This window comes from Chitinophaga sp. H8, from assembly GCF_040567655.1.
GTDB classification, from domain to species: domain Bacteria; phylum Bacteroidota; class Bacteroidia; order Chitinophagales; family Chitinophagaceae; genus Chitinophaga; species Chitinophaga defluvii.
The window spans coordinates 1,268,773-1,326,443 of sequence record NZ_JBEXAC010000002.1 but is presented as its reverse complement, the minus strand read 5'-3'; the positions used below and the strand labels follow the sequence as shown (position 1 = coordinate 1,326,443).

Here is a 57,671-nt window from a genome sequence, read left to right as displayed (position 1 = left end):
AACTCCTCCAAGCCTTTCCAATACTTTTTTTGCTCCATGTTATTTATTAACGAGTTACGATTTTATAAAATTTGGTTTCTCGATGCTGAGATATTCAAAACAAAGAATTTGCGGATGAAGTTACCCGCAAATTCCAGTTATTATTAGTAGTGACATTTTTGACATTCAGTACCACCCACCATTTCTACAGTCACGCTGTCTATCTTGTGATTCTTGACATCTTCGTGGAACTTCTCAAATATGCTGTAGTACTTGTTGTCGTTGAACTGAACTTTAGTAGTACGGTGACAGTTTACGCACCATCCCATAGACAGATCAGCAAACTGATGTACTTCGTCCATATCCTGAATAGCACCATGGCAGGTTTGGCATTGTTGTTTTCCGGCTACCACGTGTTGGGAGTGATTGAAGTATACGTGGTCAGGCAGGTTGTGGATCTTGGTCCACTCAATAGGCTTGCCGGGTTTGGTATATTGATTCACAGCAGGATCCCATCCTACGTGCTCATACAATTTATGAATCTCTGCAGTACCATCTACTTTCTTACCTTCTGCAGTGAACAGCTGAGGACCGGTGTATTCATTCACCGCCTTGTGACAGTTCATACAGATGTTTTCAGAAGGAATCATAGCATGCTTGCTCTTTTCAGCGCCAGCGTGGCAATACAGACAGTTGATCTGGTTAATACCTGCGTGAACCTTGTGAGAGTAGAAGATCGGTTGCTCTGGCATGTAGTCTTTCTGACGCCCCAGGCCAATAGCTCCATTGATAGTAAAGTAACCACCTACTATAAACAGCAGCAGTATGCAAAGCGCAATGTATGCCTTGTTCTTGTAGAAAGGTACTGGTTCTACTGTTGCTACACCTTCCTTGTCAGCAGCCAGCTTGTTCAGATTGCTGTTGATCTGCATCAGGATCAGTGCTACTACTGCCAATACCAGGGTAATGATGCCAAACAGCAGGCTGTTGTCACCACTTTCCTTGGCAGCACCGGCACCGGCTGCACCAGCTTCAGGCTTGGCACCTCCAGGTTCCTTGGCTCCTTCTACAGCGATGTAGGCCAGGATGTTATCAATGTCCTCTTCCGATAAGTTCGGGAAAGGAGTCATGGCGAGCTTATTATACTCGTTAAACAGGTTGTTTGCATAAACATCACCTGTAGCCAACACTGCAGCGGAGTTATGGATCCATTGGTGCAATAATTTCTTATCAGACCATCTCTCTTCCACTCCTTTAAGGGCAGGTCCAGTCAATTTCTTGTGGACATTATGGCAGGAAGCACAATCTTGCTGAAACAATGCTTTACCCTTCGCAGGGTCCGCTGCCTTTAAGGTAGAAGAGAGTAATACTAGACCAGCGCATAGGATAAGCACACTCACAAAATGCTTGCGCAAAAGAATGGAAACACGACGATACACAGCCTATATAGTTTAGATTTGACCTAAAGTTTCTTAAAAGTGCCCACAAAAATAAGACAGAATGTTGACAATTTATCAACAATTAAAAAAATTTCTTACTTGCAGCTATGCCTGTTTTTGACTATAGGAATAGGAGGCCTGTTACATGAATGCCGGCTCATGGCTCATTAGACGATCTCAGATAATTCTCATGTTACCGAATCTTAAATATATCCACCGGCGTTATTATTGCTTTTAAACACACCTATCTATAAATAGTGCGCATATAATATGGTGTAACAAGTGTAGTATTTTGGCAAAAAATGATACTTAATTCCATTTTTACTTACTTCCCAAAAATACTTATCTCCTCTTTCGGTAAAATTATTGGATACAGAATAGTGGTCTTCAAAGAGGATGCTTTATAAATATATGCCTATTTTTGATATGCGCACCCCGGTATTATACTTTGATTGTTTTACCACCATATATAACCTCTTAAACACCTGGAATGTTCAATTCAATGCTTAAAAAACCAGCTTATGTTATATAGAATATCTTGCATATCTGCCATTTTGTTCCTGTTTGCAGCCTGCCAATCAGGTACCCCCGGACAACAAAACCAGGATAGTATTCCTGCCAGTACTTCCACCCCTGTTACCACTACTGCAGGTGAACCTGTTACCGGCAGCTACCAAGGTACCCTCCCCTGCGCAGATTGCCCCGGCATCGATTATCAGCTCAGCTTATACGAGGATAGCTCCTACCAGGCTATCACCGCCTACCAGGGCAGGGGGAATAATATTGCAGAAGTCACCACCGGCAAATGGACCCAGGCTGCTGATACCGTCCTGGTACAGGATGGTAAAGTAATCCGCCGCTTTTTAGCCGGCGCCCATCAGCTTACCCAGCTCGATGGCTCCGGACAGGTCATTACCGGTGCCCTGGCGTCCTATTATATATTAAAGCATGTGGAAGGGGGAGGTAACCATACTTATCTCCGGGAAAAGGCCCAATCAGGTGTCAGCTTCATGGCCAATGGGAATGAGCCGGGATGGAGCCTGGAAATCAATAAAAAACAACTCCTCTTCCGTAACATGAACGGGGATTCCCTGTCGGCCCCATTACCAGCTGCCAACCCCAATACAGATACACTCAAAACCTATACCTCCGGCAAACTGAAGGTCAGCATCCGGAATACCATGTGTATGGATGATATGAGTGGGTTCATGTCCCCCTGCTCCGTTCAGGTAGAAGCGAATGATAAAACTTACCGCGGATGCGGACAATATATTAAATAAACAATACCCTATCACCGGATGCATCCGGTGACAGGGTAGCAACATGAAGGCTGCGGCCATCTGCCCGATACAATTCCTGGGACACCTCATATTACGGTGTTCCCAAGTCCCGCTGCCCGGCATAAGATTACCTGACCGGCAGCTTCCCCACTGTCAACTAAAAAAACTACTTTTGCAGCTGTTCAAAAAACTGCATCTACTTTGAAAAATATTGCCATTTTTGCTTCAGGCACAGGGAGTAACGCACAAAAAATCATTGACCATTTCAGACATTCAGATAAAGCGCGGGTAACCCTGATCCTTTGCAATAAACCCGGCGCAGGCATCCTGCAAATTGCAGAAAGGGAAGGAATTGAAAGCGTTATCATCGAAAAGGAAAAATTCTTTCACTCAGATACTTATGTACAGCTGTTGCAGCAACTGCCGGCAGACCTGATCGTGCTGGCAGGTTTTTTATGGAAGGTACCAGCCAACCTGGTACAGGCTTTTCCTGACCGCATCATTAATATACACCCTGCACTGTTACCAAAATATGGTGGTAAAGGTATGTACGGTCACTTTGTACATGAAGCAGTGGTAAATGCCGGAGAGAAAGTAAGTGGTATTACCATTCATTACGTGAATGAAAAATATGATGATGGTGCACCTATCCTGCAGGAACGTTGTGACATTACGCCAGAGGATACACCGGAAAGTGTAGCACGTAAAGTATTAACCCTGGAACACCACTGGTATCCTATAATTGTGGAACGATTATTGTCTTAGATTGCAGGTGGGCCCCAGGCCAGAACCCGCTGTGCTATCACCGGATAATCCTTACAACTGTATGAGAAAAGCGCTACTACTCCTATTGCTATGCTGCTTGTATAACCTGCGTGTTGCTGCTCAGGAGGCACCACCTCCCTTCCACAGAAATACCTACATCAAGGTAAATCCTACTACGCTTATTAATGAACTGGACCTATATATTGAACAGGAAATCAGCCCAAAACTTAGCCTGGAAGTGGGCATCAGCGGTATATACACCGACTACCCGGATTATGTGCTGGCCAAGAAAATAGATTTTGGACAAAAGAAACCCGATATCAGCACCGAACAGTTTGTGGATGGCAGGGGACTAGGATTCCGTGCCGGCTTGCGGGTATACCTCATTTCACGCAATACCAATCCTTCCAGGGCAAGTGGTACCTACTTTGAACCAATATTGTTCTATAAAAAAGTATTCTATCCCAACCAGGATTTCCATTTCAATAATGCTACCTACACGCAGTCGGCCGACAAAAACGTCTTTGGCCTCCAGTTCCTGATAGGCCGCCAGTTTACCAAAGACAAGTTCCTGCTCGATCCTTTTATTGGTGTAGGCATAAGGAGCAAAATCTACCAATACACTTCCTATCATGATAACAATGGCCAACTGCAGGTCAATGACGGCAGACTGGTAAGTGTACTGCCCAGTCTGCACCTGGGTATCAAACTGGGATTAAACCTGAAGTAAACCACTGCATCGTATAATAATATTACATGGGAGGAAACGGATCCTCGAAATAAGCACCACCTAAATAATCCAGTATCTCATGCCGGTTGCACAAACAATTATCCAATTCCTGGGTAATGGCTGCGATATCCAACGACTGCCCGATAATAACAATCTCATTATAACGGTCGGCAAATACCTTATCCCAACGTTGTGTAACCAACTGATACGTTGCTTCATCCAAATGCCATTCCTTTCTGGGAATCGTACACCACCAGTTCCCCGCCTTTTCTGCCCGCAGAGAACCACCCGCCTGGCTCCAGTTAATGGCAATGGCCGGCCGCGAAGCAATCCAGTATAATCCCTTACTGCGTATAATATTCGTAGGCCAGCGCTCATTCAGATAATGCCAGAAACGGATGGGATGAAAAGGGGCCCGGCTCCGGTACACAAAAGAAGTAATACCATACTCCTCAGTTTCAGGAATATGCTCCTCTTCCAATGCTGCTATCCATCCTGCACTTTGTGAGGTGGTTTCAAAATCAAACAATCCCGTATGCAAGATCTCTTTCAGGGGTACCTGCCCTTTCACCGTTTCTATAATGTTGGCACTGGTATTCAGCTTCCTGAGTACCGCTTTTAACAGGTCCAGCTTTTCCCGGTCTACCAGATCACATTTATTCAATAGAATCACATTGGCAAATTCTACCTGGTCAGTCAGCAGATTCACGATAGTCCGCCTGTCTTCCATATCCGCAGTTAATCCCTTCTCCAGCAGCAGCGCCACACTATTATAATCAGACAGAAAGTTAAATGCATCTACCACGGTAACCATCGTGTCCAGCTGGCTCACCGGGCTCAGATCAATGCCATTGTCTGGGTCCTGATAACAAAAGGTTTGTGCGATAGGCATAGGCTCTGATATGCCGGTAGACTCAATCAGCAGGTAATCAAATTTATCCTGCCCGGCCAGCTGCTCTACCTCCTTTAACAGATCTTCCCGAAGGGTACAGCAAATACAACCATTACTCATTTCCACCAGCCGCTCTTCGGTTTTATGAAAGGTATGTTCCTGCTTTACCAGCCGGGCATCAATATTCACCTCACTCATATCATTCACAATAACAGCTACCCGCATCTGCTCACGATTATGTAATATATGATGGAGCAAAGTCGTTTTGCCCGCCCCTAAAAAGCCACTTAATACAGTAACCGGTAGTTTTTTCATATGCCTGTTTTTATTGAAGGCAACAAAACTACAAATTATTTGCAACAATGTTGCACATAAATACATACTACTAAAATGCAACCGATACTATGGGTCGGCTCTCCTTCCCCTCAACAAGATAAAACCGGCTTTCAAATAGTGTAAAAAACAAATGCATAATACCCTCATCAAGCGCTGGTTCAAATAATTGAAATCATAAATGATGGCCCTCATTCAAATGTGTACTACCTTTGCATATTGAATTAAACAAAGGAATAGTGCTATGTCGAAGAAGGCCATTTTTTATATCGTTTTTTTTGTGCTGCTAAGCGCCGCTTTTTTAGGCTATGCCGGCTACACCATTCTGGGTGAAAGAGGTTCTTTTTTTGGAGTGGAAAAACTACCCGTACTGGGCACTCCGGGGCATGAAATACAAGGCTTTTCCTTTACCAACCAGGCAGGGAAAACGATCACCAATGCTGACGTAAAAAACAAGATCTATGTAGCGGAATACTTTTTTACTACCTGTACAGGTATTTGTCCCAAGATGAATACCAACATGAAAAAAGTATACGAGGCATTCAAAAACAATCCCAACTTCCTGATCCTGTCCCATACCGTAGATCCGGATCACGACAGTGTACCCGTACTAAAAGCATATGCTGAAAAATATGGAGCAGATGCTAAAAACTGGTGGTTCCTCACCGGCGACAAAGTGAACCTGTATAAACTGGCGCGGGAAAGCTACCTGGTAGATGATGGTACACCTTCCGGAGCAGAAGATTTTGTGCATACCCAATGGTTTGCACTCGTAGATAAAGAAGGCCGTGTACGTGGCCTGTATGAAGGCACCAAACTGCCGGATGTATACAAACTCATTAAGGACATAGAACGCCTGATGAAAGAGTAAATTTTTGATCATGACCAACAAACAAACTGAAAAGATTTCCATATTGCTTCGTGAAAGCAAACTCAGCGTAACAGAAACCAGGATGAAGATCCTGGAACTGTTTATGAAGAGTAATGGTGCATTGGAACATAGTGACTTTGATAAGCTCACCGGGAAAGCATTTGACCGTGTAACGGTATACCGCACTTTACAAACCTTCCTGGATAAAGGTATCATTCATAAAATCCCTACTACGGATACCTCTGTACGTTATGCTTTATGTAAAGATGCCTGCTCCGAACATGTACACAACGATCACCATGTACATTTCAAATGTGAAGAATGCGGCACTACCATTTGCCTGGATGAAACCAATGTACCAGATATACATCTCCCAAGAGGATATGCAGCCCATAATGTAGAGGTGGTAGTAAGCGGGGTATGCAAACAATGTAAATAATCACGCCCAACAGGATACTGACAACAAAAAGCCCATGGTACATCACTGTCCATGGGCTTTTTTTATTATTTCAGATCAAGCAGTGCACCTGCAACTATTCCGCAATCTTTTCCATCTCTGTCTTCACAAACGCCACCAGTTCTTTTACGTAAGCAGGGGAGAAATCAAACTTAATACCTGCTGCTTTATAAAGTTCCGGTAAGGTCCTGGTGTTGCCCAGGCGCAGGGCATTCATATAGTTTTCCAATGCCTGTGTTTTGTTTTCCTTATACTGTTTCCACATAGCAATAGCGCCCAGTTGTGCTATACCATATTCGATATAATAGAAAGGCACTTCAAACAGGTGCAGTTGTCTTTGCCAGGTAATAGCACGGTAATCTTCCAGGCCGCTCCAGTCAGTTATTGCCGGAGAAAACTCATCCAGGATTTCCAGCCACTTTGCAGTACGTTCTGCAACGGTATGTTGCGGATGTTCATATATCCAATGCTGGAATTTGTCAATCGTAGCTATCCATGGGAAGATGGTAATAGCGCGCTCCAGTTGTTGCATACGGGCACGGCGTAATGCTGCTGCATCGTCAAAGAAAATATTCCAGTGGTCCATGGTAAAAAGTTCCATGCTCATACTGGCCACTTCCGCTATTTCCATAGGGTATTCCTTGAAAGCGCTCAGTTCCAGGTGATGGCTCAGGAAGGAATGCACTGCATGCCCGCCCTCATGTACCATAGTGGTCAGGTCTTTCATCTGCCCCGCAGCATTCATAAAGATGAAGGGTACACCGGTTTCTGCCAGCGGACAATTATACCCGCCTGGTGCTTTACCCTTACGGCTTTCCAGATCCAGCCGTCCCATCTGTTTCATCACCCGCAGACAATCGCCAAAGAAAGGGCCCAGTTCATCAAAACACTGAATCGCTTTATTGATCAGCTCTTCCCCGGTTTGAAAAGGTTCCAGTGGTTTTATACCTGCCGGCTCTGCCTCTGTATCCCAGGGCTTTAAGGTATCCAGCCCTAATTTCTGTTTATGCTTTTCAAGTATCTGCTGGGTAAGCGGAACAATATGTTCCTTGATAGCTGCATGAAACTGGAAACAGTCCTCTTTGGTATAATCAAAGCGGCCCAGTTCGGCAAATTTATAATCGCGGTAGTTGGCATATCCTGCGTTAACAGCTACCTGCTGGCGTTTACCAATCAGGGAAGTATATAACTGGTCCAGCGCATCTTTATCTGCCAGGCGACGGGCAGCTGTTTTGCGGAATACTTCTTCCCGTAAGGCCCGGTTGTCGCTTTCCAGGAATTTAGCCGCCTGCTGCAACGTATATTCCTGCTCGTTAACGGTAATCGTCATCTTTCCGGCTATCGCGCCATATTGCTGTGCCATTACGCTCAGCTCTGCCTGTAAAGGGATGTTCTCTTCACGGAACAGTTTTATCTGTTTGTTCACATTACGCAGGTAAGTAGCATATTCCTGCTGATCCAGGGCCTTCACCCATTCAGATTCCATGAGCTTCTTGTTCAGCGCATCTGCATATGGTTGCAACTGTGGCTGTATCTGCATACAGAAATAAGCAAATGCTTCCTCCAGTGATTTGTCGGTAGTATCGCAGGTCATACGTATCTGACGCCAGCAGGCATCTTCACTGATCACGGCTTCCAGTTCACTCATATCTTTCAGCCATTGCTCCAATACTTCCAGGCTGGTAAGCGGCCTTTGTTTCAGCTCTTCGAAATAAGGCTGTAATGCTTCCCAGGTCGTTACCACAAAATCTTCCGGTAAAAATTGCCGGGGAAGTTTTTTAATCGCTGCATTTAATACTGACATAAGGAAAAATTATATGGTGATTACCAACACCTGTTAAAATAAAAAATTCGGAGATCGATTTACGAAATCCGAATGTAAGACTAAGATGCTGAAAAAAGGCATCTGCTTAAAATAACTGTGCCACCGCGGGAAGCAGTGGCACAGTTACAATATGATTATTCTTCTTCCGTTTTTTTCTTACGGGGTTTTGCAGCTTTCTTAGGTGCTTCACCTTCCGCTGCCGGTGCATCTTCTTTCTTAGCTTTTGCTTTCTTAGGCGCTTTCTCTGCTGCCTCTGCACCTTCTTCACCCTCTTCCTTCGCTGCCTTTTTGGTAGCGCGTGGTTTTTTAGGCTTTTCTTCTTCTGTAGCTTCCGTTGCTGCTGCCTGCTTTGCTTTAGGCGCTTCTTCCGCTACTTCTGCTGCTTCCTCTTCACCAGCCAGGATTTCTTCAAACTTCAACAGTTCGTTAGCTTTTAATACCACAAACCATTTTACCATCTTCTTCATATCACTTACATACACCCTTTCTTCATCAAACTCAGGGTATACGTTCTTGAAGTATGCTTTAATGGTATTGTTGTCCGCTTTAGTATCTACTAAAGGGAAAGAAGCTTCTTTTTCCTGCATGGCCTTGAATACCTCAGCCAGGTTTACATTATCACCGGTGGTAAATACTTCAATACTTTCCAGCGGAGTAAAGTTATGGACACGGGAAGAAACAAACCTTGTGCTCTTATCTTCCAGGGATCTTACGATAGCGCCATCTTGTTTACTGGCTATTAGTTGAAACAAACCGCCCAAACCGGTTACTGCAACAATTTCTCTGTACTGCATGTTCAAATTTTTAGGAAGCGCAAATATAAATAATTATAATAGATTGCCTGCTGACAAATTTTCATCCCCGCTTCCATACAAGGATGAAGGCTGCCTAGCTCAACTTTCGTGCCATATGCCCGAACAATAACAGATTGCCTCACAAATTGACAGGCTTTAATACCTCCCGCCAATAGCCTGCCTTTCTGGCGGCTAAATATTACTGTTCCTGCTTATACTCCCCTTATCCGGTTTCCCTTACATCTTAATTGTAAAAAACCATCATATGTAAGCCCACCAGTTAAAAGATGATTACTGAATAGGTTATGAAAACCGATGTGGATATATTATTTTTGGGTTTCTTAAAAAATAAAATAAAACCGTCTTAAAAATGAAAGTCGCCGTAGTTGGAGCCACCGGACTGGTAGGCACAAAAATGTTACAAGTGTTAGCGGAAAGGAATTTTCCCGTAACAGAATTGATTCCTGTTGCCTCCGAAAAGTCTGTAGGTAAGGAAGTAGCATTTAAGGGCAAGACTTATAAGGTGGTGAATGCAGATACGGCTATCGCCATGAAGCCTAATGTAGCCCTGTTCTCTGCAGGTGGCAGCACCTCCCTGGAATGGGCCCCTAAATTTGCGGCTGCGGGTATTACCGTTATCGATAACTCTTCTGCCTGGCGTATGGACCCCACCAAAAAACTGGTGGTGCCGGAAGTAAATGGCAAAACATTAACACCGGAAGATAAGATCATCGCTAACCCTAATTGCTCTACCATCCAGATGGTACTGGTAATGTCCCCGCTGCACGACCAATATAAAATTAAAAGGGTAGTGGTATCTACTTACCAGTCTGTAACAGGTACCGGCGTAAAGGCGGTTACCCAGCTCATGAATGAAAGAAAAGGAGAAACCGGTGAAATGGCTTACCCTTACCAGATAGACCTGAACGTCATCCCCCAGATCGATGTATTCCTGGAAAACGGATACACCAAAGAGGAAATGAAGATGGTTAACGAAACCAAGAAGATCATGGGCGATAATTCCATACAGGTAACTGCTACTACTGTACGTATCCCTGTAATGGGCGGACATAGCGAATCCGTAAACCTGGAGTTTGATAATGAATACGAAGTAGCTAATGTACGTAAACTACTGGCAGCTACTCCCGGAATAGTGGTAGTGGATGATCCGGCTAACCTGCAGTACCCCATGCCTAAAGATGCGCATGACAAGGATGAAGTACTGGTAGGCCGTATACGCCGGGATGAAACCCAGCCTAAAACATTGAATATGTGGATTGTAGCAGATAACCTGCGTAAAGGGGCTGCTACTAATGCCGTACAGATCGCGGAATACCTGCACCAGCAAAAATGGATCTAACTATCACATTTCGTGCTATGTAATTAATATGGTATCCCCCTTATGTTACTGAAAGAAGGGAAGCATATACGAATAATATCATAATTATCTAAAAGCAAGCACATTAGTGCTTGCTTTTTTAATTTCAGTTCATAAAATCATCACTGCTTACACTTAAAAATTACACGGAAGTAGTATTGATTTGTGACATATATAATCCAATTTTGGTAATACAATCCTATGCCAACTACTTCCTGTAAAAGGCGGTATCTGAAATTTTTGAAATGCTGGAGACAATCGTTATTATCTAATCAGTAAACACCCTTAATCCTATGAAAACCAACACCAATCGTGAGCTTTTGTTAATGCATAAGTTCACCGAAGAGTGGAGCACTAATTTTTCGTCACAGGTATCACGTATCATGAACATTGTAGACCAGCAGGATACACTGGATGGCATCATGCCGATCATCGAAGTGGCTAATGTGTACAATCAACGTTTTGCTCATGCCCGTATGGACAAGGAAAACTTATTAAAAAACCGTAAAGCACGTCCATTTGAGTTTTTAATTCACAAGAACTGATTTTTCAAGTACAAACGATCCGGCAAAAGGCCGTAACAGGAATGGTTAAAAATTGTCAGGTGGTTATATAGAAAGATAGTAACACTATACTATAAACCAGCTGACAATTAAACTGTTCTTTTTTTTCCCCCAATACCATCCTGCTTTAAAACGGATGGCACAGGACTACTATTTATCATTAGTCAAGACCCCGGTTCAGGAAGTTCAGAAAAGGCTGCATGATCGCAAAGCTTTTCAATATTTCCCTTACCAGTGCAGGCTGTGTACAGGCTTCGTCTGTAATAGCATGGGTTACTACTAAACTCTTTAATCTTAAATAAGCAATGGCAGGGTTATCAGCATGGTACCCCTGAGGTACTGTCTTGAGCGCATCTCCTTCTACTTTACCATAGTACTTTATAAATTCTTTATTAGAAATGATCCGCTCAAACTCTTCAAAATTATAGTCTATTTCCTGGCGTACCTTTTTTAACTCCGGTGCTGGCGGCATCCATAAACCGCCGCCTGCAAAACTGTGCCCTCCCGGCTCCAGGTGAAAGTAATATCCTGCCAGTATAGACTTTTTACCACCGGCAGCAAAGGAAGCTCCCATGTTTGATTTATAAGGTGTCTTATCTTTTGAGAACCTCACGTCTTTATATATACGAAACACACAATCCTTTACCTGTAACCCTACTGTTGTTTTATCCTGTTTGTTTAACCCGTCTATGATCTGCTGCACGATGCTTTCAAAATCAGCTTTTGCCTGCTGATATTCCGTTTTATGATCATCAAACCAGGGTTTGTTATTATTGCTTTTCAGGTTCTTCAAAAATTTAAGTGTACTCGCCTGGAACATGGTATTATTTTTATACAAATTAAAAAGATAGTTTCAATAATCCGGTACTCATTTGCAGAAAACAAAAAGAGACCGCCCCGGGGAAGAGACGGCCTCATGCAGGATTGTTGTAAACCTTTTGTTATATGGGCCAAATTTTTAATTAATTCTTTTTGATAAAGCATCCGCATTAAAAATGGTAAAGCGCTGCTACCAATACATTGGCAGAAATATTACCTGCCTCTCCGGACGACTTATTAAATATGTTCTCAGAAGCTTTATCTAAACGGAACTCCGGTACAATTGTCAGATTACCCACCCTGTAATTGAACGATAAAGTTCCTGCTACTACACTTCCTCCATTCGGCATACCGCCAAATACCTTCAACCCCTTTTTATCACTGAAATACTCTCCACGCAACGTCAACCCGAAAGCATCCGTAAAATCACAGTTGATGTACAATGCTGATCCCCACCAGTTGGCCGTATTATCTGCGCCATCCTTGATCTGTGTATCCTTATAGGTACTGTAAGTACCGTTGTATCCCAACCCCAGCACCTTGTTTACCTGATAAGTAGCTACGGCATCCACCTGATGATTCTGGATGTTAAAAGTGTCTTTCCCTTCCAGGTAATTCAGATATAATTTCACAGGTGCTTCAGCAGGTGCAAACCCCAGTTGTGCTCCTATGTATTTATGATTGTTTAAGGTCACCGATTTAAGATCAGTAGGATTAAACACGCCCACCATAGCAGTAAGGGAAGAACTTAACGTAAAGTCGGCCTTTACACCGGTACTGAAAAAAGGACCATAGCTGAACATATAACTCATACTATAATTGCGGTTCAGATAAGCATCCACCAGTTCATAACCTACATGCGTACCAAAACTCCCCAGGCTTACCTTGATCTTGTCTGTAAGCTGATAACCTACATACAGCTGTTTGATCGCCATAGCCATGCTATGTGTTTCCGTGGGATTATCATTGTAGGAAAATTCAGCAGCTCTTCTGCCAAAACCAAGGTCTGCTACAATACTTCCTTTTTTAAAGGCATGTTCCACCTTTAAGGAAACCATGCCCAATTCAAATGAATTATGTGAATTGGTAAAACTGGTTTTATTATCAGTATTGTTTCTGTTCAGATTATACTTATAGTATACATCCGCCGACCCGGACAACTTAAATGCCGGCGCTTGTGTAGTATCTGCTGTTTGAGCGCATACATACAGACATTGACAAACGGCAAACAGGGCTATTACAATTTTTTTCATGAGCGATGGGTTTGGTTGATAAAATGGTAAGAAAAGATCGTAAGCTGCCGTTGCCGATTGTTTTGGAGTATGGGTGTATGACAAAGAGCGGGAAGGAAAGGTGAAAAGTGAAATACAAGCGTTACCTCACTTCTCACCTTTGAAATGATATTAGTGGATCAATGCTTCTTCTTTCAGGGAACCGTTATCACTAACGGTCATCATAGCAGGATGATAGTTTTCATTATGCTGTGTTACATCCAGTCCTAATGCTTCTTCATCTTCACTTACCCGGATAGGATGGATCAGGTTGATCAGCTTGAAAATACCATAGGATACTGCAAAGCTGTAAGTAACTACCAGCAGCAGGCCCAGTACCTGGTTACGGAATAATTCAAAATTGCCATAGAACCAGCCATCGTTGCCTCCACCATTTACCAGCTTGGTAGCAAATACACCGGTCAGCAACATGCCTACCATACCACCTACACCATGACAAGGGAATACATCCAGTGTATCGTCAATACTGGTTTTTGATTTCCAGTGCACCACCATATTGGACGCTATGGCTGCGAGGAATCCGATGAACACGCTTTGCGGGATACCTACAAAACCTGCAGCGGGCGTAATCGCTACCAATCCAACTACAGCGCCTATACAAAATCCTAATGCAGATGGTTTTCTGCCACGGATCACATCAAAAAACACCCATGATAAACCCGCTGCCGCAGTAGCCGTATTAGTAGTAGCAAAAGCGGATACCGCCAGTGAATTAGCAGCCAGTGCAGAACCGGCGTTAAAACCAAACCAGCCAAACCAGAGCAAGCCAGTACCCAGCAGCACAAAAGGAATATTGGCGGGTTGTAATTCTTTCTTCTCTACATGATCTTTCCGGCGTTTCAGAATCAGCGCACCAGCCAGTGCTGCACAACCTGCGGAAATATGCACTACCGTACCTCCTGCAAAATCCAGTACGCCCAGTTTAAACAGGATACCATCCGGATGCCAGGTCCAGTGTGCTATCGGTGCATATACCAGCAAACTGAACAATACCATAAACAGTACATAAGAAGTAAAACGTATTCTTTCCGCTACCGCACCCACTACCAGGGCTGGTGTGATAATGGCAAATTTCATCTGGAACAGTGCAAACAACAACAACGGAATGGTGGGTGCACCAGGCCAGGGGGCACCGGAACTTACATTCCGGAAAAAGAAGAACGTGGTAGGATCCCCAATGATGCCACCCTGCGATTTACCAAATGCCAGACTGAATCCTACCACCAGCCATACCACACTGATCAGCCCGGTGGCTATAAAACTTTGCATCATGGTGGAGATCACATTCTTCCGGTTTACCATACCGCCATAGAAAAAAGATAAACCCGGTGTCATTAAAAACACCAATGAAGAGGCTACCAGGATCCAGGCGATATCGGAGCTGTTATAACTGCCATTATCAGCAAAACTTGGTAGTACGGGAATAAAAATTCCAATTATTGCAACTAAAGCCAGAAAAATGAAAGGCAAGTAGTCCTGAAACGTATTTTTTTTCATAGCGCTTGATTTTAAATTTCTCAAATAAAAGTAGATAGGAGATATAAAACATCAAATAGAAGGCTATAAAAATAGAAATGGTCAAATATTATAGATTCATATTGTGATAATGTCAATTATATTAATTTAAATAATAATTTAAATATTGTTTTTTGAGGTGATAACAGGTAGTTAGACAACGGGCAACGCCCCACACATAATTGATAATCAACTAAATAAAAGATTTAAAAGGAAGGAATGACGATTTTTCAAAGCAATACAGAGCATTTGTTACTGTTAAATGATAAATAAGTTCATAATTTATTATATGTCAACTGATTAAAATTATAAATAATAAATACTATTATTCTGGTTTCATCGTCCCTTCTAACTTATATTATAAATAATTCTATGTAATATATTCTATTCTCACCCGGTTCATTTCCGATGTTTTGTCTTAAAAACCTTAAAATTTGGTGAGGGACACCTCCCATGGTTTTAAAGATGACAGGTCCGGCCTATCCAGGTAACAATCGCTGTAAATGGCAGGTATGGCGGGGATTAAAGGCAATCCTGCCCATCGCTGGTATTCTCTTGATATGGTTTCCGGATTTTAATAGACAGGCGCCTGTTAATCAAGTAGAAAATATTACAGCTGTATGTGCAGGAAAATGATAAATTCATACAAACGCTATCCACGTTATATGAAAAAGACATTATTAACCCTGAGTACGTTGCTCCTGATAGTATTCACCGCATATTGTCAAAGCGCTCAAAAGGATACCAGGCTATCTCCCCAACAGCTCAGGGAAGACCTGGCATATTTAAAGCAGCAGCTGTTCAATGTACACGCCTACCCCTATACGGAAATCAGCCCCACCAGATATAACCAACTTTTTGCAGACATCGCGTCCAGACTTACCGACTCGTCCACGGCAACTGCGTTCTTAAAAGAAATAAAGCCGCTGCTTGCCTATTTATGTGATGAACATGCACAGGCCTATCTACCCAATCACCTGCTTTGGACCAGCTATCAGCATGATCCTGTTTTTATGCCGGTTAGCCTGGTCCGCCGTGGCAAATACTACCAGGTAGACAAAATACTTTATGAAGGAGGTTCGCTAAAACCAGGGGATATTATTACCAAGGTCGACAACATAAAACTGGATCGCTTAATTGAACAATGTGCCCTGTTTACCTCAGGTTATCCTGAGCAGCGTACCGAAAAGGCTTTGCAGCAATTTGGCTACCTGTACACCTGGACCTTGCCTGCACCTCAGCACTATTTTGTTTTTAGAACCAGAGACGGTAAAGAAACCAGCCTGCCGGGAGTACCTTTAAAGGTATGGCAGGACGAACTGGGTAAACAAACTGGCTGGGATACGCATTGCGATGAGAAAATCACTTACCAAAAAATAGGAAATGCGGGTTATATCACGGCCTGTTCCTTTAACTTTCCACAGGCATACCTGGATACTGTTCAGCAGCAGATTGACAGCATCTTCCGCATTGTAAAAGCAGATCATCCTGCATACCTGTTTATTGATGTCAGCAAAAACAGCGGGGGACAATCCATTGTGGGCAATATGCTGATCGATTATTTCTATACCCAGCCTTACCGTGATTATAGTTTTGACTTCAGAAGAAGTGATGCCTATATTAACCTCTTAAAATCATGGGGCATTGAAGCGCCTGAATGGTACAAAACCGCTCCGGAGGGCAAACTGCTGCACTTTGACTCAGACACTATTCATCCACAGGAAAAACCCTACCATTATAACGGTAAAGTATTCATTATCGTAGGTAAGGGTACATTCAGCAGCGCCATGATGTTTGCTACCCTCGTAAAAGATAACAATATGGCCGTAATCGCAGGAGAAACCCCGATGCTGGGGCATCCCAATAAATTTGGAGAGCTATATAATACCCGCCTGCCCAACACTAAAATTGAGCTGCTTTTTGGTGTAAAACGGTGGATCAGACCTAAAGGTATCGTAAAGGAAAATCTCCTGAAGCCAGACATACTGGTTAATCTCACCGATGATAAAGCCGCATTGATCCAACAGGTGCTTGGGAAGTAGCTGTTAGCTTTTAGCAGTTAGCTTTTAGCCTGATGCAGCGATGAAGGCCTGCGAGCCCCGAGCCAGGCATTGCACGAAATTAAGTAGCTGTTGGCTTTTAGCCTGATGCAGCAATGAAGGCCTGCGAGCCCCGAGCCAGGCATTGCACGAAATTACAGACTGCCGGTTTTGACTTTAACTTAAAAGGATAAAAAAACACCAGTTACGCCTACCAATAGCCATACCAAAAGCGCCGTAAAGGCTAGCTGGAGCATGGTTAAAGCATAGTTAGAGCATGGTTAAAGCATAGTTAAAGCATAGATAGAGTATGAATAGAGTATGAAAGCTATAAAATAGAGGGTACAACAAAAACTTATTATGGTATAATATTATCCCAAGTAAACAAACCACATAACATCAGTAAATACCACAATTCCCCTCTGCATTAGGCTAACAGCTACACCTCAAAACACTCACTGCATTTTGCTCGCAGCTCATAGCTCGTAGCTCCCCTTCTCTGCATTAAGCTCAAAGCTTTCCTCCACAGCAACAGCTACTTCTTCATTCCGCCCAGCTCCCGTTCCATGGCAAACATCAGGTCCCTTAAACGGGCGGCCTCCATAAAGTCGAGGTCTTTGGCCGACTTCTCCATTTCGCGTTTTACCTTGGCAATCGCTTTTTCCATTTGAGGGATTGTTTTGGCTTCCGCAGCGGCGCTGGCGTATTCTGTCACATCTTCCGCAGCCAGCATCGCCGCTTCATCATGTACTGCATAGGGAGAGGCCTCATCAAAACTCTTGATCTGTAATACCGCTGTTTGTCCCAGGATCTGTTCTTTAGACTTGTTCACTGTTTTCGGAACAATACCATTTTTGATGTTATAGGCCAGTTGCTTTTCCCGGCGACGGTCAGTTTCATCAATGGTGCGCTGCATACTGTCGGTGATTTTGTCCGCATAGAAGATCACCAGCCCGTCTACGTTACGGGCGGCGCGGCCGGCTGTTTGGGTCAGGGAACGCTCATCCCTCAGAAAGCCTTCCTTATCGGCATCCAGAATGGCTACCAACGTTACCTCCGGTAAGTCAAGCCCTTCCCGCAGCAGGTTTACCCCTACCAGTACATCAATGGTACCCAGCCGCAGGTCCCGCAGGATTTCTACCCGCTCCAGGGTATCTACTTCAGAGTGGATATAGCGCGATTTGATATTGATACGTTGCAGGTATTTATCCATTTCCTCTGCCATCCGTTTGGTGAGGGTGGTAACCAGCACGCGTCCCCCATCTTTTACACGGCGGTCTATTTCATCCAGCAGGTCATCTACCTGGTTTACACTCGGCCTTACTTCAATAGGAGGTTCCAGCAATCCCGTAGGACGTACCACCTGCTCCACTACGATACCTTCTGTTTTGTTGAGTTCATACTCTCCGGGGGTAGCACTTACAAAAACCGTCTGGTTCAACAGGCTCTCAAACTCATAGAAGTTCAGCGGACGGTTGTCCAGCGCAGAAGGCAGGCGGAATCCATATTCCACCAGGTTCAGTTTCCTGGACCGGTCGCCGCCATACATCCCGCTGATCTGCGGAACGGTCACATGGCTTTCATCTACCACCAGTAAAAAATCATCCGGGAAATAGTCTAACAGGCAGAAGGGGCGCGTACCAGGCTTCCGCCTGTCAAGAAAACGGGAGTAGTTCTCAATACCACTGCAATAGCCCAGTTCACGTATCATTTCCACATCATAGGTAACCCTTTCGGATAATCGCTGGGCTTCTATCAGCTTGCCATTGGCCTTAAAATATTCTACCTGTGCATTTAATTCATCCTGTATTTCATAAATGATTTCCTGCATCATATCTTTTGGTGCCATATAAAGATTGGCAGGGAAGATAGCTGCATCATCCATCTTGGCAATACGTTTGCCGGTTTCCGTTTCAAAGCTCTCGATCTCCTCAATTTCATCTCCGAAAAAAGTGATCCGGTACCCAAAATCCACATAGGGCAGGTTGATATCTACCGTATCTCCTTTTACGCGGAAATTACCCCGGTTAAAATCACCTGTCGTGCGGGAATAAAGAGAATTTACCAGCCCATGCAACAAGGCATTGCGGCTGAGGGTCTGCCCCCGGCTGATACGGATGATCCCATTTTCATAATCCGTAGGATTACCCATACCATAAATACAGGACACACTGGCCACCACAATGATATCCCTGCGTCCGGAAAGCAGATTGGACGTTGCTTTCAGGCGCAGCTTATCCAGTTCTTCGTTGATAGCCAGGTCTTTTTCTATATAGGTACCGCTCACCGGCATATATGCCTCTGGCTGGTAATAATCGTAGTAGGACACAAAATATTCCACCGCATTTTCCGGAAAAAACTGGCGAAACTCTCCATACAGCTGCGCCACCAATGTTTTATTGTGCGTCAGCACCAGGGTAGGCTTTTGTGTATTCTGGATCACATTGGCCATGGTAAATGTTTTACCGGAGCCCGTTACCCCCAGTAATGTCTGGAAAGGCTCACCTGCCTGTATCCGCTCCGTAAGCTGATGGATAGCTGACGGTTGGTCGCCCGCCGGGGCGTAATTAGAATGTATCTTAAAGGGCATATCGTTTCAATTACAGATAAGGTTCAATGAATGCACCAGGGTAGTAAGTGTATAAAGTACAAATTTACTACAAAAGCGGGCGCAAAAAGTGTTAAAAAAGCATCATTATTTATCTTTGAACGGGGTATATTAAAAAATTATGAACACTGCCCAGGGAGATTATTTTCTTTTTTCATGTCATAATTCTGCCCCAACTTTACACCCTTAACAGCATCAGCATTATGAAGCCGAAAAGAATGATCGTTAGCCTGCTACTGGCCTGTTTATTGCCTTTGCTACCCTTAGCCACTTATGCCTGGGGGCCTATTGGCCACCGGGTAGTAGCCGAAATTGCTTACCAGCACCTGACCCCCAAAGCACGTAAAGCTATTGCCGCCATCATAGGCCGGCAAAGCCTGGCAATGATCGCCAACTGGCCCGATTTTATCAAATCTGATACTACCCACCAGTACGATCATACGTCTACCTGGCATTACCTGGATTTTCCGGCCAACTGCGAGCGCCCGGAATTTGACCGCCTGCTCCAATCATTTACCGGCCAAAACCTGTACTCCCAGACATTGGACATGATCCAACAGCTGAAACAACGCTCCCTGGAAAAAGAACAACAGGTGTTCGCACTCAAATTCCTGGTACATATGATAGGGGATATGCATATGCCCCTGCACGTAGGCCGTGACGAAGATATGGGGGGCAATAAAATTAAAGTATACTGGTTTGACCGCCCCACAAACCTCCACCGGGTATGGGACGAACATTTAATTGACTTCCAGCAACTTAGCTACACAGAATACGCAAAAGTCCTGGACATTTTACCGAAAGACCAGGTAAAAACACTCCAAAGTGGCCAGATCCAGGACTGGTTATTTGAATCACATCTGCTGGCCGACAAAGTATATGGCCGTGCCAAACCGGAAGAAAAACTCAGCTACCGCTACAACTTCCTGTTTGTAGACGACCTGAACCAACAACTCCTGAAAGGCGGATTACGGCTTGCAGCGGTGCTGAATGGGATATTTAAATAGCTATTAGCTGTTGGCCGTTAGCTTTTAGCAACGAGCTTTGTGGGAGCTATTAGCCGTTAGCTGTTAGCAACGAGCTTTGTGGGAGCTATTAGCTATTAGCTGTTAGCTGTTAGCAACGAGCTTTCATGCCCAATGCCTGGTAAAGAAACAGCAAATACTCCTTAAAAATATCAGACAATAAAATGCCCATGTACGATTACTGTACATGGGCATTTGTTATTTATTATTTTAAGCTAATACTATCCATTGCAGTTATTGCCGCTCTGCGTAAAGCTTGCATAAAAAGAGCTAAAAGCTAACGGCTAAAAGCTAACAGCTAACAGCTACTACACCAGGTCTATATCAAAATTAACCAGTTGTACAAATTGATCCAGACGGGCAGCAATATCCGCAGCAGTAATTTCTTTCAGACGGGCAGTACCAAATTTCTCTACACAGAAAGAGGCCATTACAGAACCTACGATGATCGCTGTTTTCATGTTTTCAAAGGAGATATCCTTTGTTTTGGCCAGATGACCAATAAAGCCACCCGCAAAAGTATCGCCGGCGCCGGTGGGATCAAATACATCTTCCAGTGGCAGGGCAGGAGCAAAGAACACATGATTTTCGTAGAATAATAATGCACCATGCTCACCCTTTTTAATGATCAGGTAACGGGGACCCATGGTAAGAATTTTGTGGGCAGCTTTCACCAGGGAATATTCACCGCTCAGCTGACGGGCCTCTGCATCATTCACCATCAGTACATCTACTCTTTTCAATACCGCTTTCAGGTCGTCCATCGCAATGTCCATCCAGAAGTTCATGGTATCCATTACAATCAGCTTAGGTCTTACCTTCAGCTGATCAATCACACTCATTTGTACCTGCGGTGACAAATTACCCAGGATCAGGAATTCACTCCCCTGATAGCTGTCAGGAATCACCGGTGCAAAATCGCCCAATACATTCAGCTCCGTAACCAGGGTATCACGGGTATTCATATCCATGTGATACTTACCAGACCAGTAAAATGATTTCTGGTCTTTCTTTATCTGTACACCTTCCAGCGCAGTGCCTATAGCCTTCAATTCGTCCAGCTCAGATTGCGGGAAGTCGTTCCCCACTACTGACACCTGGTTAATGGGTTTTACAAAATTTGAAGCTGCCCAGGCAATAAAAGTAGCTGAACCACCAATGATTCTTCCTGATTTTCCGAAGGGCGTTTCTATTTCATCAAACGCCATAGAGCCAACAACTGTAAGCGACATGTTCTGTTTAGTGTTTTAATTAAGGTATAAAGTTTAGTGCTGCAGTAAATAGCTATTTACCAGGCAGGGCCAAAGGTAAGGATATTCAAAAGCAAATTATCCATTATATAAAAATAGTCACCGGGGCGGCTTCCATCAGTTCCACAGCAGCCTCCTTTCCCGAAAACTGCAGCTGGTCTTCTCCTTTTACATCTTTTACGGTAGTACACGCCCATTGGGTGGTCACTTTCCTGATGCCTACGGGATAAATATGCAGCTGCCCCTCCGTAATATGCAGGCGTAAAAAGTTCTTGAAATGAGGGTAGTGAAGGGAAGAAAACGCTTCATTGTCATGAATACGGAACAGCAGGTTGGTAATAATGAAATAAAAGCCCATCACCAGGCCTGCTACCAGGCTTCCTCCCAGAAGCATTTCTACCGTAAAAACAGCCGCCTGCAGGAAGGTATTCACGTACAGGTGCAGCAGTTGCTGGTTGATATAAGCAAACAGCCATAACAAGGCAAAGAAATTAGCCACATGTACCAATCCATGTATTCCCCCCAACACGTACAGCCAGTTGGTTTTGCCTGAAGTCACATCTGTAAAGGCAACAAAACCCCCTACAATCGCCGCGCATCCCAGCACTACTGCGGGGGCAAACTGCAGCGTACGCCCGATAGCGGTAACGGCTTCACCCAATGTTGTGGTATGCCGTAGCCGCTGCATGAGCGTCAGGGTACCGGTATCTCCTATATCTGCCACACTTTGTACCAGCCAGGCCAATACCAGGTAAATAGCTGCCATCCCCAGGCAATAGCGCCAGTTGAGTACTACAAAAAGGATATTCCGCCAGGCAAGGGCCCTGGATTGCTGCCGGGAAGGGAAGGTAGCCTGGAGGCTCAGTACTTCCGCATTTTCTCCTCCCTGCTGCTCCAAGATAACCTCCTTTTTAAGGTTGTGGGTAGGATGCATAAACGCTCCGCCACCGCCTGCTGTAAATTTATGCTTCCCCTCCTGGTCCTTATCCTGCTGGCAGTAATGTGCATAATGGTGCAGATCGCCTGCAAAAGTAGCCACCAGGGAAAATCCCCGCTTTTCAATCAGGTTCTTCTCAAAGTAACGCAGCCTGGCATATGACTGATCATGCCGTTTATGGGAATAATAGATCCACGCTGGCTCTGCTGTGCATAACAATACCTTATCCCCTTTTTTCATATGCCCGCCCACTTCATTAAAATAACGAAGCTGCGGGTAGTCAATATCAGAATTGAGCTGTACATCAATCCCCCATATCCATACATTGTGGGGAAGGCGGATCGCAAAATAACTTCTTTGCTGCTGCGTTTGCCAGTTACCGATCTTCCGCTTCTGGCAAAACAGCTTCATAAAGCTGGTCAGCCCGTCATACCAGTCATGATTACCCGGTATCGCAAATAGGACCGGGCATGGCCCCTCTCCGGCCTGCCCGGGAAAAGCCGCCTCATAAGGGCCTTTCAGGCGATTATCATACGCCTCTTTTTGTGGGGTGGGATATACCTGATCCCCGCCCATGATCAATACATCGGCCCGTTTCAGCTGATGCCCGTCTACCTCCAGCGCAGGTTTGGCCAGTAAACTGGCTACGGTATAACAGGAATCAAACCCATCGCCGGTATCAGCTACATAATCCACCCAGCAATCCCTCATACTGCTATAATCATAATACAGCTCTGTACTGACCACATTGGCCTGCGCTTCCCGCTTATCGGCATAATTGCCAAATATGGAAGAGATAATAGTTTGTGTACCGATGGTGACCAACTGGGGCAGATCATACCAGTTCACCATTTTTTGCGGCTTAAATTTCATGGGCGCTTTACTTATTTCAAGCCTGTGTCCTTTCAGCAGGGGCTGATAACATTGGCTTGTTCAGACATAAAAGTTAATACTAATAATTGTTTTATCCGAACAATGATAATCCTGTTCCTCAGCCACGCAGCAAAAGCTACGACCTGGTACAAGGCGCTCCGGGTGCAGACAGTGCTAAAAAAATGCCGCCTGCTGCTATATCTACCCCGCTATTCCGTATCTCTTGTTATCAGGACAAGCTTCCGGGATTGTGGCTGATACATAGGGGGATATTCTTCGTATATATATTACCGTACATGCCAGCTTTTTTTTATCGTATGCAGGTAACTACTTAACTGATTCCTGTTGCAACATATATTCCCCCAATAAGGTTATCCGCCTCAGTTACAAAAAAGATAAAATAAATATATGTTATACAATTCCTTTACTGTGGCTCTTTTCACCTCCCTCTCTCCATTATTTTCAGTTTTTTTTTAACGCTACTGTAACTTTTGATTTCCGGTGTCGTTTAACAATGACATCAGCGCTGGAAACCTTAATTATTATCGTAACGGAAATCGGAAATCATTATTCGCATTACAAAAACCTAAATAAAAACGGAAATCATGCTTATGCTTAAAAAGAATGCTCTCAGAGTGGGAGTAATGGCTGCTCTATTTGGTGTAACCTTCGTTGCTTGTAAAAACAACGACAATGATAACCCTGGCCCTCAGCCACGTAGCAAGAGCTACGACCTGGTACAAGGCGCTCCGGGTGCAGACAGTGCTAAAAAAATTGGTGTACTGACTATCAAGGAAAATCTGCAGGATACATCTGCATCTGTAAGTATACAACTGAGCAAGTCTGCTAAAGACGTAACGCACCTGTTGTCAATGATCAATGGTAGTGTAGCAGCTCCTAAAACTGATACCCTGGTAAAGAAATTTGAACTGAAAGGTACCGGTGCAGAAGTAACTGCTGAAATTACCAAGAAGCTGATGAGACCTGATCAGAAGAAATTCTCTTATGACAGTGCCATTTCTCATGCATCTTTCGTTAGAGTACTTTACAGTGCTACTAAGGATAGCATCATTGCTACCGGAAATATTACCAAATAGTATTTTCATTCAATAAGATGAATATAAAAATAGCCGGAGCAAGTCCGGCTATTTTTTTGGTCTTACGCTAGGATATGGTTCCGGGAGGTGTGCTCCCGGATAAGACCGAGTTTAACTTTGCGCCTCACTCTAATGAGCAGGCTCATTGCGTAGTACTTTAAATTCCGTTCTTCTGTTCAGCTGACGACCATCCGGGTTATCTTTTCCATTTGGTAAGGTATTAGGTGCAATAGGCCGCGTTTCTCCGTATCCTTTCGCAATTACACGGGAAGATGGAATGCCTTTCTCTATCAGGTAGTCCACGCAGGATTGTGCCCGTTTTTGCGATAATTTCATATTATAGGAGTCGGAGCCTTTGCTATCCGTATGCGCACTCATTTCTATAACAATGTTGTCGTTATCCTTCATAATGGATACTACCGTGTCTAATACAATCTTAGACTGTTCGCGCAGGGTAGCCTTATCGTAATCATAGTAGATATCCTTCAGGATAATTGCTTTCCCTATTTCATAACGTTTGAGGCATATGGTAGGATTTGTGAGAGAATCTATCAGTGTTAAAGAATCTGTATTAAAGTAAATAGCTTTGGAGAAGTAACTTTCTTTCTCAGCCATAATCTTGTACTGCTTCTGCATATCCACTTCAAAACTGTAGCGGCCGGTTTCGTCTACCGTTACCTGATGCAGTACTACCTGCTTAATAGTATCCAGTAAGGTAACCTTGGCACCGGTAAGTGGCAGGTCGTTATCACAATCCAATATTAAACCATTAACTGTTTTGGCAATTTTCTTTATGCTGAATATTTCCAGGCAGCATACCGATTCCCGATCGGAGCTGATGTATCCTGCCGCCAATGGATGTTGTGGATTGCTGGCAGCATAGTAGATATCATCTTTAGGGGAGTTAAGGGGTTTGCCCATATTTTTGGGCACGTTCCAGTTACCGAAAGTACCCTCACTCTGAAAAAAGTCTAAACCACCCAGTCCCACTCTTCCATCGGAGCTAAACACCAGCACATTTTTTTCCGCATCATAAAAAGGGGCCTGTTCTTCATCTTTTGAGTTGATATTAGTACCCATATTACGGGCAGCGCCAGGTGCACCATTTTCAATAGCGCAATACCAGAGGTCATTCTTTCCCATACCACCAGGTCTGTTGGAAGCAAACAGTAAATACTTGCCATCTGTAGTAATAAATGGCTGCATGGAATTATAACCCTCCACATTTACATTGGCCCCCAAAGCCTTAGGCTCTGTCCATCCCGTTCCCTGGCGGTTGCTCACATAAATATTGGATTGTTTCAGCCCACCTTTCATACTCCAGCGGGTAAGATACATGGTATTCCCATCCGGGCTTACCGTAGCAGTACCCTGATCCATCCCTTTTGTGGCAGGGATATTCAGTTTCTGGCTGTTACCAAAGCTATTGTTACTACCGGAAGAAGTATACAGTGTATTCACATAAGGATTACCTTTCTTTTCCGTTGTGCCACTCTCAGGGCGCGAAGAAGTAAACAGCAGGGTATTATCATTTAGTTGCACCGGAGCATAGTTGGCACCGCCTTCATTTACATTACCGGTTGTTTTAGCAATGATATAGCGGGGAATCTTACTTTCTTCAGCAATGGCAAATTCACAGCAGGCTATTTCCAATGTAGCACGGGTAGAGTAATCATCCGCTGCGGTATAAGACTGGCGGAACTGTTTAAACTGCTCCAGCGCATCGGCATATTTTCCATTGGCTCTTAAACATACCGCATACCAGTAGCGGGCCAACGGAAATTGGGGGTTATTAAACCCTACAGCCTGCTCATACCATTTCTCTGCATTGCCAAAATCATTATACAGCCGGTAAGATTCTGCAAGGCGATTTACTACTGTCTGATAATCTTTAAACTTACTGCTTACCTTGCCAGCCTTCGCCACTGCATATGGCAATACCTCTTCTGGTTTTATTTTAAAAGTGCCAAGTGCTTTATTATAGTACTGGGCAGCGGAATAATAATCTCTGGACGCGTAAAAGATATCCGCAGTATGTCTATAATCATAAACATACTGTGCGTTTACAGTATTAACAGCACACAGTAAAGCTATCAGCCAGCAGAGTGTAATTTTTTTCATGAGGATCCATTTGTTGTTGCAGTCTTCACATGCATGCAATACCTGCGGCAAACGTGCTGTATCAAGATTGCTCAGTGATTGTATTGTTATGCAGGTATTGACATAATGAAAAACTTATTGCTGTTATTTTTATTTGCAAGCCCTCTACAATCTGGGGCAGATAAAATATTCTTCATTCATCACTCTTCTCTTACGGCTGATAAAGGATAATGATATCTCAAAGCTGTTACTTCCGTTTACAAGACGTTTCATATTGGAAGTATTGGCATCATAGCTCAGCCCCAGCACAAAGTTCTGAAAATGGAACCCTGCAAAAGGAATAGCAGAATCATTGATACGGTAATTACCACCCACCAGGAAGTCAAATTCCGGGTTGACTATTATCTGTGCATATGCACCTGCCACTATTTCTTCTGCATTCCCCTGACGCATATACAATCCTGTAGGGGTGAGGTTGACAATGTCGCTTATCTTTATTTTGGAACCACCATGGATCAGATAACGAACAGGTAATTTTCCATTCGTCCCCTCTGCCGCAAAAGGGTCTGTAGGCCTCGTCAGGTGGCCTGCAGAGAACCCGATGAAAGGATTGAAACGATGGTTGGGATTACCGTCAAAAAGCATCGTACCTGCTGCGGCATCAAATACATTGGAAGAAGAAGTCCTGATATTTTCCCCATTAGACATGGTGGGATCAAATCCGATTACCGGAGTATATTGACTACCCGTTTGAAACTTGGTAGGATCTATCTTCCGGTTAATAATACCCGCCTGTATACCGAATATTAACCTGGTAGTACCGGTAGCACCAAATTTCACCCCACTGTATGAGAAGCTCGCCATTGCATTCAGGTAATTGTATCCCGCATCTCCGGCAGACATGTTCAGTACATTTACACCCACCCCCATGTTCTTATCAGTGGCCGCATCAAAGGATACGCCTGCTGTGGAGAATGGTTTACCATAATTAGCCCACTGGTTCCGGTAATTCCCCTGTAAGCGGTAATCACCATCTATGATACCGGTTAAAGCCGGGTTAAGCCATAATGGATAAGCATAATATTGAGAAAAATGCGGGTCTACCTGTGCTACAGCATATCTGGGCAGTATGGCCCCCAGCAGGAGCATCAGGACAATGATGGCTTTCTTCATAGGAAGATGTTTTACTTGTTCGGATTTAGCCGGGATACCATATGAGGTATTGCTGATATCCCGGCTGTTATTAATATTGTTCATGTTATTGGATAATTAGTAGCTGTTTTTAACGCAACAGGGTAACATTTCCTCTCTTGTTTACAACAGTTCCATCCTGCATGGTGGCGCGCAGTGCGTATACATATACGCCTACCGGCTGTTTCTGTCCACCCATAGTACCATCCCATCCCTGACGCTGATCCTTGGAGGTGAACACCAGCTGACCCCATTGGTTGTACACCCTGAATTCCATCTGCGCGATAGCCGTGCTATATACCAGCAACACATCATTTGCACCGTCTCCATTCGGAGAGAACAGGTTAGGAACAAATATGTTATTGCCTTGCGGGTTGCTTGTCTTACCTGTTACGGCAGCAGACAGTGCACTTGTTTCGCAGGTAGTGTTTCCTACTGCTCTTACCCTTATCGATACTGACTGGTTAGGCCCTAATCCTGTAATGGTATGAGAAGTACCATTTGCGCCGGAGCTTGGTGCAATGAATGTAGTGCCATTATCCAGGGTTACTTCGTATCTGATTGCACCTGGTACTGCTGTCCAGTTGAACGTTACGGAGGTAGCTGTAGTAGTACCTGCTGTTACCACAGGTGTGGCCAATGGCACCTGAACTATTACCTGTGCAGCAGTTCTGGTTAAGCTGATGCAACCGCCATCCTTCATCACACTTTCTACATAGTAAACAGTGGTGGCATTCAGTACATTGGTAGTATATGTATTGCCTTCACCCAGTGATGTTCCTCCTGTAGCTACATCATACCAGCGATAGGTAAGTTTCGCATCCGGATTTTCAACAGTCAGGGTAGCAGTGGTACCAGCACATACAGGGTTCGGTACGAGTACTGAAGCAGGTGCTAACGGACTTGGGTTTACTGACACTGATACCACTTTGGCGGTGCCTGGTTTATTGGCACACTTGTTATCGCCTTTCACAGTAACATAGTATTGTGTGGCAGCGGATAACGGAGAGGTAGTATAAGTAGCGGTAAATGCCACCGGTTTCGTTAAAGCAGCATCTGTATACCAGGTAAATGATGGATTGGTCACAGTTGTACTGGAAGCAGTAAGTGTAGCTTGTCTGCCTGCACAAACCTCTGCATCAGCCGCCTTGATATCAGCAGCAGTAGCATACTCATTCACTTTTACGTTCACCGCTTTCAACGGTCCGCTGGCGCCACCACATCTGTCAGTGCTGCTTACGCTTACATAGTAAGTATAGCTGCCGGCTGCAAGACCTTTGATGGTCAACACCCCATTACCATCCACTCCTAAAGTGATCGGTGTAGTCCGGTTCGAATTTGCAAACCACTGGAAGGTAGGTGCAGTAAGACCGCTGCGTGGTGTTAATACCACATCATCACCTACACAACCACCCTGGTTATCAACTGTAACGTCACCTGGCTGTGCACCTGTATTTACTTTTACCTGTACTGCCTTCAGTGATCCCGCTACATTTTCACACTTGTTGCTACCGCTTACACTTACATAGTAAGTATAGGTACCACCTGTTAAACCACTTACAGTAAGTATGCCTTTCGCATCCACATTGGTAATGATCGGATTCGTTTTATCGGCATTAGCATACCATTTAAATATCGGATTAGTAACGGTAGTGCTGGTTGGAACCAGTACGGCATCTGTCCCTTCACAAATCACCTGGTTGGCGATGGTCACATCATTAGCGGTGCTGGAAGCCGTTACGGTTACCATTACTGCCTTGAGTGCACCGGCTGCATTCTCACACTTGTTGCTGCCGCTTACACTTACATAGTAAGTATAAGTACCTGCTGCCAGACCATTAATAGTCAGTACACCTTTACTATCTACACCGCTGGTAATCGGATCTGTCTTATCTGCTTTAGCATACCATTTAAAGACAGGGTTTGTCACGGTAGCAGAAGTTGGCGTAAGCACGGCGCTACTACCTACACAAACTGTTCTGTCTGCAGCGGTGATATCCGCAGCGGTGCTTGATTCACCTACTGTTACCTTCACTGCTTTGAGTGTGCCGGCTGCATTCTCACATTTATTGGTACCGGTTACGCTCACGTAGTAAGTATAAGTACCACTGGCAAGACCAGTTACCGTCAGCACACCCTTAGCATCTACACCTGTAGTAATAGGTGCAGTTTTATCAGCTTTACCATACCATTTGAATACCGGGTTGGTAACCGTGGTGCTGGTTGGTGTAAGTGTTGCGCTGCTACCTTCACAGATAGATTGATCTGCAGCCGTAATATCAGCGGCAACTGCTGGTGATGTCACAATCACTTTCACTGCTTTCAGTGCATTAGGCACATTTTCACAGGCATTAACACCAGATACACTTACATAATAAGTATAAATACCGGTGGTAAGTCCTTTAACGGTGAGTACGCCTTTACCATCTACTCCCACAGTAATCGGACTTGTTCTATCTGCCTTTGCATACCATTTAAATATTGCATTGGATACGGTAGTGCTGGTTGGTGTAAGTACGGCATCATCACCATTACAGATAGTCTGATCTGCTGCATTAATATCAGCCGCAGTACTACCACCACTTACAGTAAGTGTAATTTTGGTACGTGCACCACTGCCGCAATCACCTGCATTTACGCCCTCTACATAGTAGTTGTAAGTACCTTCTGCCAGATCAGCCAGCGTAGTATAGCTGCTGTTATTGGTTACGATTTTTGCACCTCCTGTAGGAGCATCATACCAGTTGTAAGTAACTCCTGCTACCGTATTCACCTTTAATGTAACCGGTGTATTCAGGCAGGTTACTGATGGGTTACCGGCTGCCGGAGTTGGTGGTATCGGTGCTGCAAGTACAGTTACCTGCACCTTTGCAGATGCGCTGGCACAGCCATTCCTGGAAGCCGTTACAAAGTAATTATGTGTTCCCTGACTCAAAGTGCCAGGTACAATGTATGCCACACTATCTATCAGTTTGTTGCCCTGGCTGTTGAACCATTGGTAAGTAATACCCGGTACAGGATTCTGTACACTGATCACTACTGATTTACCGGCACATACACTTGCATTGGCGGCCTGTACTTTTGGCTGGGCAATAGCACGTTGTGCATAGTTAAAGTTGATCGCTGTCAATGCACCCGCTACACCGGATTTCAGTTTTACTTCTACCATATTAAACTGCTTGGTAGGCACAAATTCAACCAATGCCTGTTTGTTACCATTCAGCAGTTTAAGATGTACAGCCGGATTGCTTACCAGTAAGGAATCACCTGGAGTAGTACCCTGGTAGGTAGTTAACTGTACGCTGGCCAGTAAGGCAGCAGATAATACCTGTCCTGGGTTTTCCAGCATTACACGCACGGTATCATTTGGTGTAGAAGTGCCATTGAATCCTACACGCTGCCATACACTGGCATTCAGTACGCCCAGATCTATTACCAGGGATGAGCCGGTATTGGCATTATCATCTATTACCAGTTGTGGGTTATAGACATTACCCAATACCAGTAATCCGCTACCACCTACACTTTGACTGCTACCTGCCTCACAAGGTATTGGCGCAGGAGAAACTTTCCTGGTGACTACATTCACGGCAGTACGTGCTGACTTACAGCCTGTACCTCCATTCAGTACGGCTTCTACCCAATATGTCTTAGTGCCTGCTGTTTGCTGAGCAGCCGTTGCATAAACAGCACCTTTAAACAAAGTATCTGTACCGTTTGCAGAAGCAAACCAGTTAAATGTAACATTAGCCACCGCAGCTTTTGCTGTCAATACAGATTGTTCGCCTATACCAACAGTATCCGGTGAAGGTGTTACTGTAGGTGCTAACAGTCCGCTGGATGGTGTTACCAGTACTGCTGTTCTGGTTGCTGATACCGTTTTACAGCTATCATTCACAGCTGCTACATAATAAGTAGCTGGTGCTGTAACATTGATTACTTTATATGTAAATCCGCTATCTGTATTAAGCTTGGTGCCGCCAGCAGGTACATTAAACCAGCTATAGCTTAATCCTTTCACTGGGTTGGTAACGGCCAGTACTGCATCTGATCCTGCACATACCTGTACACTGGTAGACAGTACTGTTGGTGCCGCCGGAACAGGCAGTACGTTAACAGCCACCTGGGCTTTAACTGCGCTGGCACAACCACTGGTGGTCCTGTATGCTTCCACCGCATAGCTGGTGCTTGCATTAAGTGTACTTGTAGTAAAGCTGGCGCCGTCCTTACCGGTCTGATAAACACCTGCGGCATTATACCATCTGTAAGTAATACCCGCCACTGGATTCAGCACCTTTAAGGTAGCGGTACCACCTGCACATATTTCTACTTTCGCTGCCTCAACTTTTGGCGCTATCATGGCACGCTGTGCATAGTTGAAGTTGATAGCGGTCAGTGCACCGGCAACACCTGATTTCAATTTCACTTCCACCGCATCAAATGGCTTGGTAGGTACAAACTCTACCAGTGCCTGGCGACCATTATTTAATAATTTAAGACTGAGAACAGGATTACTTACCAGGATGGAATCACCGGCAGTATTACCCTGGTAAGTAGTTAACTGCACACTGGCCAATACTGCGGCAGATAATACCTGGCTTGGGTTTTCCAGCAATACCCTAACTGTGTCACCAGGGCTGGATACGCCATTGAAGCCTGCTTTCTCCCAAACCGCAGCATTCAGCAGCCCCAGATCTATTACCATAGATGCACCTGTATTACTCAGATTGTCTACTGCCAGGGCAGGGTTATAAACATTGCCCAATACCAGCAATCCACTGCTACCCACTGTTTGTGTGGTAGCACCTTCGCATGGCACCGTCTGGTTATCCCCAGCTACTGTATTTACATTCACTGCAGTACGTGCAGAGTTGCAGGTATTGCTACCGCTCAATCTCGCTTCTACCCAATATGTTTTGGTTCCTACTGCCGGCTGTGCAGGTGCAGCAAAGATAGCACCGGTAAACAGGCTGTCTGTACCACTCTGACTGCCATACCATACCAGGATGGCATTACCCACAGTTGCTTTGGCTGTTAAGATAGCCTGTTGCCCTATCACTACTGATGCCGGAGATGGCGTTACAGTTGGTGCGCCCAATGAAGAACCTATTGCGATGTGTACCGCTTTTCTCACTGATGCTGCGCCACAATCGCTTACTGCTTCTACATAATAGGTAGTATCTGTATTTACTTTTAATACTTTATAAGTGCGTCCGCTATCAGCGTTCAGTTTAGTTCCACCGGTCATTGTAGCATACCAGTTGTATTTCAGGTGCTGATCAGGGTTAGCAATAGCCAATACCACATCAGATCCTGCGCAAATCGTCACATTATCAGACTGTACAGCAGGTACAGCAGGTGCCGGTGTTACTACCACCTTTACAGGGATACGATCAGGATTCGGACATCCGTTCGCTCCTACAACTTCTACATAATAAGTAACAGTACCTGCTACTTTAAGGGTATCAGTGGTATAAGTAGGTTGATTACCCAGTACCACCTTGCTGGTAGCATCGGCATACCATTTCACGGTAGTATTGCTGCCAGCAGCAGGCGTTACCTTAAGGGTTGCTTTTGTTCCAACACAGGTAGTTACATCTTTCGTGTCTACGGTTGGGTTTGGATAAATAACCCTTGCTCCGTATATATCCAGACTGGTAAGCAGGTTAGCTGTACCGGTCAGTTTTACTTGTACACCATTATAAGCACCCTTGGCAGGAATGGTTACCACATACTGGTTACCACCCAGCAAACGCAGGTTTAATAATTTAGACAAGGTATCTTTTTTAACCAGGGTGGTGCCGTTAAAGACTGCAATTTCCACTCCTGCCAGTAATCCTACGTCAGCAAGTCCAACAGAAGAACCCAGGAACAACCGGATACTATCGGTCGCTGTACCTGTTGTCGGGAAGATCAGCTGTTGATAGATGGAACCACCCAGTAATCCCACCGGCATACTCAACCGGGTGAAGTTGGTAGTATCCTTATCGATCGCGAAGGTAGGATTGTCAATGCTGCATAATACACAGCCCAGAGTAGTACCAGATAACTGACTGGTAGGTACGTTACATCCATCTTGTGGAATTACCGGTCCGGTAATCGTAATACGTACAGGTACACGGCCAGAGTAGCAACTACCTGCTCCTTTTGCTGCAGCATAGTAGGTGTAGGTTCCAGGGTTTGTGAATGGCCCTACTGCAAAACTTAATCCTCTGCCGGCTTCTACCATAGTAGTAGCATCAGCAAACCAAACCACGGTATCAGCAGCACTGGCAGTGAGTGTTACCTGCTGGCCAGTAGCTGCTACTACATCTCCTGTCACCACTGGTACCACAGGGCCGGTAGCTACTTTCACTACAGCAGCTTTCAGATCGTCAGGTGCATTATCACACTTATTGGTACCGGATACGCTTACATAGTAGGTAGTCGTACCTATACCCAGGCCAGATACTGTCAATGCACCATTGGAAGCAACCGTGTAGGTAACTCCACCTGGATCAGTGAGCCCGTTGGTAATTAACTTGGTTTTAGCGGCATCCTTGTACCAGCTAAATACAGGAGTAGTAACACCAGGGGCAGTTGGTGTCAATACCGCATCTCCGCTTCCGCAAATGTCAGCATCTGCAACAGTGATATCTGCCGGAGTAGCCTTAGCGGTAACAGTTATTTTCACAGGTATACGGTCTGGATTAGGACAATTATTCGTTCCTATCACCTGCAGATAGTAGGTAAATATACCTGCGGTTTTAAATGTATCAGTTTTAAACGCTGGCAGACTGCTTAATAAGGTAGTACCGGTAGAATCAGTATACCATTTGGCAGTAGTACCAGCAGACAAGGTAGCACTCAACTCAACAGGCAGTCCGGCACATGTTGTCACATTCTTTGTTATGGCAGTAGGATTAGGTGCAATGATCCTCGCACCATAAATATCCAGGCTGCTCAATGCATTAAGGGTACCTGTCAGTTTTACCTGTACGCCTGTGAATGCGCCTCCTGCAGGGACAGTTACCATATATTGCTGACCACTTAACAAGCGGAGGGTAAGCACACTGGATAATACATGAGTGCTCACTACAGTGCTGCCATTGAATACTTTTACTTCTGTACCTGCCAGCAATCCAACATCTGCCAGGCCACCCGGAGCATTCATGATCAGACGGATGCTGTCGGTAGCTACTCCCGGAGCAGGGAAGGTCAATTGTTGGTATACGGAACCACCCAGTAATCCCACCGGCATGGTCAAACTCGTGAAATTATTAGGGTCACTATCTATTGAGTTCGTTGGATTTGTCACAGCACATAATACACACCCCAGGGTAGTACCTGATTGCTGCCCATTAGCGGTATTACAATCCGTTCCGGGAGGCACCGTATTCGTTACTGTTACTGTAACAGGCACACGTACTGACTCACAGCCACCAGGAAGTTTGGCCGCCACATAATAGGTATGTACTGTGCTGGCAGCGAATGGCCCTACAGTATAGTTATTTCCGGTGAAGGCCGGAGTAGGAGTCACATTATCACTATACCATACAATCGTAGCACCACCGGTAGAAGTAGCCTGCAGAATTACCTGCTGGCCAGGACTGGTAACCACATTACCAGCTACTACCGGAGGAGTAGCACCAGTAGTAGTATTAATTGTAACCTTCTTCAGGTTACCTGCTGCATTTTCACACCTGTTATCACCAGATACACTAACGTATACGGTAAGTGCCGTAGCACCTACACCTGCCACGGTTAGTTTGCCATTGGCATCCAGTGTATAGGTAATACCAGCATTCACCAGGCCATTGGTGATAGCCTGTGTTTTATTAGCATCTCTGTACCATTTGAATACAGGTGTACCTGTTACATTAGGTGCAGTAGGTGTTAACTCTGCATTAGCGCCACCGCAAACAGTGAAGGTATCTGCAATATTTACATCTGCAGGTGTACCCAATGCGTTTACATTTACGCTTACAGGTATTGTATCAGGATTAGCACAGTTATTCGTGCCAATTACCAGTAAATAAAAAGTATTAACACCAGGTGTATTCAGTGCCGCTGTGGTAAAACTGTTTTGGTTGCTTACCATAGCACGGTTAGCATCATACCAACGTAAAGTAGTACCTGCTGCAGGTGTGGCACTTAAGCTGGCTGTTTGTCCCTGGCAAACTGTTACATTATTTGTAATGGCAGTAGGTACAGGGGAAATAATCCTGGCACCATAGATATCCAGGTTATTCAACAGATTTAGAACACCGGTGAGTTTTATCTGCACCATATTAAAGGCGCCTCCTGCAGGTATTGTCGCAACATATTTATCTCCACTCAGTAAACGCAGGGTAAGCAGATTGGATAAAACGTGTGTGCTTCTAACGGTAGTACCATCCAATACCTTTATTTCCACACCACCTAACAGGCTTACATCCGCCAGACCTCCGGGTGATGCAAATGTTAAGCGGATACTGTCTGTAGCAGCACCAGGTGTTCCGAAGAACAGCTGTTGATATACTGCTCCTCCCAGTAACCCTGCCGGCAGAGAAAGACGGGTAAAGTTATTAGGATCACTGTCAATGGAATTAGTAGGATTGTTTATACTACACAATACACATCCAAGAGTGGTACCGGAAAGCTGATTGTTCGGTACATTACAATCCGGACCAGGCGTAACCGGCCCTGTAACGATCACCGTTACCAGCGAGCGAGTAGATTCACAACCACCAGCCAATTTCACACCGGCAAAGAACTTATAGGTACCTGGGGTGTTGAACGGACCTACCTGATAATTTGCACCAGTGAATACAGCTGCTGCAGTAGTATCAGTATACCATACAATGGTAGCACCAGCAGGTTGTTGTGCGTTCAGCACTACTGTCTGACCGGTAGAAATGGTAAAGGAAGGAGCCACTACAGGAGGTGCCGGCGTACTTGTTACGGTTACATTTACCAGCTTTAAGGTGTTGGCAGCATTTTCACATCTATTGTCACCAGACACACTTACATAATAAGGTACCGTACCAGCAGGCAAACCAATTACAGAGAGCTTACCAGTTGCCGGATCAATCGCATAATGCACACTTCCTTCTACAAGCCCATTGGTGATAGGCTGTGTAGCTGCCGCATCTTTATACCATTTAAATACTTTCGTTCCTGTTACTGCAGGTGCAGTAGGTGTAACCACTGCCAGATTACCGATACATACACTGGTATCCGAAGCAATGATATCTGCTGCAGTAGCCTTGGCATTTACCATAACAGTAACCGGTATAGTATCCGGATTAGCGCAACTGTTAGCACCAATCACCAGTAAATAATATTTATTAGCACCCGGTGTATTCAGCGCAGGCGTTGTAAAACTATTCTGGCTGCTTACCATCGCACGGTTAGCATCATACCAGCGTAGAGATGTACCCGCCGCAGGCGTAGCGCTCAGGGTAGCAGTCTGTCCGGGGCATATAGTCAGATTATTTGTAATGGCGGTAGGAGCAGGAGATATGATTCTTGCGCCATACACGTCCAGGTTGTTGATCAGGTTCGCTACACCGGTGAGCTTTATCTGTACCAGATTAAAGGTACCGGCTGCAGGTACTGTAACAGTGTACTTATTACCAGTCAACAAACGGAGGGTAAGCAAATCTGATACAGTATAGGTAGCTCTTACGGTAGTGCCATCCACTATTTTTATTTCTACGCCACCCAGCAAGCTTACATCTGCCAGACCTCCGGGAGATCCCAGGGTAATACGGATACTATCTGTAGCTGCTCCCTTTGCAGGGAATATCAATTGCTGGAATACGGATCCACCCAGTAAACCAACCGGCATACTGAGGTGGGTAAAATTATTAGGGTTATTGTCTATCGCATTTGTTGGATCGGTAATAGCACACAATACGCACCCCAGGGTGGTGCCGGCAGACTGTGCTGTAGGAATATTACAGTCTGTTCCGGGCGTTACTGGCCCTGTTACCGTTACAGTAACCATAGCCCGGCTGGATTCACATCCGCTGCCGAGCCTGGAGCCCGCAAAATATTTATATGTACCAGGTGTATTAAACGGCCCTACCTGATAGTCCGCACCTGTAAATACAGGAGCAGCAGTGGTATCGGTATACCATACAATCGTAGCACCTGCTGAAGGTTGTGCACTCAGGGTCAGGGATTGTCCTGTAGCGATGGCAAAGCTGGATGCCACTACCGGGGCTGGTACCGGACCGTTATTTGCAATCACTGTTATTTCTCTTCTTTCAGAAGCCGTATTGGTACAGCCATTTCTTGATACCGCTACATAGAACTTATTAATACCGGCAGTAAGTGTACCGGTAGTATACTGTGTACCGCTGGCAACACTGGCACCGGCAGCAGAAGTGTACCAGGTATACGTTTCACCAGCCTTTGGATTATTTACTTTTAATGTAACCGGCGCAATACTGTTGCAGGTAAGCAGGGTATCATTGGCCAGCCCCTGCAAAACAGGTTTGGGGGCTACGCGTAATACTTCATATACTTCAAGGCTTTGCAATGCAGTGGCAAGCCCTCCTCCCAAAGACACTTCTATTCTGTTGAATGACTGGTTAATCGGGAAGGTGAGCATTTGTACATCTACAGACCCCGGCAACAAACGCAGGTTGAGCAAACTTTGTGTAAGCGCCAATGTACCATTGAGCGTGTTATTATTATAAGTGGTCACTGAAAGACTGGTACCTAAAACATTAGCATCCAGTAAACCACCACCAGGGTTTTTGAACAGGATACGTACTGAATCACCCGGTGTAGAATAGGAAGGGTAAAGTACTGTGACAAATGTTTTATTATTCACCGCACTTACATTAGCACGCAAGGTGGCAAATGTTGAAGGATTACCATCAATCGCCTGTTGTGCATTATCCACCGGATTCAGGCCACCGGCTATACTACCGGTAGAACCGCTCAGTAGATCTGCTGGTGCATCACAGGCTATAGCCCCGGCGGCGGCTTTATCAAAGTATGCTTCATACAGCCGCAAGCCACCACCAATCGCAACACCGGTAGTGGTAACACGCACTGCATCATAATCTACGCCATATGTTAAACCCGAAGCAGGTTTATATACCAGATCAAAATCGCTGGCGCCGGCTATTAATGTTAACAGGGAGCTAATTGTACGGCTGGTACCGGCTACGGGTGTATTTCCCTTATATGCCTGTATGCTGATTCCTCCCAGCAGGGATAATAAATCTACCGTACTTCCCATCCTGATATGAATAGAATCTCCGGCTCCCGGAGTAGCACCCGTAAATTTAAACTGCAGCCAGGCACCTCCTAATATCACAGGCGCCAGGGTGGCATATGTGTTGAGGTTACCATCCACTGCCTTAGCCTGGTCATTCACAGCTCCCAGCACGATAATACCATGCTGTTCGGCATTGGCATACACCCGTTGTGTAGCTCTCAGCTGAGCCTGGGATTGCAGATTACCTATTGTCAGCAATGCGATCACTGCTATCAACATGCCTATTGCCTTTGCAGGTATGCTGATTACCCGCCTTTCAACTATTTTAAGATAATTAGCTATTGCCTTACTGAGTAGCAAAAAGGGTAAAGACAGGATAACAAATAAAGTGCGCAGAAGGCCTTTAGGAGTAACGTTTTGATACATAATATCAACTGTTTGAATAATAGGATGTACGGTTTAGTCATTAGCTTAAACTAATAACTACTCTAGGGCAGGCAGGCAGGTTATAAACTGGGGAGAAGAGGGCTGTCAGAATATGGGATTACGCCACTGATAATTTTGATAGTAAACCTTTTCTCATATGTTAACGGATTGTTAGTACAGTACGAAAGTAGGGGGATAGTGCGTCAAAGTAAAAGTCCTTTTCATTCATTAATATTGCCAGAATGCCAATTCGTTCAAATAGTGATATCTTGTTCATTTTATTCATTTATTAAAATATCATATTCTTTTACTTCCCTATAAGAAAGGTTATAATAACTTGTAATAATCCCGTTAATTATTCATATTTTATACAATTAATTGATTATCAATAAATATATTATTCACATTATCAACATATGATAATATTTTAAATAACAATTGCTTATTTTAGAGATTTTAGATCAAAAAAATCTAAATAGCTCATTAACTCGTACTTATTGCTGTACCTAATCCATTTCTGTCCCCTATGATAGATCTATCCTATGACTTTATCATAACACTGCAAAAGGAGGTTTTACGCAGGTTTGGTGTTGAAGTCATGTTACCAGGAGATTGTAAACATCTCTCGCTTTCCATCCTGGAGGCTACCACTAAACTGGTAAGCGAAACCACGCTCAAGCGGGTATTCGGATTTGCTGTGGCCCAACATAGCTTCTCCCGATACACACTCAATACCTTGTCTCAATACTGCGAGTATAAAGATTGGGAGGACTTCCAATTACATCATTATAAGGAGCTGAATGGCGCCCCGTCCGTAGATAACAGCAAATGGTCTGATCTGAAAACAAAAGCAGATGCTGTTTCCCATTATACCATACTTACACTAAAGAACCGCTCCGGCATTTCTTTTGGCCATACCGTACACCGCCAATATTGTACTGCGCATATAGAACGGTTCCTGGAAAGCGACTATGCAGCCACTGCGCTCATTGCTCCTGCCGGATGGGGTAAATCAGTGGCGCTGGTGCACCTGGCTGAGCATTTTTGGTTTGGGAAGGAGGCCAGGTACAAACAGGATATCTGCTGGTTTATACATGCCCATGCGGCCGGCAGCCTCCTGTTAAAGGGATTTTCCCTTTCTTCCTGGCTGGATAACCAGTTAAATCTGGGCAACGGGGAAAATTTCCGGGAATACTTTGCCAGCCACTTTGATAAAAAAGGCGGCCGGTTAATATTAATAATTGACGGTTTTGATGAAATCGCGGTGGCCGGGGATAAACTGCGCCTCCTGTATACCAAACTGGAAGACTTTGTCTATTCCAATGACCTTTACCCCTGGGTAAAAGTCATTCTGTCCATCCGCAGCAATACCTGGAGCGAGATATTCCAGCACTCCCAGCAATATCCTGCCTTCCGGCGCTACTGGTATGTAGGCCCTGAAATGGACGAGGAAACCAATATTAACCTGCCTCCGCTCACCGAACAGGAAGTGAAGGCCATTCTTTATAATCACCAGTTTGATCCGGGTACTGTCCGGTTGTTTTCCGAAAACTTTCTCCATAAACTGCGGCACCCCTATTACCTGCAGCTATTTTGCCAGCTTAATACCGGGCCGGAGCAGACTTTTGTGGATGAACACCTCAGCCTGTTTGAAATTGTATCCAAGTTCATCCAGAACAGGGTATTCAATTCGCAGAGTAACTCCTTCAAGATCAAGATCATTGAGAAGCTACTCTGTCTGCTGGACCTGGGCAGGGGAGGACAATATATTGATAAAAACCTGCTGCTGAATCAAAATGCGGACCTTTTCCCCGCCTATAAGGAGCTGATCGCTGATAATATACTGGTAGAGGAAAACCTGAGCCAGGAAATTATGTTCCATGTAAAAGTGCGGTTTGCCCATAATTTCCTGCTGGAATATTTCACGGCAATGCACTTTATACAACAGAGCGACCAGGCCATATCAGAAAGCATGCTGCAAAAGGTACTGGAACACCTCCCTCAATCCCCTTACCGGGTAGGAGTGTTTATCTGGTTATTAAGATATGCGATCAACCATGCACAAACAGATGGTATTCAACGCATGTTTTACCTGCCGCTTTCCAATATTGAGAAGTCGCACATGCTGGAGTACCTTGTACTGCACTACCATCATGAAGCTACCAGCCAGATGGAATTGAAGTCTATTTTTCCGGCGGGCTACTTTAAAAAGCACCCGCTTAATCACCTGATTACTGACGACTTTATACATTTCAGAAAACGCAAGGTATTAAACGCCCTGCTTACCCTGGCAGAGGCTCCGGAAGACAAACTCAAGATCAGAAGCATCCTGTTTACCGTTGCCCTGCTCCAGCTGGACGCAGAGCAATGTGAACTGGAGCTGAATAATATTAAAAAGATTTATACTGCTGAAAACTTTGATGAGGACCTCTGGATAACACCATATGAGATTTCTCTCTTTGTGTACGAATTCCTGAAATTTGGCATCGTTAACGAAGCTATTAAAGAAAAGCTCTATTCTTACAAGCTTTATCATAACAAGTCCAGCAGGGAAGCTATCTCCGTATCCCAGGAAATTGTATACCGCAATATGGGAGTAGCATTTATCCTGTTGAATGACCATGCCCAGTTGCTTGAATTTACCACCAGCCTGTTTGAAAGTCACCCTTCCCTGCCACACCAGAAAACAGACCCTTTCCGGTTAATGCTGCTTTGCTGGCAGGCGCAGGCACACCTTGGGCTGGGTAATACCCAGGCAGCAGAAAGAATCTGCAAGCATGCGGAACAGATCCTGAAACGGTATGCCTCAGATTATTTCAGTGGAAAATACCTGGAATCATTGCAGAAAATGATTTATGCCCGTGTATATTATAATGAGAAAGAATTCAATAAGGCTATCCGTACCGCAGAAACAGCAGTAGAAGTAGCACAAAAACTTGATTTCAAACTACTGGCACTGATGAATTTCGGCTTGCTGAATAAGATCTACCAGCAGCTGCACATGGAGAAACAGAAGCATGATACCCTGCAACAAATTGAGCTGATCCGGAAAAGTACTTCCTTCAAGCAGGCAGTACCTAATTTTGCTTTATAGCTCTCTAAATGGCCGTAGGCTTTTCCGTTATTCTGGCATAATTTTGCGTTATTGCATAGCATAATGGCCATTGATGAAAGTAAATACACTCCTTTTCAGCATTTTCTGCTTAACCTGTTAAGCCTCCTGACCCTGATTCCGGTAGCACCGTTTATTAACCGGTATATTCCTACCCTTGTAATAGCTGGATGGCACCTGGATCTGTTTGTATCCATTCTGATCGCGTTTTTAATGACCCGGTTGCTGTTCTGGGTTTTCAGGCCACTGATCGTTCCTGCCTTCCTGCTTGTTTGTGGCGTATTGGTGTATAACCACTTCACTGATAATTATACTTTCCGGAATGTTTTGAATGATTATACCAGCATGGTACAGGGCAACTGGGGTGCAAAAGACAATAAGCAACTGGATATCCTCAGCTTTTACCCCCGCCGGGTAGAAAGTTACCGTGACAAAACTGTCCGGGGGATCCGGGAAAAAATCAACTTCCAGGATTCCGTAGTACGCAATTTCTCCGTACAGCATTCGCTGGCAGACTTTGATGAGTATTTTCCTAAATACGGTAAGATAGTGCGCTTCCTGTCACTATTCCGCTATATCAACACGAATTTCAAATATGTGCTGGACTCACAGCGGGATGAATATTTTGCTACACCAATGGAAACTATCAGAAATGGATTGGGTGGCGACTGTGATGATCATTCCCTGCTGATGACCTCCTGCCTGCAATCCATAGGGGCCCGCACCCGTATTGTACTTATCAAGGGACATGCTTACCCAGAACTCTATTGCGGTTCAAAAGAAGATTTCGAGATCATGAAACAGGCCATTATTACCTTGTTTCCCAAACCTCCGGTAAAGCAGCTGTATTATCATGAAATGAAAGGAGAATATTGGATTAACCTTGACTACACGGCACGTCATCCGGGCGGCCCTTATATGAACGACCAGGTATATGCCCTTATTGAGTTATGAGTTGTGAGGGCTACATTTGCAGGAGTAATAACATAATCTATGTAGATGAGTGCATTTAACCGCATCAGAAAATACCACTCTTTTTTCCGGTTTAAAAGGGATTTTGAACGCTACAGTTTACGCAAGGCCAAAAGCTATGAAATTATTATTCACTGGCTGCACAGCAAATTAAACAGAAATCAGTTTCTCCTGTTTTCTGGTATCCTGGTAGGCTGCGCAGCCGGATTAGCCGGGGTAGTACTTAAAATGCTGGTTCACTATATCCACTACTTCATCACGCACAAAGTACACTTCAGCACCCAGGTAGTATTTTACCTGGTATTCCCTTTCCTGGGCATTGTGCTCACCACGCTTATAGTGATCTGGTTTTTCAAAGGGCAGTCGCGTAAAGGGATTCCCGCCATTCTATACGAGATCGCGCAAAACTCCAGCCTCATCCCATCTGTAAAAATGTATTCCCAGATACTACAGAGTGCTGTTACGGTAGGGTTGGGAGGCTCTGCAGGGCTGGAAAGCCCAATCGCAGTAACGGGTGCTGCCCTGGGCTCCAATTATGCACGTACTTATCACCTTGGTTATAAAGAACGGACCTTGTTGCTAGCAGCAGGCGCCACCGCGGGAATTGCGTCTGCTTTTAATGCCCCTATTGCGGGTATGATGTTCGCCTTTGAAATTCTGCTGACGGGTGTTGTATTCTCTGATTTCCTGCCGCTGATCGTAGCGGCAGTATGCGGGAGCCTTATCTCCAAAATCATTTTACAGGAAGACGTACTTTTTCATTTTGAGTCGCGCGTACCTTTTAACTACCGCAATCTGCTTTTCTACCTTGGATTAGCATTACTCTGTGGCCTGTATGCCCGTTATTTTGTAGTGATTTCACAGCGGATAGAACATTTCTTCCACCGCCTCAAATGGAGCACTTTACGAAGGGCGATGTTAGGCGGCCTGCTGGTATCGGTGCTCTGCGTAGCTATGCCTCCTTTATTCGGAGAAGGGTATACCAGCGTAAAATCCCTGGCTACCGGCAATGCAGATGCGATTATTCAAAACAGCTTTTTCCGGTACCTGCCGGTACAAAGCTGGATCATCCTGCTCTTTACCGGATGTATCTGCCTGCTGAAAGCATTTGCTACCGCAATCACTATTCAAAGCGGGGGTAATGGCGGGAACTTTGCGCCTTCGCTGTTTGCCGGCGGATTCCTGGGTTATTTCTTTGCGATGATGTGTGCACAACTTGGTATCGCAGAGGTTCCTGTTACCAACCTGGTAATTGTAGGGATGGCCGGAGTGATGAGCGGGGTATTATATGCACCGCTTACTGCTATCTTCCTGATTGCAGAGTCCAGCTCCGGATACGACCTGTTTATTCCGCTCATGATCGTATCCACGATTTCTTTTTTAATGGCGAAATGGTTTGCGCCTATTTCGCCGGACCTGAAACAGCTGGCAGACGATGGGAAAATCTTTACCCGTGAGCACGACAAAAACATCCTGTCCATTATGCGGCTGGAAGAACTCATAGAAAGAGATGTACAACTGATTGATATGAATGCCACCCTCCGCCAGCTGATAGAGTTGATCAAGGACGGGAAAAGGAATATTATTGCGGTGGTTCAGTCACAGGGTATCCTGGAGGGTATTATCACACTGGATGATATTCGTCCCATCATGTTCAGCCCCGATCTTTATGATACTATCACTTTAAAGGAGCTTAAAAAAGCGCCTCCTGCAGTGGTGTATCCTGGAGAAAATATCGCTGATGTGATTAAGAAATTTGATGAAACGCAGGTATGGAATCTGCCGGTAGTGAATGAGAATGGCCACCTGGAAGGCTTCCTCTCCAAATCAAGCATATTGAACAAATACCGTATGCTGCTGCAGGAGTATTCTGAAGAATAAAGCTATATTATCATATTAAAGGTGCTATTATGCCTAAAATTCTGATTCTTTTCGCGCACCCCGCACTGGAAAAATCGCGCCTGCATGCACAACTGCTGCAGGAAGTCAAAAAGATTCCGGGGATCACCTTACAGGACCTCTATGAAGCTTATCCGGATTTTGATATTGATGTACAACGGGAGCAGGCACTCCTGCTGCAGCATGATATCATTTTCCTGCAACATCCATTTTACTGGTACAGTGCGCCTGCCTTGGTAAAACAATGGGAGGACCTGGTACTGGAGCATGGATGGGCGTATGGCAAAACAGGTAAAGCATTACAGGGTAAATATTTTGGCAGCATCATCTCTGCCGGAGGGCAGGAGAGTGCATACCAGCCTGAAGGGCATCACCATTACACCATGCAACAGTTTCTCATTCCCTTTTCACAAACTGCCGCACTATGTAACATGGAATACCTCCCGCCATTTGTAATACATGGCGCACATCTGCTGGATGAATATGGTATCCGCCAGTATGTGACTGCTTACCGGCAAGTGCTGGAATTATTGCGAGATGGTAGTTATACCACACAACAGCTCCGGCAACTGAAAGATTTGCAGCAACTCCTCTCTCATCCCGTTCAAACTTCCTGATATGGACCAACACGCGCTTTTATTTCAGGCAATGGTATACCTGGCAGCTGCCATTGTAGCCGTGCCGGTGGCGAAGAAACTAGGGCTGGGAGCTGTTCTCGGTTATCTATTGGCAGGCATTATTATAGGCCCTTCCTTATTGGGATTTATAGGTCATGAAGGACAGGACATTATGCACTTTGCAGAATTCGGTGTGGTGATGATGCTGTTCCTGATAGGATTGGAACTGGAGCCTGCCCTTTTATGGAAACTGCGGGCTTCTATATTGGGGCTAGGTGGTTTGCAGGTAACGGTAACCATCGGTGTGATAACCGGCGTGGCGTTGTTGCTGGGCCAGCCACTGAATGTATCCCTGGCATTAGGTATGATCTTCTCTGTTTCTTCCACTGCCATTGTATTACAAACCCTCAATGAAAAGGGATGGATGGGATCAGCAGGCGGACAGAGTTCCTTTGCGGTATTGCTGTTCCAGGACATTGCCGTCATCCCGATGCTGGCTGTATTTCCATTACTGGGTGCCAACGTATTAACCACCGACAGCGAAGCCACACACCCCTTTACAGAAAACCTGCCCGGCTGGGTGCATACCCTGGTAGTGCTGGGCGCAGTAGCAATTATTGTGATAGGGGGCCGTTACCTGGTGCGGCCACTCATGCGGGTCATCGCACGAACCAGGGTAAGAGAGTTATTTACAGCATCGGCATTGCTGCTGGTGATTTCCGTTGCAGTGCTGATGTCACTGGTAGGATTGAGTCCTGCGCTGGGCGCATTTCTTGGTGGGGTAGTACTGGCCAATAGTGAATACCGGCATGAACTGGAGAGCGATATAGAACCTTTCAAAGGGCTGCTGTTAGGGTTGTTCTTTATGGCAGTAGGGGCTTCCATTGATTTTCACCTGGTGTTGTCAAATCCCTTGCTGATGCTGGGCATGGTAGCAGCCCTGATGATGATCAAGGGGATTGTATTGTGGGGCCTGGGCAAAACATTTAAGCTCAGTACAGAACAAAGCTTATTGTTTGCTTTTGGATTGTCGGAGGTAGGGGAGTTTGGTTTTGTGCTGCTTTCCTTTTCCCGGCAAAACAATATCCTGACTGCGGAGATGACCAATATGATGACCGCTGTAGTAGCCATCAGTATGGCGCTTACCCCGCTGGTGATCTTATTCTATGAAAGGCTGTTGCTGCCACGTTTTACATTAGCGTCCACCGGCAATACCCGTGATGCGGATGATATCCATGGCAAGAATCCGATCATCGTAGCAGGCTTTGGCAGGTTTGGCAATGTAGTAGGTCGTTTTTTAAGGGCCAATGGAGTACGTGCTACCATCCTGGACCTGGATTCCGACCGGGTGGATGCACTCCATGATCTGGGTATTAAGGTTTATTATGGAGACGCCTCCCGGTATGATATGCTGGTAGCTGCAGGCGCCGCCGATGCCAAAATACTGATTGTAGCCATGGATACGGTAGAACAAACCCTGGAAGTAGTGAAGATGGTCCGCAAGTATTTCCCCAATCTGCAAATGCTGGTAAAAGCAGAGGATGTACCTGATACTTTCAACCTGATGGAGCTGGGTGTATTGCATATATACCGGGAAACACTGGATACCTCACTGCGTATGGGGAGTGATGCCCTGCATATGCTGGGCTTCCGGGCTTATCGCACCCAGCGTGCCGCGCGTACTTTTGCCCGGCATAATGAAAAGATCCTCAAAGAATTATCCGCTATGCGGGATGATAAAAAGCAATACATCAATACGATGAAAGACCGGATTAATGACCTGGAAAAACTCATTACTTCCGATAAGGTAAGTACCTGGCTGGATGAAGGACAGGCATGGGATCCTGAATCATTACGGGAGGAGGTAAGAAACAGCCAGACTGATGAAGATGTCGCAAAACTAACAGATGGTAATACCGGGCCTATTGTATAGCGGGTGTCTATCGCAGTAGTTGTTATCGCGATCGCCGCGGGGATGCCTATGCATCTTCTTTACCGGCCTCATGTGCTTCAATACCGGCAGCGATCTGTTGTAATAACCCGGTATCAATTGTATGTGGTGTGGTGCCATATACCGGGGCGGCCCCCAATGCACGCAAATTGCCTTCTTCATCCTGTTCAAAGGTAATTTCCTGGCCTTCCACCACTACTTTATAAACAGCTTTGTACTGCTGATACCACGTACGGATTTCCAGTATATGAGGTTTCCCTTTATGCACCAATTTCAACAGGAAATTATCCATGTACGCAGCTGATTTTAATGGTAAAACAGTATTGTTGTTTATACTTCCGGATTACTTTGATTCCGGTGGTAAAAGCGCCTTATTCTCATCTTCTCATTGCGGGACATCTGGTGAATCAGCAATAAAGAAAAGTAAGCTACTGCACTGATGATAAAGATATAACCAATAAACCCTAATGTGTGAAATACACCGTACCAGATCCAGTCATTATCAATAGCATATTGTGCCAGGATAGCCATTAAAGCGCCTAAAAAAGCGAGTGCGAGTGCAATTTTTTTCATCTGGGTTATATTATGGGATAAAAAAATCTGTCCTATTACATACTCCGGCAAATGAAATGCCAGTGTATGATATACGATAAACGCCCAGACACGGATGATTGTTTTGTAGATTTTTCTCCTCATTTAGTTGCAGGGAGATGAACAACAATGTGTTATCTCCCCTATTATTTTATAGCTGCAACCTGATCTTCAGTTTATTTAATCCCCTCACTACATATATCAGGACTACCGCATATACCATACACCAGATAATACCAGGTATTCCGCTGCCAAATGCCTCCGGCCAGCTAAGGTGCAACAGCCCCATCAGCGCATAAATAATGGAAGGCAAAATATACATCAGGAGTGGGTTGGCAGCTGCAGGCCGGACAAAGGCTGTCCAGCTGTTCTGTTGCTTTAAATCTATCAGCCAGTATAGCAGTGCAAAAATAACACAGCAAATGCCTGCACTGTATAAACACCAACTTGGTGTAGCACGGATCTTGGAGATCTCATACCAGGGACGAAGTATAGTAGCTACAATAAAAAGTACCGCGGCTAAAATACCTGCCCATATGAATCGATGTCTGACCGGTGTATCTTTTTCCTGGTTGAAAAAAATAAGTGATAATACTATCCCGCACAGTACAATAGAAGTATGTGCTATATGCCCTCTTCGTGGAGAGATCCAATCCCAGCCGGAATCGTGTATAGCCGGTAGTTTGCAGATGATGTATACTAATACACAAACCGCTATCATGATGGCTATCCCGATGATATTCCCCTTCAGTAACAGGTAGATAATACTGGCATAGAGATAGGCCCAGCCGATTAATCCAAGGATACCCCACCAGCCGATTTCCATATGATGTGTGCCGTCTTTACCGCCTCTGTAAATAAAGGCCAGTATAATCAAACCAGCGATCCCTATTCCTTTTAATGCCAGGCTGATTTTCTTTTGCTGAAAAGTATACACATTCCACACCAGTATAGCGCAAGCATAAAACAAGAGTGTCCATACATGAATAGACATTCCCATAGCGGCTTCGTTATAATCATCTTCTGAATTCACCATAAACAAGCCTAACACCAGCAGTCCAATCGTACGCCATAAGATATGCCCTGCCAGCTGCATAAAACTATCTCCTTTTGAGAGCCGGTTATTCACGGCAAAGGGGATAGACATACCCACTATAAACAAGAATGCGGGAAATACTACATCTACAAAAGTCATCGCATCTTCTGCCACGCCCACATGTTTCATCCAGGAGGGAATTCCTGCTACACCGGCTACTTCATTTACAAATATCATTACCAGGATAGTAATACCTCTGAAGGCATCAATGGATAGCACCCGTTGGGTGGTGAGCTTATTAATCATGGTTTACCAGGTTTAAGGAAGGTAACAGTACAGTACAAAAAAGTAATATAAAAACTTCCCGGTTAGATAATTTCTATTTTTTATAACCGGCATCTTCTCCAACAGCTGGCATTCTCTTACCTTTTTTCAACATGGGTAGTGGTGACTAACGGTATAGTCTATCTTATTATCTGCATTTCGCGCGTAACACTTATGTTTGATACAATAAGCCTTACAAGGTGTTAGCTTTGTATATTAATTCATCTTATATACACTATGAAAAAGCTACTCTTCTACGGCCTCCTTGCGCTGGCAGCTTTGCCTGCGTGCAAGAAAGATGCTAAGGATAACACTAATCCCAAAGCAGAAAACCCCGCCTCTGTAACAGCAGCGGTTACTTCCCTGAAAAAAACAGACAGCCTTTCCGCTTTTGCCAATGCACTGTCGGCAATGGACCTCTCTAAGGACAACCTGGACGAGGTAACTGTTTTTGCAGCACCTAACAGTGCATTTGCAAACTACGACCCCAATGCCAGGCAATCAGATGCTGCACCGGCTATACCGGACAGCGTGATCCGCAAGCACCTGGTAAAGGGATTCATCAAACTTTCCCAGCTGAAAGATGGGCAGCAACTGACTACGCTCAGCGGACAAACCCTCACCTTCATGATCAAAGAAGGTAAGATATGGGTGAATGGGGTGGAGATCCTGCATTCGGATAGTGCGGATACCAAATTTGTGATCCATACCATTGCCCGCTTGCTGAATCCTTCTACCAAACCCAGTACACTGACAGTAGAAGTATACAATACTATTAAATGGACCACTGCCTTACCTGCCGGTGCTCCTCAGGCCGGTGCACAGGTAAAGCTATACAAGACCCACCTGGATTTTCAGAACAATGCTGCGCCTGCTTATACCGCCGAAACGGATAATGCCGGTAAAGCCGTGTTTTCCAATGTTACCGGCGGCAACTACTATATTGTTGCAACCTATGACGAACTGAATAACCTGCTGGGAGCCGCGAAACAACAGAATGGCACTTACTTAGGTTTCATCAGTGATTCTCTCTATCAGACACAGGAAGAAGTAGCAGGAGGCCCATCTGATGCCAGTGCTGCGCCTGGTAATTTCCGGTTATCCGACGTCAATGGCGATGGTGTCATTAATGCCAATGACCGGGTATTATTGCCTGCACATGATGTTACGCTGGTATCCGGGGTGAGTGTATCCAAGCGTATCCTGATTGGTACTGCCAACAATAGCCAGGTGCGTCCGTTTGCGAATGAAGCACAGGTAAATGCAGCCCTCGCCGCCTGTTATGCACAACTATCACCGTGGCATGAAATGCAAACAGCGATTGATGCCATCTATACAGATGATGCAGATTGTTCCAAGCTGCCCGACTGGTGTAACTTTAATACTTACACGATCAATCCTACCAATAACAACATTGCTACGTTATGGATAAGCGGTTTCCAACTGATCAGCCAGCTGAACCGTATTCTGTTGCAAACAGATGGTACCTCCATGAACGCTGATCAGAAGAATATAGCCAAAGGAGAGGCCAGTGCGATGAAAGGTTATATATATCTTCAGCTGATCACTTATTTCGGGGAAGTACCTTTTCATGACGATCTGAAACTGGCGGCCAACCAGGTACGCAAGGATCTTACCGCCAGCTATGCCTATGCCAGAAAATTGCTGGAAGATGGCAGCAGCCTGTTGCCTGCTCAACCTGCCAGTAATTCCCGGTTTTCTTCCAATGCCTGTAAAGCATTGCTGGCCCGGTTATACCTGCAAACCCAGCAGCCACTGCAAGCTATTGAATACAGCACCAGCGTGATCAATGCCGGCAAGTATATGCTGGAGGCTCCCAATGTGATCTTCAGCAAACCGGCTAATCGTGAAATCATTTTCAGCAGTGCGGACGCTATCAACTTTACACCTTTGAAGACCACCTTTACCAAAGGTACTTTTGTACCGGAAGTCCGTTATACAGAAGTAATGCTGACAGCTGCCGAAGCGATGAATTCCCAGGGCAGGAAAATGGAAGCGGTGAATATCGTGAACATGCTGCATAATCGCGACACGCTGGCTACCCTGTCACCCGCTATTGACGACCAGCAATTCCGGCAAACACTGATGACTGACTGGAAAAACAGCATGAAAACAGAGGGCATACGTTTGGCTGCGTTAAGCCGCTGGAATATGCTGGAACCGGTGTTAGGCCCTTCCGGTTTCCGTATGCAAAACAAATTATTACCCATTCCGCAGATCGTAATTGATCAGAATCCGACCATGATGCAAAATCCAGGTTACTAGTATAACGCTATACGTTATCCTTACCTTCATAACAGGCAAAGGGTGTTCCTATGATCAGGAACACCCTTTGTGTTTTCGGATAGTTAATAGTTGGCAGATTATGAACTTGTTTTTTATTTCTCTTTTAACAGCAATTCAATCTGTAATCCCAGCCGCGCCTCAATATTAGGGCCTTCAAAGCCGATGGACTTAAACTGCAGGTTGTTACGCGCATCTATTACATAAGTAGCGGGGATGATATTAAAGCCGAACTTTTCGCCCACTTCTTTATCCGTATTGTAATACACCGGGAAGGTGTACTTTTTCCTGCCACTCCATTGCTGTGCATTTTCCAATGTATTCCGGGCACCGCTGTTAATCACCATGAATACAACATCCGGATTATTTTTGTATTGATCGTATACCCGTTGGAGATAAGGCATTTCTTCCATGCAGGGAACGCACCAGGTAGCCCAGAAATCGATCACAATAATTTTGTTGTCCAGCATTCCAGCCGGTAATGGTTTACCATCCATATCCACGATGGCTGCCAGGGAAGGTGCTTTTTTATTGATACGGGACTTATTCAGCACTGGCGTCATTTTTTCCTTCCATACCTGCCGGATAGCAGCTTGTTGTTCCTCAAAACCGGCAGCAGCCCCTTTCCAGGCAATATAATTTTGCTTCAGGGCCTGTAAAGCCGCAGTGTCGGCAGGTTCTTCCAGCAGTATTTTCCAATAGGCCTGATAGGCTTTTTCAGGTGCGCCGATAGCCGCATAAAACTGTCCTGCTCTCTGGAGGGTGGTTTTATCTTCGGAGATGCTGAGGGCTTCCTCCATGGTACGTACTCCCTCCTGTTGTTTCCCCTGCTTCTGGCAGATGGTAGCGATGAGTGATAAAAGATTACCTTTTGTTTTTCGTAGTGCAGCCTGTCGTGCACTATCCGTTACATAGCCTGGGATATAGCCATACTCCGGAAAGAAGCGAACCACCCCCACCGGAAAGCTATCTGCCACCTGCAAGGCGCGGTTAGCATATTCCAGCGCACTATCCAAAGCGAGGTTATTATCTGCCAGCTGGGTAGCAATATCTTCCCAGGTGCCGGGAGTATACGGTGTTTTCTCAGCCGCCATTTTCCTGGCATGGTACAGGGCTTTATCTTTGTTTTTGGCCACTACGTAGTGTTCAAACAACAGTTGATGCATTCCCGTATAGGCTTTGCTGTTTTCCCCGTTTTCCTGTTGCAGTTCTTTTTCCAGCAGTGCCACTTTCTTTTCCTCATCATTCACTTTGGCCAGCTGATCTGTGAGCAGTTCTTTGGCCAGGCCGGAATGGGGATAGGTGGCCACTACTACCTTACGGATAGAGTCCAGGCGGCTGTTTTCTCCGATAATGAGATACCCCATTGTTACCAGGTTCAGGTTGCCCATCTCTGTGGGGTTTTCCCTGAACTTACGGGCAATGACTTCCTGCGCCTGTGCGCGGAACTTGTCTTTATCCTTGCCTTTTGCCAGGCTTATTTTGCTGCTGAGCCAGCGTACCCTGGCTTCGTAATTATCCGGGTATAGCGCCAGTTCTTTGGCAAACATCTCCTGTTGTTTTATCAGCAGGGAATCTGACTTTCCCAGTTGGGCACCCAGGCTGTATCCCTTATACAGATAGGTATTCTTTACCGGCACTTTATTTTTATAGATGACCAGTTCGTAATGTTGTTTGGCTGCCGGCTGATCTATAATATCCCCGCTTTGAAAAGTAAAGGATGCGAACATGGCATATCTGGCCAGGGTAAAAGTGGTAACCCAGTTCTTACCATGCTTTTCCATATTTATTACATATGGCAGCTCATAAAGATTGGAATGGCTGAACACCAGTTTTACGGCAGGTACATCTGCCGGGATCTTTGCCCCCGGCGCATCAGGATGGTAGGTGATCGTCACCTGTTGTCCCCGTTCCGGAAACTGTGGTTGAATCGTTACCACCTGTTGTGCCCATGCCACTGTTACAGCCAGTAAAAACAGTATACTTAACAATAATTTTTTCATGTTGCTGTTTTAAGAGGCAATACCTTACCGGCTATTTATAGCCTTCGTTCTGATCCAGGTTGGTATTGGTGAGCAATGCGGTAGCAGGTACGGGGAATAATACCGCCGTAGATTTCCATCCTTGTTTTACGGGTCCCAGCACTGCATCTGCGCGTTTGGTACGTTTGAGGTCAAACCAGCGGTGGCCCCATTCGCTGAACAATTCTACCCTTCTTTCCTGCTCTACTGCCAGCAGCAGCGCTGCTTTATTGATATTGGTGGGTAAAGATGGCAGGAGTGCGCGGTGGCGGATCGTATCCAGGTCGGCACGTGCATCGTCCAGCTTGTTCTGTTGTGCACGGGCTTCTGCGCGGATCAGGAATTGTTCTGCAAAGCGCAGCACCATAGAATATTCCGTTACATCTGCCCCTACTCTTACCTTATACTTAAACGGGTAATAATTGGTCGTGGTGGTCCCCACGGCTACGCCTACCCAGGAAGTATAACGCAGGTCGCCGGGTTCAAATGCACCTCTTAGCTCAGGAGTAAGCCGGTATAAAGGTGTAGGCGCTGCTACCAGCAGGTTTCCTTCCCAGGTATTACGGCCGGGAGATACTACCTGCAACTGCCAGATGGTTTCTTCACTATTCTTCAGGAACACTTTGTTCAGGTCTTTCAGCAGATGATATTTACTATCATCTATTACTTTGGAAGCGGTTTGTTCTGCCAGGTCCCATTTTTCGGTATACAGGTAAGCACGGGCCAGCAAAGCATTGGCAGCAGCCTTATTAGGGCGGATACGTTCAGCGCTGGGGTAATCCTCCTGCATCAGTTTCACCGCATCTACCAGGTCGTCTGTAATCGCCTTATATACATCTGCTACCGGTGTACGTGGCAATACGCCATTTACCTTATAGTCTGTACCGGTGATCAGCGGCACTTTTCCATACATATTTACCAGGTAGAAATTGCAGAAAGCACGCACAAACTTAGCCTCTCCCAACAACTGGTTCTTCACTTTTTCTGTCAGTGTGGTACTGGCCTGTAATCCTTCTATACATGCATTAGCGTGGTAGATAAAAGAGTATGGTTCATCCCATAAAGAAGTGGCAAAGCGGCCGCTTGGCAATATGGCATTATTCCTGAATTCATCGAAAGCAGGGAAGGAGGAGAAATAATAGAACTCATCTGCCGACATGGCGCCGATAAAGCTTACCAGCATGCCCGCAAACTGATAGTTCAATGCCATCATATTACTGTACATCGCCACTACTGCCGCGGTAGATGTTTTATCACTTGCAAATACTTTTTCGCTGGGCAGTTCATTTTTGGGAGGTGCAATGTCTACATACTTATTGCAGGAAGTAGCCACACAAACACACAAGCCGATTATAATAACATAGATACTTTTCATTTCAAATAATTTGTACTGGTTAGTGATCCGATTCATTCCCTTATAAGGTAATCTGTATACCTGCGGTGATTACTCTCAGCGGAGGCATGTTGTAAGGGGTATACCTGTTCTGGGTTTCAGGATCCATTCCTTTATACTTTGTGAATGTCAGCAGATTTTGTCCCATCAGATAAATGCGGCAATAATCTATTTTCCATTTTTTGGTCAGCCCGGACAAATTATAGCTCAGCGATACATTTTTCAGGCGGATATAGGAAGCATCTCCCCATTGTGCATCAGACAGGCGGTAGTTGCTTCTGTAAGCATCATACGCATCTCCTTTGGTAGAAGGGCGGGGAATATCCGTGATATCATCCGGCTGGCGCCAGTAGCCCAGCAGATCGGCCGGAGCATTCGCTCTTTCGCCCAATGTGAGGCCCTGGTAACCATAGCCTACTTTAAATCCTTCCTGCTTTACAAACTGGAACATTACTGCCAGGGACCAGTTCTTGTAGGTAAAATTATTATGAAAGCCACCGTAGAAGTCGGGCATGGTTTGACCGATGGTCACCATATCATCTTCTTCACTGATGTAATCATCCTGGTTCACATCTTCAAACTGTGCAATACCTGTTTTAGGATCTACACCCAGGAAATGGAATCCTTTCACGATACTGAGCGAGCGTCCTATGTCGTACATCTTGGCATAGGGAGAAGATTCCAGCTCCGGATATTCCAGCAGTTTATTTTTAGAGAACGTGATATTGAAAGCGGTGTTCCAGGTAAAGTTTTGATTTTTGACATTAGTTGTATTCAGTTCAAACTCCCATCCTGTATTTTCTACCAGTGCGGGCAGGTTGGCCAGGATACTGGGGAAACCTGTTTGGGACGACAGCTGGAAGTCGACCAGCAAATTATCAGACCGGTTGCGGTAGTAATTGGTAGTAAGTAAAATGCGTTCATCCAGGAATCCGAGGTCTACGCCTGCTTCCATTTTTTTGTTACGTTCCCATCCGTATCCGGGATTATACAGGCGGGAAGGGGTAAGGCCGGTAGAACCATCATACGGGAAATTAGGCGTACCCCAGGTAGGCAGATATTGATAGTCGCCGATCTGGTCATTACCAGTAACGCCGTAGCTTGCACGAAGTTTCCCGAGTGTCAGGAAGGTAGTAGCTGACTTAACAAAAGGTTCATTGGAAAAGATCCAGGCAGCACCTACTGCACCGAAGTTGCCGAAGCGGTTTTGCGGACCAAAGCGGGAAGAACCATCGCGGCGGAAAGTAGCGTTGACAATATATTTTTCCCGCCAGTTATAATTGATCCTTCCAAATACCGCCTGGTAGTTGTATTGATTATAGAGGCTTCTTCTTACGTTTACGCTTTCGGCCGATTTGATATCTTCCATCATTTCATCGGAATCAAATCCCCGTCCTTCAATAAAGCTGCCTTTGCTGATGGTTTGCTGCCAGGAAGCCCCTGCCAGCACTTGCAGGATACCATCTGCCAGTTTGCGGGTATAATCTATCTGTGGTTCAACAATATAGCCCTGTACGTGGGTATTGCCATAGTAGCTGATACCGGGTGTTCCACTCAGTGGATTAAAAGAGGATTCAGGATTGGTCTGTACCTGTTCCATATCCATGGTATTGTACCCCAGGCTGGCTTTCACGTTTAATCCCGGCAGGATGGTATACCTCAATACGGAGTTGCCTACCAGGTTATTAGTTTGTGCGGTGGATTTCTTTAGCAGATAACTGTAAGGGCTGAAGTCGCTTTGTCCTACATAATAGAATTTGCCGGTAGAGTCGTAGG

The 57,671-nt window shown here is 45.1% G+C and carries 37 protein-coding genes (2 of these 37 only partly in view); 17 read left to right on the top strand and 20 right to left on the bottom strand.

Going from position 1 to position 57,671, the window contains the following annotated elements; genetic code table 11:
* Together ABR189_RS19280 and ABR189_RS19275 are read right to left on the bottom strand one after the other, a co-directional pair.
* On the bottom strand, positions 1 to 38 hold the 5' end (the start) of the coding sequence (locus ABR189_RS19280; RefSeq protein ID WP_354662103.1) for a TAT-variant-translocated molybdopterin oxidoreductase. The gene continues 3,022 nt to the left of window position 1, outside the view; the window shows 38 of its 3,060 coding nt (coding positions 1-38); it begins with the start codon at positions 36 to 38; its stop codon lies off the left edge, out of view.
* Between the two features lie 105 nt (positions 39 to 143).
* The gene (locus ABR189_RS19275; RefSeq protein ID WP_354662102.1) at positions 144 to 1,418 is read right to left on the bottom strand and encodes a c-type cytochrome; all 1,275 of its coding nucleotides are present in this window, start codon (positions 1,416 to 1,418) and stop codon (positions 144 to 146) included.
* 521 nt (positions 1,419 to 1,939) lie between these two features.
* On the opposite strand from ABR189_RS19275, the gene ABR189_RS19270 reads away from it, so the two are divergent.
* The 3 genes from ABR189_RS19270 (at position 1,940) to ABR189_RS19260 (ending at position 4,193) form a co-directional block, all read left to right on the top strand.
* Positions 1,940 to 2,698, top strand: a complete 759-nt coding sequence (locus ABR189_RS19270) for a copper resistance protein NlpE N-terminal domain-containing protein (RefSeq protein ID WP_354662101.1) — start codon at positions 1,940 to 1,942, stop codon at positions 2,696 to 2,698.
* 201 nt (positions 2,699 to 2,899) lie between these two features.
* Positions 2,900 to 3,463 carry a phosphoribosylglycinamide formyltransferase gene (gene purN, locus ABR189_RS19265; protein ID WP_354662100.1) on the top strand — a complete coding sequence of 188 codons (564 nt, stop codon included), beginning with the start codon at positions 2,900 to 2,902 and terminating at the stop codon, positions 3,461 to 3,463.
* Between the two features lie 61 nt (positions 3,464 to 3,524).
* Entirely contained in the window at positions 3,525 to 4,193 is a 669-nt protein-coding gene (locus ABR189_RS19260; RefSeq protein ID WP_354662099.1) for a hypothetical protein, read from the top strand.
* A gap of 22 nt (positions 4,194 to 4,215) precedes the next feature.
* Here ABR189_RS19260 and ABR189_RS19255 read toward each other — a convergent pair whose 3' ends face one another.
* Complete coding sequence (locus ABR189_RS19255; RefSeq protein WP_354662098.1) at positions 4,216 to 5,400, bottom strand: GTP-binding protein; 1,185 nt, start codon at positions 5,398 to 5,400, stop codon at positions 4,216 to 4,218.
* A gap of 262 nt (positions 5,401 to 5,662) precedes the next feature.
* Here ABR189_RS19255 and ABR189_RS19250 point away from each other — a divergent pair, with 262 nt between their 5' ends.
* The gene (locus tag ABR189_RS19250) at positions 5,663 to 6,289 is read left to right on the top strand and encodes an SCO family protein (RefSeq protein ID WP_354662097.1); all 627 of its coding nucleotides are present in this window, start codon (positions 5,663 to 5,665) and stop codon (positions 6,287 to 6,289) included.
* 10 nt (positions 6,290 to 6,299) lie between these two features.
* On the top strand, positions 6,300 to 6,728 hold the full coding sequence (locus ABR189_RS19245) for a Fur family transcriptional regulator (protein WP_354662096.1): 429 nt from the start codon (positions 6,300 to 6,302) through the stop codon (positions 6,726 to 6,728).
* Positions 6,729 to 6,822: 94 nt separating this feature from the next.
* Here the strand turns inward: ABR189_RS19245 and ABR189_RS19240 are convergent, their stop codons facing one another.
* Both ABR189_RS19240 and ABR189_RS19235 read right to left on the bottom strand, forming a co-directional pair.
* Positions 6,823 to 8,550: a M3 family oligoendopeptidase gene (locus ABR189_RS19240; RefSeq protein ID WP_354662095.1), complete on the bottom strand. Its 1,728-nt coding sequence runs from the start codon at positions 8,548 to 8,550 to the stop codon at positions 6,823 to 6,825.
* 155 nt (positions 8,551 to 8,705) lie between these two features.
* Complete coding sequence (locus ABR189_RS19235) at positions 8,706 to 9,365, bottom strand: DUF5606 family protein (RefSeq protein WP_354662094.1); 660 nt, start codon at positions 9,363 to 9,365, stop codon at positions 8,706 to 8,708.
* A gap of 370 nt (positions 9,366 to 9,735) precedes the next feature.
* Here ABR189_RS19235 and ABR189_RS19230 point away from each other — a divergent pair, with 370 nt between their 5' ends.
* Both ABR189_RS19230 and ABR189_RS19225 read left to right on the top strand, forming a co-directional pair.
* Positions 9,736 to 10,725, top strand: a complete 990-nt coding sequence (locus ABR189_RS19230; RefSeq protein ID WP_354662093.1) for an aspartate-semialdehyde dehydrogenase — start codon at positions 9,736 to 9,738, stop codon at positions 10,723 to 10,725.
* A gap of 311 nt (positions 10,726 to 11,036) precedes the next feature.
* The gene (locus tag ABR189_RS19225) at positions 11,037 to 11,288 is read left to right on the top strand and encodes a hypothetical protein (RefSeq protein WP_354662092.1); all 252 of its coding nucleotides are present in this window, start codon (positions 11,037 to 11,039) and stop codon (positions 11,286 to 11,288) included.
* 178 nt (positions 11,289 to 11,466) lie between these two features.
* Here the strand turns inward: ABR189_RS19225 and ABR189_RS19220 are convergent, their stop codons facing one another.
* The 3 genes from ABR189_RS19220 to ABR189_RS19210 all read right to left on the bottom strand — a co-directional run bounded on the left by ABR189_RS19220 (position 11,467) and on the right by ABR189_RS19210 (position 14,914).
* Complete coding sequence (locus ABR189_RS19220) at positions 11,467 to 12,126, bottom strand: DUF2461 domain-containing protein (protein WP_354662091.1); 660 nt, start codon at positions 12,124 to 12,126, stop codon at positions 11,467 to 11,469.
* Positions 12,127 to 12,295: 169 nt separating this feature from the next.
* Positions 12,296 to 13,378 (bottom strand): porin, encoded by a 1,083-nt coding sequence (locus tag ABR189_RS19215; protein ID WP_354662090.1) that lies wholly within the window; start codon positions 13,376 to 13,378, stop codon positions 12,296 to 12,298.
* A 150-nt stretch (positions 13,379 to 13,528) separates the two neighbouring features.
* The gene (locus ABR189_RS19210) at positions 13,529 to 14,914 is read right to left on the bottom strand and encodes an ammonium transporter (RefSeq protein ID WP_354662089.1); all 1,386 of its coding nucleotides are present in this window, start codon (positions 14,912 to 14,914) and stop codon (positions 13,529 to 13,531) included.
* Positions 14,915 to 15,597: 683 nt separating this feature from the next.
* Here ABR189_RS19210 and ABR189_RS19205 point away from each other — a divergent pair.
* Entirely contained in the window at positions 15,598 to 16,974 is a 1,377-nt protein-coding gene (locus ABR189_RS19205) for a S41 family peptidase (RefSeq protein ID WP_354662088.1), read from the top strand.
* Positions 16,975 to 17,506: 532 nt separating this feature from the next.
* Here the strand turns inward: ABR189_RS19205 and uvrB are convergent.
* Positions 17,507 to 19,561: an excinuclease ABC subunit UvrB gene (gene uvrB, locus ABR189_RS19200; protein WP_354662087.1), complete on the bottom strand. Its 2,055-nt coding sequence runs from the start codon at positions 19,559 to 19,561 to the stop codon at positions 17,507 to 17,509.
* Between the two features lie 221 nt (positions 19,562 to 19,782).
* Here uvrB and ABR189_RS19195 point away from each other — a divergent pair, with 221 nt between their 5' ends.
* Positions 19,783 to 20,586 (top strand): S1/P1 nuclease, encoded by an 804-nt coding sequence (locus tag ABR189_RS19195; RefSeq protein ID WP_354662086.1) that lies wholly within the window; start codon positions 19,783 to 19,785, stop codon positions 20,584 to 20,586.
* 326 nt (positions 20,587 to 20,912) lie between these two features.
* Here the strand turns inward: ABR189_RS19195 and ABR189_RS19190 are convergent, their stop codons facing one another.
* Both ABR189_RS19190 and ABR189_RS19185 read right to left on the bottom strand, forming a co-directional pair.
* A complete protein-coding gene (locus ABR189_RS19190) occupies positions 20,913 to 21,836 on the bottom strand; it encodes a PfkB family carbohydrate kinase (protein WP_354662085.1) in 924 nt (307 codons plus the stop codon).
* A 103-nt stretch (positions 21,837 to 21,939) separates the two neighbouring features.
* Positions 21,940 to 23,664: a metallophosphoesterase gene (locus ABR189_RS19185; RefSeq protein WP_354662084.1), complete on the bottom strand. Its 1,725-nt coding sequence runs from the start codon at positions 23,662 to 23,664 to the stop codon at positions 21,940 to 21,942.
* 86 nt (positions 23,665 to 23,750) lie between these two features.
* On the opposite strand from ABR189_RS19185, the gene ABR189_RS19180 reads away from it, so the two are divergent.
* Both ABR189_RS19180 and ABR189_RS19175 read left to right on the top strand, forming a co-directional pair.
* Positions 23,751 to 23,999, top strand: a complete 249-nt coding sequence (locus tag ABR189_RS19180; RefSeq protein ID WP_354662083.1) for a hypothetical protein — start codon at positions 23,751 to 23,753, stop codon at positions 23,997 to 23,999.
* Between the two features lie 270 nt (positions 24,000 to 24,269).
* Positions 24,270 to 24,761, top strand: a complete 492-nt coding sequence (locus tag ABR189_RS19175) for a hypothetical protein (protein WP_354662082.1) — start codon at positions 24,270 to 24,272, stop codon at positions 24,759 to 24,761.
* Positions 24,762 to 24,890: 129 nt separating this feature from the next.
* Here the strand turns inward: ABR189_RS19175 and ABR189_RS19170 are convergent, their stop codons facing one another.
* The 3 genes from ABR189_RS19170 to ABR189_RS19160 all read right to left on the bottom strand — a co-directional run bounded on the left by ABR189_RS19170 (position 24,891) and on the right by ABR189_RS19160 (position 39,675).
* Positions 24,891 to 26,882, bottom strand: a complete 1,992-nt coding sequence (locus ABR189_RS19170; RefSeq protein WP_354662081.1) for an OmpA family protein — start codon at positions 26,880 to 26,882, stop codon at positions 24,891 to 24,893.
* A gap of 144 nt (positions 26,883 to 27,026) precedes the next feature.
* Positions 27,027 to 28,118: a PorP/SprF family type IX secretion system membrane protein gene (locus ABR189_RS19165; protein WP_354662080.1), complete on the bottom strand. Its 1,092-nt coding sequence runs from the start codon at positions 28,116 to 28,118 to the stop codon at positions 27,027 to 27,029.
* 25 nt (positions 28,119 to 28,143) lie between these two features.
* A complete protein-coding gene (locus tag ABR189_RS19160) occupies positions 28,144 to 39,675 on the bottom strand; it encodes an Ig-like domain-containing protein (RefSeq protein WP_354662079.1) in 11,532 nt (3,843 codons plus the stop codon).
* A 526-nt stretch (positions 39,676 to 40,201) separates the two neighbouring features.
* On the opposite strand from ABR189_RS19160, the gene ABR189_RS19155 reads away from it, so the two are divergent.
* From ABR189_RS19155 to ABR189_RS19135, 5 genes are all read left to right on the top strand, one after another.
* Positions 40,202 to 42,769: an NACHT domain-containing protein gene (locus ABR189_RS19155; RefSeq protein ID WP_354662078.1), complete on the top strand. Its 2,568-nt coding sequence runs from the start codon at positions 40,202 to 40,204 to the stop codon at positions 42,767 to 42,769.
* 63 nt (positions 42,770 to 42,832) lie between these two features.
* Complete coding sequence (locus ABR189_RS19150; protein WP_354662077.1) at positions 42,833 to 43,741, top strand: transglutaminase domain-containing protein; 909 nt, start codon at positions 42,833 to 42,835, stop codon at positions 43,739 to 43,741.
* Between the two features lie 45 nt (positions 43,742 to 43,786).
* Positions 43,787 to 45,640 (top strand): chloride channel protein, encoded by a 1,854-nt coding sequence (locus ABR189_RS19145; RefSeq protein ID WP_354662076.1) that lies wholly within the window; start codon positions 43,787 to 43,789, stop codon positions 45,638 to 45,640.
* A 29-nt stretch (positions 45,641 to 45,669) separates the two neighbouring features.
* Positions 45,670 to 46,275 (top strand): glutathione-regulated potassium-efflux system oxidoreductase KefF, encoded by a 606-nt coding sequence (gene kefF, locus ABR189_RS19140; RefSeq protein WP_354662075.1) that lies wholly within the window; start codon positions 45,670 to 45,672, stop codon positions 46,273 to 46,275.
* A 1-nt stretch (position 46,276) separates the two neighbouring features.
* On the top strand, positions 46,277 to 48,208 hold the full coding sequence (locus tag ABR189_RS19135; RefSeq protein WP_354662074.1) for a monovalent cation:proton antiporter-2 (CPA2) family protein: 1,932 nt from the start codon (positions 46,277 to 46,279) through the stop codon (positions 48,206 to 48,208).
* A gap of 46 nt (positions 48,209 to 48,254) precedes the next feature.
* Here the strand turns inward: ABR189_RS19135 and ABR189_RS19130 are convergent, their stop codons facing one another.
* The 3 genes from ABR189_RS19130 to ABR189_RS19120 all read right to left on the bottom strand — a co-directional run bounded on the left by ABR189_RS19130 (position 48,255) and on the right by ABR189_RS19120 (position 50,159).
* On the bottom strand, positions 48,255 to 48,518 hold the full coding sequence (locus ABR189_RS19130) for a hypothetical protein (protein WP_354662073.1): 264 nt from the start codon (positions 48,516 to 48,518) through the stop codon (positions 48,255 to 48,257).
* A 38-nt stretch (positions 48,519 to 48,556) separates the two neighbouring features.
* The gene (locus ABR189_RS19125; RefSeq protein WP_354662072.1) at positions 48,557 to 48,799 is read right to left on the bottom strand and encodes a hypothetical protein; all 243 of its coding nucleotides are present in this window, start codon (positions 48,797 to 48,799) and stop codon (positions 48,557 to 48,559) included.
* A 169-nt stretch (positions 48,800 to 48,968) separates the two neighbouring features.
* On the bottom strand, positions 48,969 to 50,159 hold the full coding sequence (locus ABR189_RS19120; protein ID WP_354662071.1) for a DUF5009 domain-containing protein: 1,191 nt from the start codon (positions 50,157 to 50,159) through the stop codon (positions 48,969 to 48,971).
* A 255-nt stretch (positions 50,160 to 50,414) separates the two neighbouring features.
* On the opposite strand from ABR189_RS19120, the gene ABR189_RS19115 reads away from it, so the two are divergent.
* Positions 50,415 to 52,463: a fasciclin domain-containing protein gene (locus ABR189_RS19115; RefSeq protein WP_354662070.1), complete on the top strand. Its 2,049-nt coding sequence runs from the start codon at positions 50,415 to 50,417 to the stop codon at positions 52,461 to 52,463.
* Positions 52,464 to 52,576: 113 nt separating this feature from the next.
* Here ABR189_RS19115 and ABR189_RS19110 read toward each other — a convergent pair whose 3' ends face one another.
* The 3 genes in view from ABR189_RS19110 to ABR189_RS19100 are tightly spaced (at most 40 nt apart) and all read right to left on the bottom strand, a layout consistent with a single transcriptional unit that may run on beyond the window.
* Positions 52,577 to 54,484, bottom strand: a complete 1,908-nt coding sequence (locus ABR189_RS19110) for a redoxin family protein (RefSeq protein ID WP_354662069.1) — start codon at positions 54,482 to 54,484, stop codon at positions 52,577 to 52,579.
* A 31-nt stretch (positions 54,485 to 54,515) separates the two neighbouring features.
* Positions 54,516 to 55,877, bottom strand: coding sequence for a RagB/SusD family nutrient uptake outer membrane protein (locus ABR189_RS19105; protein WP_354662068.1), 1,362 nt, complete (start codon positions 55,875 to 55,877; stop codon positions 54,516 to 54,518).
* 40 nt (positions 55,878 to 55,917) lie between these two features.
* Positions 55,918 to 57,671 carry the 3' portion of a TonB-dependent receptor gene (locus tag ABR189_RS19100; protein ID WP_354662067.1) on the bottom strand. It continues 1,609 nt past the right edge of the window, so 1,754 of the gene's 3,363 nt are visible here — the last part of the coding sequence; its start codon lies off the right edge, out of view — the gene reads right to left on this strand; it ends in the stop codon at positions 55,918 to 55,920.

Bases quoted from the DNA above. Each gene is read 5' to 3' on its own strand.
- uvrB (WP_354662087.1), bottom strand. From the start codon at position 19,561: ATGCCCTTTAAGATACATTCTAATTACGCCCCGGCGGGCGACCAACCG.
- ABR189_RS19150 (WP_354662077.1), top strand. From the start codon at position 42,833: ATGGCCATTGATGAAAGTAAATACACTCCTTTTCAGCATTTTCTGCTT.
- ABR189_RS19210 (WP_354662089.1), bottom strand. From the start codon at position 14,914: ATGAAAAAAAATACGTTTCAGGACTACTTGCCTTTCATTTTTCTGGCT.
- ABR189_RS19155 (WP_354662078.1), top strand. From the start codon at position 40,202: ATGATAGATCTATCCTATGACTTTATCATAACACTGCAAAAGGAGGTT.
- ABR189_RS19255 (WP_354662098.1), bottom strand. From the start codon at position 5,400: ATGAAAAAACTACCGGTTACTGTATTAAGTGGCTTTTTAGGGGCGGGC.
- ABR189_RS19260 (WP_354662099.1), top strand. From the start codon at position 3,525: ATGAGAAAAGCGCTACTACTCCTATTGCTATGCTGCTTGTATAACCTG.
- ABR189_RS19135 (WP_354662074.1), top strand. From the start codon at position 46,277: ATGGACCAACACGCGCTTTTATTTCAGGCAATGGTATACCTGGCAGCT.
- ABR189_RS19185 (WP_354662084.1), bottom strand. From the start codon at position 23,664: ATGAAATTTAAGCCGCAAAAAATGGTGAACTGGTATGATCTGCCCCAG.
- ABR189_RS19110 (WP_354662069.1), bottom strand. From the start codon at position 54,484: ATGAAAAAATTATTGTTAAGTATACTGTTTTTACTGGCTGTAACAGTG.
- ABR189_RS19170 (WP_354662081.1), bottom strand. From the start codon at position 26,882: ATGAAAAAAATTACACTCTGCTGGCTGATAGCTTTACTGTGTGCTGTT.
- ABR189_RS19235 (WP_354662094.1), bottom strand. From the start codon at position 9,365: ATGCAGTACAGAGAAATTGTTGCAGTAACCGGTTTGGGCGGTTTGTTT.
- ABR189_RS19115 (WP_354662070.1), top strand. From the start codon at position 50,415: ATGAAAAAGCTACTCTTCTACGGCCTCCTTGCGCTGGCAGCTTTGCCT.
- ABR189_RS19105 (WP_354662068.1), bottom strand. From the start codon at position 55,877: ATGAAAAGTATCTATGTTATTATAATCGGCTTGTGTGTTTGTGTGGCT.
- ABR189_RS19270 (WP_354662101.1), top strand. From the start codon at position 1,940: ATGTTATATAGAATATCTTGCATATCTGCCATTTTGTTCCTGTTTGCA.
- ABR189_RS19120 (WP_354662071.1), bottom strand. From the start codon at position 50,159: ATGATTAATAAGCTCACCACCCAACGGGTGCTATCCATTGATGCCTTC.
- ABR189_RS19130 (WP_354662073.1), bottom strand. From the start codon at position 48,518: ATGGATAATTTCCTGTTGAAATTGGTGCATAAAGGGAAACCTCATATA.
- ABR189_RS19215 (WP_354662090.1), bottom strand. From the start codon at position 13,378: ATGAAAAAAATTGTAATAGCCCTGTTTGCCGTTTGTCAATGTCTGTAT.
- ABR189_RS19250 (WP_354662097.1), top strand. From the start codon at position 5,663: ATGTCGAAGAAGGCCATTTTTTATATCGTTTTTTTTGTGCTGCTAAGC.
- ABR189_RS19205 (WP_354662088.1), top strand. From the start codon at position 15,598: ATGAAAAAGACATTATTAACCCTGAGTACGTTGCTCCTGATAGTATTC.
- ABR189_RS19190 (WP_354662085.1), bottom strand. From the start codon at position 21,836: ATGTCGCTTACAGTTGTTGGCTCTATGGCGTTTGATGAAATAGAAACG.
- kefF (WP_354662075.1), top strand. From the start codon at position 45,670: ATGCCTAAAATTCTGATTCTTTTCGCGCACCCCGCACTGGAAAAATCG.
- ABR189_RS19125 (WP_354662072.1), bottom strand. From the start codon at position 48,799: ATGAAAAAAATTGCACTCGCACTCGCTTTTTTAGGCGCTTTAATGGCT.
- ABR189_RS19165 (WP_354662080.1), bottom strand. From the start codon at position 28,118: ATGAACAATATTAATAACAGCCGGGATATCAGCAATACCTCATATGGT.
- ABR189_RS19230 (WP_354662093.1), top strand. From the start codon at position 9,736: ATGAAAGTCGCCGTAGTTGGAGCCACCGGACTGGTAGGCACAAAAATG.
- ABR189_RS19195 (WP_354662086.1), top strand. From the start codon at position 19,783: ATGAAGCCGAAAAGAATGATCGTTAGCCTGCTACTGGCCTGTTTATTG.
- ABR189_RS19160 (WP_354662079.1), bottom strand. From the start codon at position 39,675: ATGTATCAAAACGTTACTCCTAAAGGCCTTCTGCGCACTTTATTTGTT.
- ABR189_RS19225 (WP_354662092.1), top strand. From the start codon at position 11,037: ATGAAAACCAACACCAATCGTGAGCTTTTGTTAATGCATAAGTTCACC.
- ABR189_RS19145 (WP_354662076.1), top strand. From the start codon at position 43,787: ATGAGTGCATTTAACCGCATCAGAAAATACCACTCTTTTTTCCGGTTT.
- ABR189_RS19220 (WP_354662091.1), bottom strand. From the start codon at position 12,126: ATGTTCCAGGCGAGTACACTTAAATTTTTGAAGAACCTGAAAAGCAAT.
- ABR189_RS19175 (WP_354662082.1), top strand. From the start codon at position 24,270: ATGCTTATGCTTAAAAAGAATGCTCTCAGAGTGGGAGTAATGGCTGCT.
- ABR189_RS19245 (WP_354662096.1), top strand. From the start codon at position 6,300: ATGACCAACAAACAAACTGAAAAGATTTCCATATTGCTTCGTGAAAGC.
- ABR189_RS19240 (WP_354662095.1), bottom strand. From the start codon at position 8,550: ATGTCAGTATTAAATGCAGCGATTAAAAAACTTCCCCGGCAATTTTTA.